General features: G+C 29.6%; 56 protein-coding genes and 4 tRNA genes (1 of these 60 running past the window's edge). 46 read left to right on the forward strand and 14 right to left on the reverse strand.

The window, feature by feature from the left end; genetic code table 11:
* Positions 1-963: 963 nt before the first annotated feature.
* From AC1B00_RS01335 to dnaJ, 4 genes are all read right to left on the reverse strand, one after another.
* Positions 964-1,656, reverse strand: coding sequence for a hypothetical protein (locus AC1B00_RS01335; RefSeq protein WP_488847771.1), 693 nt, complete (start codon positions 1,654-1,656; stop codon positions 964-966).
* A gap of 18 nt (positions 1,657-1,674) precedes the next feature.
* Positions 1,675-2,154 carry a hypothetical protein gene (locus tag AC1B00_RS01340; RefSeq protein WP_239817805.1) on the reverse strand — a complete coding sequence of 160 codons (480 nt, stop codon included), beginning with the start codon at positions 2,152-2,154 and terminating at the stop codon, positions 1,675-1,677.
* A 15-nt stretch (positions 2,155-2,169) separates the two neighbouring features.
* Positions 2,170-2,748, reverse strand: coding sequence for a hypothetical protein (locus tag AC1B00_RS01345; protein ID WP_488847773.1), 579 nt, complete (start codon positions 2,746-2,748; stop codon positions 2,170-2,172).
* Between the two features lie 254 nt (positions 2,749-3,002).
* Complete coding sequence (gene dnaJ, locus AC1B00_RS01350) at positions 3,003-4,088, reverse strand: molecular chaperone DnaJ (protein WP_488847774.1); 1,086 nt, start codon at positions 4,086-4,088, stop codon at positions 3,003-3,005.
* Positions 4,089-4,166: 78 nt separating this feature from the next.
* Here dnaJ and AC1B00_RS01355 point away from each other — a divergent pair, with 78 nt between their 5' ends.
* The 16 genes from AC1B00_RS01355 (at position 4,167) to AC1B00_RS01430 (ending at position 16,365) form a co-directional block, all read left to right on the forward strand.
* Positions 4,167-4,838: a response regulator transcription factor gene (locus AC1B00_RS01355; RefSeq protein ID WP_239817808.1), complete on the forward strand. Its 672-nt coding sequence runs from the start codon at positions 4,167-4,169 to the stop codon at positions 4,836-4,838.
* Positions 4,838-6,067: an ArsS family sensor histidine kinase gene (locus AC1B00_RS01360; RefSeq protein ID WP_488847775.1), complete on the forward strand. Its 1,230-nt coding sequence runs from the start codon at positions 4,838-4,840 to the stop codon at positions 6,065-6,067. The genes AC1B00_RS01355 and AC1B00_RS01360 overlap by 1 nt, the downstream gene beginning before the upstream one ends.
* On the forward strand, positions 6,054-6,617 hold the full coding sequence (locus tag AC1B00_RS01365; RefSeq protein WP_239817810.1) for a recombination protein RecR: 564 nt from the start codon (positions 6,054-6,056) through the stop codon (positions 6,615-6,617). Before AC1B00_RS01360 ends, AC1B00_RS01365 begins: the two co-directional genes overlap by 14 nt.
* Positions 6,610-7,260 (forward strand): cache domain-containing protein, encoded by a 651-nt coding sequence (locus tag AC1B00_RS01370; protein ID WP_488847777.1) that lies wholly within the window; start codon positions 6,610-6,612, stop codon positions 7,258-7,260. Before AC1B00_RS01365 ends, AC1B00_RS01370 begins: the two co-directional genes overlap by 8 nt.
* A complete protein-coding gene (gene dsbD / locus AC1B00_RS01375) occupies positions 7,257-8,873 on the forward strand; it encodes a protein-disulfide reductase DsbD (protein WP_488847778.1) in 1,617 nt (538 codons plus the stop codon). The genes AC1B00_RS01370 and dsbD overlap by 4 nt, the downstream gene beginning before the upstream one ends.
* Before the next feature lie 54 nt (positions 8,874-8,927).
* Entirely contained in the window at positions 8,928-9,341 is a 414-nt protein-coding gene (gene ndk / locus AC1B00_RS01380; RefSeq protein ID WP_214116937.1) for a nucleoside-diphosphate kinase, read from the forward strand.
* Position 9,342: 1 nt separating this feature from the next.
* Positions 9,343-9,693 carry a hypothetical protein gene (locus tag AC1B00_RS01385; RefSeq protein ID WP_488847780.1) on the forward strand — a complete coding sequence of 117 codons (351 nt, stop codon included), beginning with the start codon at positions 9,343-9,345 and terminating at the stop codon, positions 9,691-9,693.
* Positions 9,694-9,703: 10 nt separating this feature from the next.
* The gene (rpmF, locus tag AC1B00_RS01390; RefSeq protein ID WP_239817814.1) at positions 9,704-9,850 is read left to right on the forward strand and encodes a 50S ribosomal protein L32; all 147 of its coding nucleotides are present in this window, start codon (positions 9,704-9,706) and stop codon (positions 9,848-9,850) included.
* A gap of 5 nt (positions 9,851-9,855) precedes the next feature.
* Positions 9,856-10,845 (forward strand): phosphate acyltransferase PlsX, encoded by a 990-nt coding sequence (plsX, locus tag AC1B00_RS01395; RefSeq protein WP_488847781.1) that lies wholly within the window; start codon positions 9,856-9,858, stop codon positions 10,843-10,845.
* Positions 10,823-11,809, forward strand: a complete 987-nt coding sequence (locus AC1B00_RS01400; protein ID WP_239817816.1) for a beta-ketoacyl-ACP synthase III — start codon at positions 10,823-10,825, stop codon at positions 11,807-11,809. The genes plsX and AC1B00_RS01400 overlap by 23 nt, the downstream gene beginning before the upstream one ends.
* Before the next feature lie 192 nt (positions 11,810-12,001).
* Positions 12,002-12,077, forward strand: a tRNA-Lys gene (locus tag AC1B00_RS01405).
* Positions 12,078-12,086: 9 nt separating this feature from the next.
* Positions 12,087-12,162: transfer RNA gene (locus AC1B00_RS01410), tRNA-Val, on the forward strand.
* Between the two features lie 13 nt (positions 12,163-12,175).
* Positions 12,176-12,252, forward strand: a tRNA-Asp gene (locus AC1B00_RS01415).
* Between the two features lie 92 nt (positions 12,253-12,344).
* Entirely contained in the window at positions 12,345-12,905 is a 561-nt protein-coding gene (gene dcd / locus AC1B00_RS01420; protein WP_214116378.1) for a dCTP deaminase, read from the forward strand.
* 284 nt (positions 12,906-13,189) lie between these two features.
* Complete coding sequence (locus AC1B00_RS01425) at positions 13,190-13,756, forward strand: cytochrome c3 family protein (protein ID WP_488847782.1); 567 nt, start codon at positions 13,190-13,192, stop codon at positions 13,754-13,756.
* A 14-nt stretch (positions 13,757-13,770) separates the two neighbouring features.
* A complete protein-coding gene (locus AC1B00_RS01430; protein WP_488847783.1) occupies positions 13,771-16,365 on the forward strand; it encodes a molybdopterin-dependent oxidoreductase in 2,595 nt (864 codons plus the stop codon).
* Positions 16,366-16,573: 208 nt separating this feature from the next.
* On the opposite strand, the gene AC1B00_RS01435 is transcribed toward AC1B00_RS01430, so the two are convergent.
* Complete coding sequence (locus AC1B00_RS01435; protein WP_488847784.1) at positions 16,574-16,858, reverse strand: hypothetical protein; 285 nt, start codon at positions 16,856-16,858, stop codon at positions 16,574-16,576.
* A 258-nt stretch (positions 16,859-17,116) separates the two neighbouring features.
* Positions 17,117-18,793 carry a flagellar hook-length control protein FliK gene (gene fliK, locus AC1B00_RS01440; protein WP_239817820.1) on the reverse strand — a complete coding sequence of 559 codons (1,677 nt, stop codon included), beginning with the start codon at positions 18,791-18,793 and terminating at the stop codon, positions 17,117-17,119.
* A 120-nt stretch (positions 18,794-18,913) separates the two neighbouring features.
* On the opposite strand from fliK, the gene typA reads away from it, so the two are divergent.
* From typA to AC1B00_RS01470, 6 genes are all read left to right on the forward strand, one after another.
* Positions 18,914-20,719: a translational GTPase TypA gene (gene typA / locus AC1B00_RS01445; protein ID WP_488847785.1), complete on the forward strand. Its 1,806-nt coding sequence runs from the start codon at positions 18,914-18,916 to the stop codon at positions 20,717-20,719.
* A gap of 93 nt (positions 20,720-20,812) precedes the next feature.
* A complete protein-coding gene (locus AC1B00_RS01450) occupies positions 20,813-21,061 on the forward strand; it encodes a DUF448 domain-containing protein (protein ID WP_239817822.1) in 249 nt (82 codons plus the stop codon).
* Positions 21,062-23,707 carry a translation initiation factor IF-2 gene (gene infB, locus AC1B00_RS01455; RefSeq protein ID WP_488847787.1) on the forward strand — a complete coding sequence of 882 codons (2,646 nt, stop codon included), beginning with the start codon at positions 21,062-21,064 and terminating at the stop codon, positions 23,705-23,707.
* A complete protein-coding gene (gene rbfA, locus AC1B00_RS01460; protein ID WP_239817824.1) occupies positions 23,707-24,066 on the forward strand; it encodes a 30S ribosome-binding factor RbfA in 360 nt (119 codons plus the stop codon). Before infB ends, rbfA begins: the two co-directional genes overlap by 1 nt.
* Positions 24,066-24,482 (forward strand): LSm family protein, encoded by a 417-nt coding sequence (locus AC1B00_RS01465; protein ID WP_239817825.1) that lies wholly within the window; start codon positions 24,066-24,068, stop codon positions 24,480-24,482. Before rbfA ends, AC1B00_RS01465 begins: the two co-directional genes overlap by 1 nt.
* A gap of 80 nt (positions 24,483-24,562) precedes the next feature.
* Entirely contained in the window at positions 24,563-25,828 is a 1,266-nt protein-coding gene (locus tag AC1B00_RS01470) for an MFS transporter (RefSeq protein ID WP_488847789.1), read from the forward strand.
* A 48-nt stretch (positions 25,829-25,876) separates the two neighbouring features.
* Here AC1B00_RS01470 and groL read toward each other — a convergent pair whose 3' ends face one another.
* Positions 25,877-27,517, reverse strand: coding sequence for a chaperonin GroEL (gene groL, locus AC1B00_RS01475; RefSeq protein WP_239817827.1), 1,641 nt, complete (start codon positions 27,515-27,517; stop codon positions 25,877-25,879).
* Between the two features lie 10 nt (positions 27,518-27,527).
* A complete protein-coding gene (gene groES, locus AC1B00_RS01480) occupies positions 27,528-27,785 on the reverse strand; it encodes a co-chaperone GroES (RefSeq protein WP_239817828.1) in 258 nt (85 codons plus the stop codon).
* Between the two features lie 155 nt (positions 27,786-27,940).
* On the opposite strand from groES, the gene AC1B00_RS01485 reads away from it, so the two are divergent.
* The 3 genes from AC1B00_RS01485 to AC1B00_RS01495 all read left to right on the forward strand — a co-directional run bounded on the left by AC1B00_RS01485 (position 27,941) and on the right by AC1B00_RS01495 (position 32,602).
* Complete coding sequence (locus AC1B00_RS01485; protein ID WP_488847790.1) at positions 27,941-30,109, forward strand: AsmA family protein; 2,169 nt, start codon at positions 27,941-27,943, stop codon at positions 30,107-30,109.
* Complete coding sequence (purB, locus tag AC1B00_RS01490) at positions 30,106-31,398, forward strand: adenylosuccinate lyase (protein ID WP_488847791.1); 1,293 nt, start codon at positions 30,106-30,108, stop codon at positions 31,396-31,398. The genes AC1B00_RS01485 and purB overlap by 4 nt, the downstream gene beginning before the upstream one ends.
* A gap of 124 nt (positions 31,399-31,522) precedes the next feature.
* The gene (locus tag AC1B00_RS01495) at positions 31,523-32,602 is read left to right on the forward strand and encodes an NAD(P)/FAD-dependent oxidoreductase (protein ID WP_488847792.1); all 1,080 of its coding nucleotides are present in this window, start codon (positions 31,523-31,525) and stop codon (positions 32,600-32,602) included.
* Positions 32,603-32,615: 13 nt separating this feature from the next.
* On the opposite strand, the gene AC1B00_RS01500 is transcribed toward AC1B00_RS01495, so the two are convergent.
* The gene (locus tag AC1B00_RS01500; RefSeq protein WP_488847794.1) at positions 32,616-33,902 is read right to left on the reverse strand and encodes an adenosylmethionine--8-amino-7-oxononanoate transaminase; all 1,287 of its coding nucleotides are present in this window, start codon (positions 33,900-33,902) and stop codon (positions 32,616-32,618) included.
* A 42-nt stretch (positions 33,903-33,944) separates the two neighbouring features.
* Between AC1B00_RS01500 and AC1B00_RS01505 the strand changes: the two genes are divergently transcribed.
* Genes AC1B00_RS01505 through AC1B00_RS01525 form a run of 5 tightly spaced genes read left to right on the forward strand, consistent with a single transcriptional unit; the run spans position 33,945 to position 38,267 of the window.
* Complete coding sequence (locus AC1B00_RS01505; protein ID WP_488847795.1) at positions 33,945-35,057, forward strand: aminotransferase class I/II-fold pyridoxal phosphate-dependent enzyme; 1,113 nt, start codon at positions 33,945-33,947, stop codon at positions 35,055-35,057.
* Entirely contained in the window at positions 35,047-35,634 is a 588-nt protein-coding gene (locus AC1B00_RS01510) for a pimeloyl-ACP methyl esterase BioG family protein (RefSeq protein WP_488847796.1), read from the forward strand. Before AC1B00_RS01505 ends, AC1B00_RS01510 begins: the two co-directional genes overlap by 11 nt.
* Complete coding sequence (locus AC1B00_RS01515; RefSeq protein ID WP_488847797.1) at positions 35,631-36,305, forward strand: SAM-dependent methyltransferase; 675 nt, start codon at positions 35,631-35,633, stop codon at positions 36,303-36,305. Before AC1B00_RS01510 ends, AC1B00_RS01515 begins: the two co-directional genes overlap by 4 nt.
* Positions 36,306-36,349: 44 nt before the next feature.
* On the forward strand, positions 36,350-37,285 hold the full coding sequence (locus tag AC1B00_RS01520) for a DNA cytosine methyltransferase (RefSeq protein WP_488847799.1): 936 nt from the start codon (positions 36,350-36,352) through the stop codon (positions 37,283-37,285).
* On the forward strand, positions 37,275-38,267 hold the full coding sequence (locus tag AC1B00_RS01525) for a hypothetical protein (protein ID WP_488847800.1): 993 nt from the start codon (positions 37,275-37,277) through the stop codon (positions 38,265-38,267). The genes AC1B00_RS01520 and AC1B00_RS01525 overlap by 11 nt, the downstream gene beginning before the upstream one ends.
* A 42-nt stretch (positions 38,268-38,309) precedes the next feature.
* Here AC1B00_RS01525 and AC1B00_RS01530 read toward each other — a convergent pair whose 3' ends face one another.
* Positions 38,310-39,146 carry a biotin synthase gene (locus AC1B00_RS01530; RefSeq protein WP_488847801.1) on the reverse strand — a complete coding sequence of 279 codons (837 nt, stop codon included), beginning with the start codon at positions 39,144-39,146 and terminating at the stop codon, positions 38,310-38,312.
* A gap of 52 nt (positions 39,147-39,198) precedes the next feature.
* On the opposite strand from AC1B00_RS01530, the gene bioD reads away from it, so the two are divergent.
* The 4 genes from bioD to AC1B00_RS01550 all read left to right on the forward strand — a co-directional run bounded on the left by bioD (position 39,199) and on the right by AC1B00_RS01550 (position 44,504).
* Complete coding sequence (bioD, locus tag AC1B00_RS01535) at positions 39,199-39,789, forward strand: dethiobiotin synthase (protein WP_488847802.1); 591 nt, start codon at positions 39,199-39,201, stop codon at positions 39,787-39,789.
* Between the two features lie 133 nt (positions 39,790-39,922).
* On the forward strand, positions 39,923-41,890 hold the full coding sequence (locus AC1B00_RS01540) for a dynamin family protein (RefSeq protein ID WP_488847803.1): 1,968 nt from the start codon (positions 39,923-39,925) through the stop codon (positions 41,888-41,890).
* Positions 41,887-43,659: a dynamin family protein gene (locus tag AC1B00_RS01545; protein ID WP_488847804.1), complete on the forward strand. Its 1,773-nt coding sequence runs from the start codon at positions 41,887-41,889 to the stop codon at positions 43,657-43,659. Before AC1B00_RS01540 ends, AC1B00_RS01545 begins: the two co-directional genes overlap by 4 nt.
* Before the next feature lie 50 nt (positions 43,660-43,709).
* Positions 43,710-44,504 carry a hypothetical protein gene (locus tag AC1B00_RS01550; protein WP_488847805.1) on the forward strand — a complete coding sequence of 265 codons (795 nt, stop codon included), beginning with the start codon at positions 43,710-43,712 and terminating at the stop codon, positions 44,502-44,504.
* A gap of 491 nt (positions 44,505-44,995) precedes the next feature.
* Here the strand turns inward: AC1B00_RS01550 and AC1B00_RS01555 are convergent.
* From AC1B00_RS01555 to rpsL, 4 genes are all read right to left on the reverse strand, one after another.
* A tRNA-Arg gene (locus AC1B00_RS01555) sits at positions 44,996-45,072 on the reverse strand.
* Positions 45,073-45,125: 53 nt separating this feature from the next.
* A complete protein-coding gene (gene fusA, locus AC1B00_RS01560) occupies positions 45,126-47,201 on the reverse strand; it encodes an elongation factor G (RefSeq protein ID WP_488847806.1) in 2,076 nt (691 codons plus the stop codon).
* Positions 47,202-47,213: 12 nt separating this feature from the next.
* Positions 47,214-47,684 carry a 30S ribosomal protein S7 gene (rpsG, locus tag AC1B00_RS01565; protein WP_239817842.1) on the reverse strand — a complete coding sequence of 157 codons (471 nt, stop codon included), beginning with the start codon at positions 47,682-47,684 and terminating at the stop codon, positions 47,214-47,216.
* Positions 47,685-47,763: 79 nt separating this feature from the next.
* A complete protein-coding gene (gene rpsL / locus AC1B00_RS01570; protein WP_214117487.1) occupies positions 47,764-48,171 on the reverse strand; it encodes a 30S ribosomal protein S12 in 408 nt (135 codons plus the stop codon).
* A gap of 170 nt (positions 48,172-48,341) precedes the next feature.
* Here rpsL and AC1B00_RS01575 point away from each other — a divergent pair, with 170 nt between their 5' ends.
* The 12 genes in view from AC1B00_RS01575 to nuoL are tightly spaced (at most 9 nt apart) and all read left to right on the forward strand, a layout consistent with a single transcriptional unit that may run on beyond the window.
* The gene (locus AC1B00_RS01575; RefSeq protein WP_488847808.1) at positions 48,342-48,731 is read left to right on the forward strand and encodes an NAD(P)H-quinone oxidoreductase subunit 3; all 390 of its coding nucleotides are present in this window, start codon (positions 48,342-48,344) and stop codon (positions 48,729-48,731) included.
* On the forward strand, positions 48,713-49,213 hold the full coding sequence (locus AC1B00_RS01580; protein ID WP_488847809.1) for a NuoB/complex I 20 kDa subunit family protein: 501 nt from the start codon (positions 48,713-48,715) through the stop codon (positions 49,211-49,213). Before AC1B00_RS01575 ends, AC1B00_RS01580 begins: the two co-directional genes overlap by 19 nt.
* A complete protein-coding gene (locus tag AC1B00_RS01585) occupies positions 49,213-50,004 on the forward strand; it encodes an NADH-quinone oxidoreductase subunit C (RefSeq protein ID WP_488847810.1) in 792 nt (263 codons plus the stop codon). The genes AC1B00_RS01580 and AC1B00_RS01585 overlap by 1 nt, the downstream gene beginning before the upstream one ends.
* Entirely contained in the window at positions 50,004-51,230 is a 1,227-nt protein-coding gene (nuoD, locus tag AC1B00_RS01590; RefSeq protein WP_488847811.1) for an NADH dehydrogenase (quinone) subunit D, read from the forward strand. Before AC1B00_RS01585 ends, nuoD begins: the two co-directional genes overlap by 1 nt.
* Positions 51,227-51,454 carry an NADH-ubiquinone oxidoreductase subunit E family protein gene (locus AC1B00_RS01595; RefSeq protein WP_239817847.1) on the forward strand — a complete coding sequence of 76 codons (228 nt, stop codon included), beginning with the start codon at positions 51,227-51,229 and terminating at the stop codon, positions 51,452-51,454. Before nuoD ends, AC1B00_RS01595 begins: the two co-directional genes overlap by 4 nt.
* The gene (locus tag AC1B00_RS01600) at positions 51,451-52,098 is read left to right on the forward strand and encodes a hypothetical protein (protein WP_488847812.1); all 648 of its coding nucleotides are present in this window, start codon (positions 51,451-51,453) and stop codon (positions 52,096-52,098) included. The genes AC1B00_RS01595 and AC1B00_RS01600 overlap by 4 nt, the downstream gene beginning before the upstream one ends.
* A complete protein-coding gene (locus tag AC1B00_RS01605) occupies positions 52,088-54,493 on the forward strand; it encodes an NADH-quinone oxidoreductase subunit G (protein ID WP_488847813.1) in 2,406 nt (801 codons plus the stop codon). Before AC1B00_RS01600 ends, AC1B00_RS01605 begins: the two co-directional genes overlap by 11 nt.
* A complete protein-coding gene (gene nuoH / locus AC1B00_RS01610) occupies positions 54,486-55,481 on the forward strand; it encodes an NADH-quinone oxidoreductase subunit NuoH (protein WP_488847814.1) in 996 nt (331 codons plus the stop codon). Before AC1B00_RS01605 ends, nuoH begins: the two co-directional genes overlap by 8 nt.
* A gap of 9 nt (positions 55,482-55,490) precedes the next feature.
* Positions 55,491-56,153, forward strand: a complete 663-nt coding sequence (gene nuoI, locus AC1B00_RS01615; protein ID WP_239817851.1) for an NADH-quinone oxidoreductase subunit NuoI — start codon at positions 55,491-55,493, stop codon at positions 56,151-56,153.
* Positions 56,146-56,655, forward strand: coding sequence for an NADH-quinone oxidoreductase subunit J (locus AC1B00_RS01620; protein WP_488847815.1), 510 nt, complete (start codon positions 56,146-56,148; stop codon positions 56,653-56,655). Before nuoI ends, AC1B00_RS01620 begins: the two co-directional genes overlap by 8 nt.
* Entirely contained in the window at positions 56,652-56,930 is a 279-nt protein-coding gene (gene nuoK / locus AC1B00_RS01625; protein ID WP_239817853.1) for an NADH-quinone oxidoreductase subunit NuoK, read from the forward strand. The genes AC1B00_RS01620 and nuoK overlap by 4 nt, the downstream gene beginning before the upstream one ends.
* Positions 56,927-57,671, forward strand: the 5' end (the start) of a protein-coding gene (gene nuoL / locus AC1B00_RS01630; protein ID WP_488847816.1) for an NADH-quinone oxidoreductase subunit L. Its footprint extends 1,055 nt past the window's final position; only the first 745 of its 1,800 coding nucleotides appear in the window; the start codon lies at positions 56,927-56,929; the stop codon falls past the right edge of the window. Before nuoK ends, nuoL begins: the two co-directional genes overlap by 4 nt.

Below are 57,671 nucleotides of genomic sequence, written 5' to 3' on the forward strand. Positions count from 1 at the left end.
TTTTTATTGCATTTGTTCTGGTTTTTATGGTTGGTTGGTAGGTTTTTATTTTTTTAGTGTTGTTATTTTTATAAAATAACTTTTTACTTTTTAATTTAACTACCATCTTTTTAAAAGGTTGGTGGTGAGTGCTAAATTATGCTTTAAGAATTTATATGGATTAGTTTTTGATAGTAAATTATAGAGATTATAATTAGTAAAAAGTTATATAAGGGAAATAAAATGGCATTTAAAGATGAGAAAGCTAGAAAAAGGTTTTTTGCTATCAAAAAGGCAAAAGAAGAAAATCAAGTAGATAAGCGATATATAAAATAATTTAGGTATGGTTTAGAGGCTTGGTAATAACATATAAAAAGCTAATTAAATAGGGTAAGTTATTTTAATTAGTTTGACGTTAATTATATATAAGTAATTAATAACTTATATCAAAAGAAATAAACTATTAAAAATAAAGTTATTAATTAAAATCATTACAATCAAATTAAGTTAAAAAACAAATAAATCACACAATAATATTCAAATAAAATAAAGAATAATAAAAGCTAAAGAAGTTAAATGAGTTTTAGTGTTTAGTGTATTTATGAAAATAAAACTATATACAATATTTTCAAAATCTATATAATTTTATTAAATAATATGAAATATTAAAAAATAATTCATGTATTTTTGATTTTATATATGAAATTAGTAGTAATCTTATAAATTGTTATAATAAAACTATCATTTATAAAAAATATAGTAAATTTAATGGTTAACTTTTTAAATGTTTATATTTAGCAATTTTGATTCTTGAGAGATAGTGATAAACATATAGGATTTAGACTTTATGAAAATATAATCAATTTTTATATATTTTTTTATTTAATTCAAATAACAAGTTATTAAAGTATAAATTTAATAAACGAAATTTAATTTTAAATTTCGTTTATTTTTTTGTAAAGTAGGTATATAAATTATGATATTTCAATAACCACCAAAAGTTTGTTCTAGTGCTCTTATTATATCTTCACTAGCTTCTGCGTTTTCACCACCAATTTCTAACGCTATAGCTCTTGCACGATAATCGCTTGCTTGCTCTTTTAAATCGTGATAGGCTTGAGAATTACTAGCAGCATTTGCTCTTTTTTCAAGTTCTGCGGCTTTAGCTTTTAATTCTTTAATTCTTGCTTGTTTTGATTGTTTTGCTTGTGGAGCTTGTGTTAATTTTTTATATAAAGCACAACCATCTTGCCTGCCAGCCTTACAAGCTTTATTGCTAAAGTTGATTGCACTTTTTTTATCTTTTAACATAATGGCTAAGTTTGCTGATTCAAAACATGCATAATAACTACTCACTCCGGATTGATTTGTAAATGGTTTTAGATTGCACACTTTATACATAATATCAATCATGCCAATTTTTCTAAATTCTTCTTCACTTCCATAGTCTGCTAAAATAGTAGCTCCAGCACAAGCTCCAGCACTATTTGATTTAAGACATAGATTTTTAACTGCATTAAAATGATTAGAATTTATTAATTTTTTATTCCAGGCATCAAATATTTGATCAAGACATTCTGTTTGTTTATTTGGATTTTTACAAGTAGGCTCAATTTGCTTTATGTCAAAAGCAAATAAACTTAACCCTAGTGCCATAAATAACATTATTTTTTTCATAAAATCTCCTTATTTTTTTCAGTTTCTTATAAAATAATCTTCATCTACATATTTTTTAGGATTTTTGTAAGTTGCTTTATTTTTATCTGTGGTAATTGTTATGCTTTTTAATCCCGCTTTCATTTCTAGATTAAGACATTTAATCTTATACCATCTAGTTTCTCCTGCTTTTAAAACACCTTGATTTGGTGATTTTTCATAAATTTGTCTGGCATCTGACGTGCAATTAGCTACTTCTTTTGGTATATTTTTATTTACTTCTAAATTTAAAATTTCTATTTTTTCTTTAGCTGTTATACTAAACTCACATATAGAATAATCGTTCATTATTATATTATTGTTTACAACCGCGATTTCTGGATTATATCCAGTCGTAAAGCAATCACCATCTTTTACTGTTAAATAATTTCCACCAGTTGTGCTTTCAAGTTTAAGTTCTCCAGAGTTTGCAATACAAGCAAATAAAAGGCAACCTAATAATATTTTGTTTAATTTCATTTAAATCTCCTTAAATTATTTTTGTGCGATTTGATAAGTATTTTTTAGTTTTTTTAAAACTGGGAAAAACTCAGCGATAATATCTATAGTTTTATCTAGAGTTTTTGTTGTTTTTAGCTTTTGAGCTAATTTTTGTATATTTTCTTTTTCGCTACCCTCCTTTTCTAAAAGTGTTATGAAATCACTTTTTAAGATTTTTATTTTTTCTTTATTAAGTGTGTAGTCGGCTGTATCATTACAATGCTTTTTTAGTTTTGCTTCTATGAAGTTTCTTATAGCTTTATTTTCTATGGTAAATATATAGTGAGTTTCGTCTTCTTTTATATTTTTACTTGAAAGCTGTGATAAAAAGTCTAAAAATAAGCTTTCGTATTCACTATCATTCATAAATTTAACGCTTATATTTGCCCTTAAGGCATTTACTTTACTAGAACTTATCTTTAAAAGCCTTGATAATTCGTCGTTTGATTTGTTTAGTAGTCTTTCTTCTTTATCTAGTAGGTATATAAGATAATCATACAAATCAGTTTTATTATACGCATATAAGCCATCTGTTTTAATTTTCTCAAAAATATTTTTTGATATTTCACACATAAAAATCCTTTATTTAAAATAAGTATAATACCCCCCCCCATTCTTAAAATTTGCTTAAATAATATTAGTATTTATTTTTGATTTTATAGGGTTATTTAGCAGAATAGAACAAATAAGCTTGTGGTTAATCGCAGTTATTGTTATAGTTTTTTATCAGTTTAATTTGTTATTGCATAAAATATATAGTTAAAATTTTATAATTCCTAATTCAAATTCCACAAAATTTTCAAAGAATTTGAATTAGGAAATTGAAATTATTTAAACCATGATTTTATAGTATCAAATATGCCATGTTGTTGTTCTTTCGCATCGTTTTTGATACCAAAACTCTCATTTAATTTTTCTAATAATTCTTTTTGTTCTGCATTTATATGTTTTGGATACATAATGCTAAGTTGAACGAATTGATCGCCTGTTCTTCTTGTGTGATGATTTTTTACACCTTCGCCACTAATTTTTACAAGTTGTTTATCGCTTAAACCAAATGGTATTTGAATAGTCGCTTCGCCTCTAATTGTAGGCACAATTATGCTAGAGCCTAGCGCTGCTTGAGTAAATAATATCGGCACATCAATATAGATATCATCGCCTTTTCTAATAAATCTATCATCTCTTGCTACTCTTAATTTTATATATAAATCAGAGCGTTCGTTTTTGCCAATTTCATTACCTTTATTAGCGCATTTTAGGGTTACTCCGTTATCTACTCCTTCAGGAATTGTTACTTCTAATTCTTCTTTTTTGCTTTCTTGTCCGCTTCCTTGACAGCTTGAGCATTTATCTTTTATAACCTTACCTTTCCCACCACAAGCATCACAAGTGCTAACCATTTGGAAAAATCCTTGTCTAATAGCTACTTTGCCTTTACCATTACATCTTGAGCAAGTATGAGTTGTTTTACTTGCAGAACCTGTGCCATCGCATTTTATGCAACTTGTTTTGTATGAATAATTGATTTTCTTTTTGCAGCCAAATATTGCTTCTTTAAAGCTTAATTCAAGAGTTATAAATAAATCTTCATCAATTTCATCATCGCTATCACCAAAACCACCAAAAATATCGCCAAAAATATCACTAAAATTTGAAAATCCACCGAAATCAAATCCACCAGCACCACCGCCGTTAATCCCAGCTTCTCCGTATCTATCATATCTAGCACGCTTAGCATCATCGCTTAGTGTTTCGTAAGCTACGTTTATTTCTTTGAATTTTTCTTCTGCATCTTTATCGCCTTGATTTCTATCAGGATGATATTTTAAGGCTAATTTTCTATAAGCTTTTTTGATTTCATCAGGACTAGCGTTTTTGCTAACTCCTAGAATTTCATAAAAATCACGCATTGTTTTCCTTTTGCAATTTATCGTTTATAAATTAAATATTGTTAGAATGAAAAGACTTTAATAAATAAAGGTGAAAAAATGATTAATGTAATGATGATTGAAGACGAAGTAGAATATGCTGGTCTTATTACTGAGTTTTTGGCAAAGTTTAACATTAAAGTGACTAATTTTAGTACTCCTGCAGAAGGTTTAGCAGCAGATATTAGTCAATTTGATTGTTTAATATTAGACTTAACTCTACCAGGAATGGATGGGCTTGAGGTATGTAAAGAAATTCGTAAAAAATATGATATTCCTGTTATTATTTCTAGTGCTAGAGGTGATACAAGTGATAAGGTTTTAGGACTTGGATTAGGAGCTGATGATTATTTACCAAAACCTTATGAGCCTACTGAATTACAAGCTAGGGTTTCATCACTTGTAAGAAGATATAAAAAAGCTATATTACCACCTGAAGAAGAGGTAAGCACTTTATTTAAAGTAGAGCATGAAAAACATGAAATTTATTATGATAAAAAACCACTTAGCTTAACACCTGCTGAATACGATATTTTAAGTTATTTAGTAAAAAGACATAGCTATTCGGTTTCAAGGGAAGAATTAGCTAGTAGCTGTAGATCTTTAAGAGAAAAAGATAGTAAAAGTTTAGATGTAATTATCGGAAGATTAAGAAATAAAATAGGCGATAGTTCAAAAGATCCTAAACATATATTTTCAGTTCGTGGCATAGGCTATAAGCTTATTGGCTAATGCGATTTATTTCAATTAGAGCAAAGTTAGTAACCATTTTTATAGTTAGTGTGTTACTAACTTCTATAATTTCAGCAACTATTTTAAAATATACGCAAACAGCATTAAGATTAGAGAATGAAAGTAGGCTTTATTTTGCGATTTTAACGCTTGATAAGCTTTATTCTAGTGGTGTTGCTTCTCAAATAAATAAATATTTATTAGATATTGATTTTGAAGAAATTAATGATGAAGATTTTATTAACGAAATATACACAAGCACGGATAAGCCTATTGATATTAAGACAAATTTTGGTTTAGTAAGTGGTATAGTTTATGATAATAGATATTTTTTAAAGATTAATAATATTAAAAACAATACAACAAGAGTTTATGAAAATACCCACGATAGTAATATAACAAGTAATAATGTTTTGGTTTTAACTTTTTGTATGGTAGGTCTTTTTATATTATCTTTATTGTTTTGTTATTTTTTAATAGAACCGCTGCATCATTTAAAAAATCACATAATTAATTTATTAAACAATAGACCTAGTAATTTTGTATATGAAAAAAACAATGAAATAGGAATTTTATATAAAGAATTTAATAAAGCTATTAAAAAGAATAATGAATTAACAGTAGCTAGAAGATTTTTCTTAAGAGCAATTATGCATGAGTTAAAAACTCCTATTGCTAAGGGAATGTTTGCAGCAAGCATGCCAGAAAATGAAAAAAATAAAGAAATATTGTTAAATGTTTTTAAGAATATGAATAGTTTAATTAATGAACTAAAAAATCTAGAAGAAATCTTATCAAGCAATCATGATGTGGTTTTAGAAGAAAAAACTTATTCAACTTTATTAGAAGAATCTCTTAATGCTTTATATTTAGATGATTTAAGTGTAGTTGATGTAAAAATGCATGTTAATAAAAAGATTTTAGTAGATAGTTCTTTATTAGTTATTTTGATTAAAAATCTATTAGATAATGCGTTAAAGTATTCAAGTGAGCGTAAGTGTATTATAGAATTCTTTGCGAATGAGATAATAGTTAGAAATAAAGGCGAAGAACAAGATTTTGATGTTAATGAATATTTTAAGCCTTTTATAAGAGGTAAAAATACTGCAAATAGTTTTGGTTTAGGTCTTTATTTGATTAAATATATTTGTGATACTCAAGGCTATAAAATAGAGTATTTTTATACTAATGAATATCATAATTTTAAGGTAACGCTTGATACATTTTAATAATTTATGCAAAAGCATAGGAAAAATTCAAGGAATAGGCAAAAAAACTTCTTTAAAAATGGCTTATTATTTGTGTTATGAAAATAAAAATCTTTTAGAAGAATTAGTAAATTCTTTAGAAAACGCTAAAAAAAACATAAAAGAGTGCTCAATTTGTGGATGTTTAAGTGAAAATGAATTATGTGATTATTGTGTTAATTTAGAACTTGATGAGATTATTTGTCTAGTAGAAAGTCCTAAAGATGTGTTTTTTATTGATGAATGTAATGTATATGAAGGAAGATATTTCATACTTTCAAAAATGAATGAATATTATTTAAAAAAATTAGAACAAATGATAATTAAGTTTGATATTAAAGAATTATTATTAGCTTATACACCAAGCGTTAGCACGGATACTCTTTGTTTTTATTTAGAAGATTATTTTAAGAATTACAATATGAAAATTAGCAAAATCGCTCAAGGTGTTCCTAATGGAATTAAAATACAAGATATTGATATCAATTCTTTAACCAGTGCTATTGTAAATAAGGTTAATTTTGATGCTTAGGGTTATTGTATTTTTTACTTTACTTGCGTGCTTTAGCGTTGTTGTTAATAGCGTTAATGTTTATAATATGCTTAATAATGCTTATGAATTACAAGAAAATAAAGATGTAAAAAGCGAAGTTGTAAAACAAGCAAAAACAATAGTAGATGAGATAGAAAAATATTCAAATACTTTATTACCTTCTTTAAATCATAATGAAAAATTAGCATTAATTAAAAAAGAAATTAATAAAATTAATTTTAATAAATATCAAGAAAAGGCTTATGCTTTTGATAGTTTGGGCTTTTATATAGCACATTATTCAAAAGATTATGAAAACCAAAATATATTGCAAGAAACAGATATTAATAATAAATTATATGTAAAAGATTTGGTTGATAAAATTAATAATGAAGGTTTTACAGAAGCTAGTATTTTTTGGACTAATCATTCAATAAGACACATAATTACTTATGTTAAAAAAGATGAAAATCTAAATATTTATTATGGTTGCACAATGGATTTAGATATTTTTAAAATAAATAAAGAAAATAAAAAAATCACTAGAAATGAAAATAATTTAATATTAATCAGTAGTTTCATAGTAATTATTATGATTTTATTTTTTAGCTTTTATCAATATAAAAAACGGAGAAAAGTATGAAAATAATTATTAAAATTTTATTATTAAGTGTTATTTTATTTGCAGAAGCTTTACCACCTAATGAAGTTTTTCAATTTCAGATTTCAAATTCTCCTGCCATAAAAACAATTAAATTAAACCTAGATTCTAGTGTATATTTATATAAAGACGAATTAAAAATTACTCATAATAACAATGATATTACAAAAGATATTGATTTAAAAAAGCCTATCTTAAAAGATAATGTTGAAGTATTTTTAAATCAAATTGAGTTTAATTTACCTAATTTTATTTTAAAAGATAATGATAATGTAAAAATATTTTATTTAGGATGTTCAACTGAAGGTTTATGTTATCAGCCATTAGTTGCTTCTTTTAATTATCTTAACAATTCTTTTAGTTTAGAATACGCAAACAAAGAAGCAATCAAGCTAAAAAAAGAAGAACAAAACGCTAAAAGTGAATATGAAATTCAGCTTTTAAATTCTTCATTTTTGATTAATATTTTAACGTTTTTTATATCAGGTTTATTGCTATCTCTTACGCCTTGCACATTGCCTATGGTTCCTATAATTTCTAGTATTTTAGCAAAAAGTAGCGGCAAAAAACCTGTATTTTCAAGCATAGTTTATGTATTAGGAATGGCTCTTAGCTATACTATTGCAGGAGTTGTTGCCGCACTTTTAGGAAGCGGAGTTCAGGCGTTTTTTCAAAGTCCTATTGTAATTATTGTTTTTTCTTTAATTTTTGTTCTTTTATCTTTATCAATGTTTGGGCTATACGAATTAAAAATGCCTAATTTTTTAGTAAATAAAATTAATCAAAAAAGCACAAATTTAAGTGGTGTTATAGGGATATTTTTAATGGGTGCTTTAAGTGCTTTAATTGTAGGTCCTTGTGTTGCAGCACCACTTGCTGGAATTTTAATTTATATTGCAAATAGTAATGATGTTGTTTTAGGTGCTAGTGCTTTATTTGCTATGAGTATAGGAATGGGAATTCCACTTATTGCAATAGGTTTTGGTTTTAGATTTATAACTGGCGCTTGGATGCAATATGTTAATAAATTTTTTGGTTTTGTCTTGTTAGCAATTGCTATATATTTCTTAGAAAGATTGCTTGATGAAATGATAATAAATATCCTATATGCAGTTTTAGGAATTTGTTTTTGTGTATTTTTTGGTTTATTTGAGAGCTCAAAAAATAAAATTATGTTATTTTTTAAAGTTTTTTTAGTATTAATTTTATCATTTTCATTTATTTTATTAAATAATGTTTTTGGAAATTATGAAAAATATGAAATTGTAGAAGAAAAATTAGAATTTATTCAAGCTACAAATAAATTAGAGTTATCATCAAAAAATATAGTATATTTTACTGCTAGTTGGTGTGAAAATTGCAAGGTTATGCAAAAAACAACTTTTAAAGATAAAGATGTAATAAACGCCTTAAATCACTATAATTTAATTAAAATTGACCTTAGTAATCCAAACAAATTTGAGCAAGAAATGGCTGAAAAATATAAGATATTTGGACCACCTGTTTTACTAGTTTTAAACGATAAAGCAGAAGTGATAAAAAGAATAGTTGGTTTAGTTGATGCAAAAACTTTATTAAAAGAACTTAATTTTTAAAGCTAAAATTAATTTATTTTTGTATAATATGAGCTTTTATTTTAAGGAGATTTAATGCAAAGAACTTTATCGATCATAAAGCCTGATGCTGTTAAAAAGGGTGTAATAGGTCAAATTTTAAGTCGTTTTGAAGCTAATGGCTTAAGAATTGCGGCTATTAAAAAACTATATTTAACAAAAGAGCAAGCAGGAGAATTTTACGCAGTTCATAAAGAAAGACCATTTTATAAAGATTTAGTTGAGTTTATGACTAGTGGTCCTGTTGTTGTGTCTGTGTTAGAAGGTGAAAATGCAGTTGCTAAAAATCGTGAATTAATGGGAGCAACAAATCCTAAAGAAGCGGCAAAAGGAACAATAAGAGCGGATTTTGCTGAAAGTATTGATGCAAATGCAGTTCATGGTAGTGATAGTTTAGAAAATGCTAAAATTGAAATAGAGTTTTTCTTTAATAAACTTGAAATAAATTAAAATGAAAATTGCTTTTAGTAAAATTAATTCGGTAAAATACCCTTTTAAACTAGATTTTGATAATTTAGTTTTAGAAGGCTTTTTAAAAAGAAAAGATAATAAGTTGGTTACACTAGATGCAACTTTAGTTGGTAATGTTATACATTATTGTGATAGTTGTGCTGCTGAATTAGAAGTTGAAGTTAATGAAAAAATCAACTTAGATTTAAGCGATGGTGTATTTAAAGATAAAGAAAATGAATTAAGTGATACTATGGAATTTTATGATAGTGAAATAGACTTAATTGAAGTTTTAAAAAGCGAATTATCTTTATATTTAAGCGATTATTTTTATTGTCAAAATTGTAAATAAGGAGAATAACATGGCAGTTCCAAAGAGAAGAGTTAGTAAAACAAGAGCAGCGAAAAGACGCACTCATTATAAAATTGAGTTAGTAAGACCAGTAAAAGATAAAGACGGAAGCTGGAAATTACCACACAGAATTAATCCAACAACAGGTGAATATTAATACCTATGATAAAAGTTGCTGTTGATGCTATGGGTGGAGATTTTTCTTTCACCCCAATTGTTAGTGGAGTAGTTAAAGCGTTAAGAGAAAAAGATAATTTTAGCGTTATTTTAGTTGGAGATGAAGAGAAAATCCGAAATCAAATTCCACAAGAATTATCAAATAGAGTAGAGTATTTACATACTACTGATGTATTTGATATGGATGAGAACTCTACTGATGTTTTAAAACGCAAAGACAGCAGTATTTATAAAGCTGTAGAATTAGTAAGAAATCATGAAGCAAACGCTGTAGTTTCTGCAGGACATAGTGGAGCTACAATGAGCCTTGCTACTCTTAGAATAGGAAGAGTAAAAGGTGTGTTAAGACCTGCGATTGCAACTTTAATGCCTACATTTAATGGCAGGGTTTTAGTATTAGATGTTGGTGCTAATGTTGATTGTGAAGAAGAAAATTTATTACAATTTGCAATTATGGGCGAAGCTTATGCAAAAGAAGTAATGAATATCAAAAATCCTAAAATAGCACTATTATCAAATGGTGAAGAAGACTGCAAGGGTAATAAACTTACAAAAGATACTCACAAATTATTAAGAGAACATCTAAGTAATTTTATAGGCAATGTAGAAGGCGGTCAGATTTTTGCAGGTGAGTGTGATGTTGTTGTTTGTGATGGTTTTACTGGAAATATTTTATTAAAAACAGCAGAAGGTGCTGTGGGCATTTTTGCTAAGCTATTAAAAAGTGAAATTAAAAAATCATCATTAGCTAAAGTAGGTTATATGCTTAGCAAAGGTGCATTTGATGCACTAAAACAGCATTTAGATTATGACCAGTATGGAGGTGCTCCTTTATTAGGAGTTGATGGTTGTACTATTATAAGCCACGGAAAGAGCAATGAAGAAGCTATAAAAAATGCTATTTTTCAAGCTTTAAAATTTGCTAATTCAAATGTAAATAAAGTGATTGAAGATGAAATTAAAAGCTTGCATTAGAAGTATTGCTTCTTATCTACCTAGTAAAACATTAACAAATAAAGATTTTGAAAATTTTTTAGACACAAGTGATGAATGGATAATCAAAAGAACAGGTATTAAACAAAGATATATCGCAGAAGATAATGAAAATACAAGTGATTTAGCATATAAAGCAGGATTATTAGCTATTAAAAGAGCAAAAATTGACGCTAAAGATATAGATTTGGTTATAGTAGCAACTTTAAGCCCTGATTATTTTACAATGCCATCAACTGCTACAATAGTAGCAAACAAGCTTGGTTTAAAAGGTGTTAGTGCTTTTGATATAAGTGCGGCTTGCTCAGGATTTATTTATATGCTTGAGCTTGCTCGTGCTATGATAGAAAGTGGTGCTAAAAAGAATGTTTTAATTATAGGTGCAGAAAAGATTTCTTCAGTGCTTGATTATACAGATAGAACAACTTGTGTTTTATTTGGAGATGGTGCAGGTGCTTGTGTAATAAGTGCTAGCAATGGCTTAGGCATCGTAGATACTCACACAGGAAGTGATGGGGAATTTAAAGATTTATTATGCACAAAACGCTCTAATAAAACAAAGCAAGCAGAACCTTTAAAGCTTGAGATGAAAGGCAACGAAGTATTTAAAGTAGCCGTAAAAACATTAGCCGATGATGTTGCTTATTTACTTGAAAAAAATAATCTTAAAAAAGATGAAATTGATTTATTTATACCACATCAAGCTAATTTAAGAATAATAAGCTATGTTCAAGAAAAGCTGGGCTTAAGTGATGAGCAATGCGTTGTATGTGTTGATAAGTTTGGCAATACTTCAGCAGCATCAATTCCGATTGCAATAAATGAAGCTTATGAGCAAGGTCGTTTGACTAATGGAAAATTAATGCTTTTAGATGCTTTTGGTGGTGGCTTTACTTGGGGTAGTGCTTTAGCTTATTTTGACGGCATTAATTATAAAGATTTGTAAGTTTAAATTCCTAATTCAAATTCTTTAAAATTTTCAAGGAATTTGAATTAGGAATTTGTTTTTTTAAAAATAATAAAAAATATAACTTATATTCTAAAATAAGCTAAAACTTTTTAAAAAGAATTAATTTTTTAAAATATTAATTTTAATTTAAGTTTTAGATTGTATAATCCAAACTTATTTTTATTTTAAGTCTTGTTAGCTCAGCAGGTAGAGCATCTCACTTTTAATGAGGGGGCCGCTGGTTCGAATCCAGCACAGGACACCATCAATTTTTGGTCGCTTAGCTCAGTTGGTAGAGCGCCACCCTTACAAGGTGGATGTCATAAGTTCGAGTCTTATAGCGACCACCATTTTAATATCGGTGCGGCGGTAGTTCAGCTGGTTAGAATATCGGCCTGTCACGCCGGAGGTCGCGGGTTCGAGCCCCGTCCGCCGCGCCATCTTCTTTTTAACAATCACTTTTACATTTTAACTTTACACTTAGATTAATTAAAAATGCAATAATAGGTAAAAATTATACAAAGGATAAATAATGGGACTTAAAAGTGATGCTTGGATAAAAGAAATGGCATTAAAACACGAAATGATAACTCCGTTTTGCGAAGAAAATGTAGGAAAAAATGTAGTTAGCTACGGGCTTTCAAGTTATGGATATGATATTCGTGTAGGTCGTGAGTTTAAAATTTTTACAAATGTAAATAGCACAATGATTGACCCTAAAGATTTTAATGATAAAAATGTGGTTGATTTTGTAGGAGATGAATGTATAGTTCCTGCAAACTCATTTGCACTTGCTAGAACGGTTGAGTATTTTAAAATGCCTAGAGATGTTTTAGCAATTTGTCTTGGCAAAAGCACATATGCAAGATGTGGAATTATTGTAAATGTAACGCCATTTGAGCCAGGTTTTTGTGGTCATATTACTATCGAGATTAGCAATACAACTCCGCTACCAGCTAAAATTTATGCAAATGAAGGAATAGCACAGGTTTTATTTTTACAAGGTGATGAGCCTTGCATTACATCTTATGCTGATAAAAAAGGTAAATATCAAAACCAAACAGGAATAACACTCCCTAAAGTATTAAAATAATCTTTTAAGAATTTGAAATTCCTATTTCAAATTCTTTACTTTTTTACACAAAATTTCTAATAATTTTCAAAGAATTTGAAATAGGAATTTCAAAATTATTTTGCAGATTATATATTATTCTTCCAATTATTTTATATTTTAAAAATCATACTTAATATATCTAATTTACACACATTATTAAATATTCAATAAATTATTCATAAGATAAAAATATTTACTAATAAGTGCAATAATTTTATAATTTTTAACAAGTTTTAAAAATTAATTTTTATTTAAGGAGATTTATGAAAAAGATTTTTCTAAGCTGTGCTTTAGTGGCTTCTATGTTTGCTGCTGAGCAATTTAGCGGTAAGATTATTAATCTTTACACTTCAGTAGATGCTAAAAAAGCTGAAGGAAAGTTACTTCCAACAAATGCTTTTGAAATTACAAAAGATGGCGATATGGCAGAGCTTACAATTAAAGGATATTACAATCCTAATTCAGGAAATATTTTATATTTCAATGATAAAAATAGAATATTAGTTGCTGCATTTGGTAAAAATTCTAAAGTAGATTTTAAGGTTGAAAAAGAATTAAAAAATGGTTTTAGCATAGCTTCAATTAAAGTTTATGCAAAAAAAGAAGAATTAGTTGATTTAGAAAGTTCAGCTAAGCCACTTCTTGAAAAAGGCAAGGCTATGTTTGAAGAAAATTGCGGAATTTGTCATCCGCTTCATTCTGTAACCGAGTTTAGTGCAAACCAATGGCCTGCAACATTCAAAGCTATGGAAACAAGAACAGGAATTGACAAAGTTGATAGACAATTAGTAGTGCAATATCTACAAAAACACGCAAAAGATATGAAATAACGAAAGGAGAAATTATGTTAAATAGAAGAAGTTTTTTAAAAGGTTCAGCAGCAATTGGTGCTATGAGTTTTGCTCCTATTAATTTACTTGGAGCTGAAAGCAAAGCAGTTGCTAGTGGTTTAGTAAAAAATGGCGAAGTTGTAACAGGTGCTCACTGGGGTATTTTAAAATTAACTATAAAAGATGGTAAAGTTGTAAAAAGCGAACCATTTAACGCAAAACAAACAAAGACTTTAACAAATGATTTACAACACTACACACCTGATTTAGTGTATGCTAATCGTGTAAAATATCCTTATGTTAGAAAGAGTTTCTTAGAAAATCCACTAGATAATAAACCTGAGCTTCGTGGTAAAGATGAGTGGGTTCGTGTAAGCTGGGATAAGGCTTTAAAGCTTGTAGCTGAAGGTTTAAAAAGAACTTATGATGAAAAAGGTGCTGATGGAATTTTTGCTGGTAGTTATGGTTGGAAATCAAGTGGTAACGTTCATAACTCAAGAACATTACTTCATAGATTTATGAACTTAACTGGTGGATTTGTTGGTTCATTAGGGGATTATTCAACTGGTGCATCGCAAGTTATTATGCCACATGTTGTAGGTTCAATTGAAGTTTATGAGCAACAAACCAATTATGATTTGGTATTAGAAAATACAAAAGTTATCGTTATTTGGGGAGCAAACCCAATTGATACACTAAAAATTGCATGGACTGTAACCGATGGCGAAGGTCGTTCTTATATGGAAAAAATCAAAGAAAGCAAAATCAAAGTAATTTGCATTGACCCAAGAGCAAGCAATACGGTTAAGTTTTTTGAAGGCAAAGGTGATTGGATAAAACCAAGACCAAATACTGACGTTGCTATGATGATGGGTATGGCTACCTATTTAATTGATAAGAAGCTTTATGATGCTGAATTTATGGAAAACTATACAGTAGGATTTGATAAATTTAAAGACTACTTAATGGGTAAAACTGATGGCGTTAAAAAAGATAGCAAATGGGCTGAGAAGATTTGTGGCGTAAAAGCGAGTGTTATTGAGAATTTAGCAAAAGAATTAAGAGAAAACCTAAGCTTAGTAATGAGTGGTTGGGGTATGCAAAGAGCTCATCACGGAGAGCAACCTCACTGGATGCTAGTAACTTTATGTGCAATGCTAGGACACATTGGTAAAGATGGTGGTGGATTTGGTCTAAGCTATCATTATTCAAATGGTGGTGTTGCAACTACAAATGCTCCAATCGTAGGTGGTGTTAATGCAAACCTTGTTGGTATGTGGGATAAAGGCGAGTTTAAAGGTGTAGTTGGTGCTACATTTGATAGTAATGGACATTTGGTTGAATCAAAAGATAACAATAATGAGAAAAATACAGGTCAAAGCTGGTTACAAAAAACAACAGATAAAGCTATTCCAGTAGCTAGAATTGCTGATATGCTACTAAACCCAGGTAAGACAATTGATCACAATGGTAAGAAGATTACTTATAGTGATATAGATTATATTTACTGGGTAGGTGGAAACCCATTCGTTCATCACCAAGATTTAAAAACTTTAGTAAAAGCATGGCAAAAGCCAAAAACAATAGTAGTAAATGAGATTTACTGGACTCCAACAGCTAGAATGGCTGATATTTTACTTCCTGCAACTAGCCAATATGAAAGAGATGATATTTCTATGAGTGGGGATTATTCAAATATGCATATAGTTCCTATGAAAGCTGCAGTTGCTCCGGTAGGTGAGAGTAAAGATGACTTTAGTATATTTGCTGAGCTTATAAAAGTTTATGGAGAATATTGTGTATTAAGTAAGGGCGGTAAAGCAAAAGATGCAGCTGCTTTAGCAAATAAATTATATAACGCATATTGCGAAAATCAAACTCCATTTGAAATGGTAGAAAAATACTATAACGCTGCAAAATCAAGCTCAAGCGTAGAAATGCCAAGCTTTAAAGATTTCTGGGAAGCAAACAAGGCATTAGAATTTGAAGCTGACCAAAGTGCTTATGAATTCGTTCGCTTTAAAGATTTCGTAGAAGATCCTATCTTAAATCCACTAGGAACTCCAAGCGGACTTATAGAGATTTATAGCGAAACTATTGAAAAAATGGGTTATAAAGACTGCAAAGCTCACCCAACTTGGATGGAGCCAATCGAGTGGTTAGGTATGAAAAACAAACCTGCAGAGTTTCACATGGTAAGCCCACACCCAACAAGCCGCTTACACTCACAACTTTGCCATACAAGTTTAAGAGAAACTTATGCTGTAAATGGACATGAGCCAATCTTAATTAATACTAAAGATGCAAAAGCTAAGGGTATTAAAGATGGCGATTTAGTAGAAGTATATAATGCTCGTGGTAAGGTAATTGCTGGTGCAAAAGTTAGCGATGATGTAATGGCTGGCGTTGTTGTATTACAAGAAGGTGGCTGGTATGATCCTGATAATAACGGCGATTGCAAATATGGTTGTGCAAACGTGCTAACAATTGATATTCCTACAAGCGAGCTTGCAAACGGAAATATCTCTCATACAGCACTAGTAAATATTAAGAAATTTGAAGGTAAAGCACCTGAAATCGTAGTATTCACTGAACCTGTAAAAGCATAATAATAGGGGCATTTGCCCCTAAAGAATTTGAAATAGGAATTTAATTATTCATTATTTTTTCAAACTTAAAGAACCATTCTAACTCTTTAATATTATTAAATTTATCTGATAAATTTGATAATTGAACTATTTTAAACCACATTTATTAACATAAAAATGAATATTTCTTATTGCAAAATAAGGCGTAGCAGTGCTTTAAACTTTAGTTTTAGGAAAGGTTTTTTCTATCATTTGCCAAGTCATAACCCTTGCTATGAAATTTTTCAAGTATATAAAATAATTCAAGGCTATTATTTTGAGTATTTTTATCTATTAATAAACAAACTCCACTGGCCTTTATATCTTTATTATAAACATAAAAATTTTTAGCCTTTTTATTCTTTAGAGATTTTAAAATCTCATCAATTGTAATTACATTTTCATCTGTTTCATTTCTAAAACTTATTTGAAAAGTTTTTTTGCACATCTTTTGCAAAATTGCAAAACTCATCACTATAAATTTCTATTAATTTCATCTTTTTCCTTAAGTAAAATATGAAAATATATTATTAGAATATATGTAACTCTTATAATAAGCTTATTTTTCATATAGCATTAATAAAGCACCTAAAAGAATTTGAAATAGGAATTATGTAAGCGAAAATCTATTAAGTATCTTTAAAATATAGCCTAGCTGCAAAACCTACTGCTAAAATTATCATTGTTCCTATTAACATTATTGATACTAAAGAAACTAACATTTTTTACCCCTTTAAAAATATTTATAAAGCACAGCGTTAATTCCACTTGGCATATCGCTTGTAGCTTCTAGTTCTTCTATCTCTTCATATTTTTTACGAGCTTTTTGTTGCTCTTGCTCTCTTTGCCCGTCTTTTTTATCACCAAAGTTCATAGCAAGTCCAGTAAAGCCCATATTTACAAGGCTATTTTTAAACTCTTGCTGGTTAGCTATGAATAGGTTTAAGGTGTTTTGGTTGTTTGAGTTTAAGTTAATATGTAAATTATTTCCTCTAGCAACCATTGTTACATTAATTTCTCCTAATTCTTTAGGATTTAAATTAATGCTAACTTTGTGGCTTGGAGCTTTAAATTTTTCTATTTCTTCTTTAAAATCTCTTGTAAAATTATCAATTACTAATTTTGTTTGTTCTTTGCTAAGTTCTTTATTAGGATTTAAGAAATCAAGCTTTAAGCTCTCTGGTAAGCTTATTTTTTCTTTATTTATTTCTATTTTATCATCACTTTGAACTAGCTCTTCAAAACTTTCTTCAGTTGGCATAATTATTTCATTTTCTATTTTTGGCAACTCATTTTGGATAGGTTTTTCTGCTTGAATTTGAGTTTGCATTTGTGGTTTTATGAAATCTTTTGCTATTTCTTTATTGTCTTTTAGGGTAATAGGAGCTTCTTTTATATTTTGTTTAGGTGTATCGTTTTCATTTGATATTACTTTTAAAATCTCAGCTCTTAATTCCTTACTTGGTTTTACTTCGTTTGTATCTTTTGAAATTTTACTTAAAAGCTCATTTAAAGCCCCAGTTTTTAGAGTGCTTTCAATGTTTTTTTGTTGTTGATTGTTTGTTATTATTTTTTCTGTTGTTTTATTATCTAGTTTTACTTCTTTTTGATTTAGTATATTTTCAAGATTGATTTTTTTTACATCTTCTAATTTAGTGCTTTTAGGCTCTTTATTTAAAGCATGTGAGAAGAAGTTTTGCTCATATAATTTCGGATATGGCTTAGCAAAAATTTGCTCGTTATATTCATTGTTTTTGATTTTTTCATAAGTTATATTGCTAAGACCTAATTTATGTTCTTTAGCAAGTTCAACAAGAGAATGAACGCTTGTAGTATTTGCAAAAGTTTCAAGGTTTATTTTATTATTTACTATGTTTTTTAAACTAGAAAAGTTATTAAGCTCAGCATTTTTACTATCTTGTTTTAATATGGTTAAAAAGTCTAATATTTGAACGAAATTTAAGTCATCAAATAATTCTTTTCCATATTCAAAATCTTGCATAGATTTTTGTATATCTTGCATTATTTCAGCTTCGCTAATTTGCAATCTTTCAGGCAAAAATTCATTAACTTCTTTTGCATTTTTTACAATTTGCGATACTTTTTCATTTAAATTTTTTGGATTTTGTAAAAGATTTGCTAATAAATTAGGTTCTTTATTGCTAGGCTTTTCATTAAGTAATGATGATGCTAGATTTATTTCAGTGTTTGCTTGCTTTAAATCTTTGTATTTTATCTCATTTTTTGCCTTAAAGACATTTTGCATAACTAATAAATTATTTTTAGTATTTTTAGCATCTGTTTGATTAAATAATAAATCAGCAAAGCCTTCCCCACCTGATTTTTTTGAACCTTTACCTTTTTTTGCACTTAGGTTTTTTACATCTTGTAAAATTAATAAATCTTTCATTTTTATCCTTAGTTTAAAACTTCACAAGAATTAGCAAAATCCGTTCCAATTTTTTGTATTTATATATCTAAAAATTAACTTAATTTAATTAAACTTTAACTTTAAATTAAGGAGAAAACATTGAGTATTAGAAATATAGCAGTAATTGCACACGTAGATCACGGCAAGACTACAATGGTTGATCAATTATTAAAACAATCAGGAACTTTTAGCGAAAGAGAGCAAATTGATGAGCGTGTAATGGATAGTAATGACATTGAGAAGGAGCGTGGTATTACCATTCTTTCAAAAAACACAGCTATTAATTACAAAGGCACAAAGATAAATATTATAGACACTCCAGGCCACGCAGATTTTGGTGGAGAAGTTGAGCGTGTTTTAAAGATGATTGATGGGGTTTTATTAATCGTTGATGCTCAAGAAGGTGTTATGCCACAAACAAAATTCGTTGTTAAAAAAGCTTTAGCATTAGGTTTAAGACCAATAGTTGTTGTAAATAAAATAGATAAACAAGCAGCTGATCCTGATAGGGTTATTAATGAAGTATTTGACCTTTTTGCAGCACTTGATGCAACTGATGAACAATTAGATTTCCCTGTTATTTATGCAATAGGTAAAGAAGGAATTGCAAAAAAAGAATTGGATGATGATAGTAAAGATATGCAACCACTATTTGACAAGATTATTGAGCATGTTCCAGCTCCAAGTGGTAGCAATGACAATCCTTTACAATTACAAGTTTTCACATTAGGTTATGATAACTTCGTAGGTAAAATCGGTATTGCAAGGATTTTTAACGGAACTATTACAAAAAATCAAAATGTAATGCTAGCAAAAGCTGATGGAAGCAAGCAAACAGGAAGAATTTCAAAACTAATAGGCTTTATGGGCTTAGAAAAAATGGATATTGATAATGCAAGCACTGGAGATATCGTAGCGATTGCAGGTTTTGATGCTTTAGATGTTGGAGATAGTATTGTTGATCCTGCTAATCCTGTGCCACTTGATCCACTTCATATAGAAGAGCCAACTTTAAGCGTTGTATTTAGCGTAAATGATGGTCCTTTAGCAGGAACTGAAGGAAAGCATGTTACAAGTAATAAAATCGCTGAAAGACTTGAAGCAGAAATGAAAACAAATATTGCGATGAGATATGAAAATATCGGCGAAGGTAAGTTTAAAGTAAGTGGTCGTGGTGAGTTACAAATCACAATTTTAGCTGAAAATATGAGAAGAGAAGGCTTTGAGTTTTGTTTAGGAAGACCTGAAGTTATTGTTAAAGTTGAAAATGGTGTAAAAACTGAGCCATTTGAAAACTTAGTAATAGATGTGCCTGATGAGTTTAGTGGAACGGTTATTGAAAAACTTGGAAGAAGAAGAGCAGAAATGAAGAGCATGGTTCCAACAGGTGATGGACAAACTAGACTTGAGTTTGAAATCCCTGCTCGTGGTCTTATTGGCTTTAGAAGTCAATTTTTAACCGATACTAAAGGCGAAGGTGTAATGAATCATAGCTTTTTAGACTTTAGACCATTTGTAGGTAGCGTTGAAAAACGCCAAAATGGAGCGCTTGTAAGTATGGAAAACGGAGTTGCGCTTGCTTATTCATTATGGAATCTTCAAGATAGAGGAGTGTTATTTATAGACCCACAAGCAAAAACTTATATAGGAATGATTATAGGAGAGCATAGCCGTCCGAATGATCTTGATGTAAATCCTATTAAAGGAAAGAACTTAACTAACGTTCGTGCTAGTGGAAGTGATGAGGCTATTAAGCTTGTTCCACCTAGAAAGCTAAATCTTGAGCGTGCTATGGAATGGATTGAAGAAGATGAATTAGTAGAAGTTACTCCACAAAATATTCGTATTAGAAAGCGTTATTTAGATCCAACGGTAAGACGCCGTATGGAAAAATCTAAATCTTAATTTTAAATTCCTATTTCAAATTCTTTTTGAAATAGGTTCTAAAATCAAGTATTTACACTTTTGTTAAGCAAAAACAATTAAAATTAAAACATTATGAAAAAAGCAAAACCTATTAGAATGTGTATCATCTGTAAGAATAGAAAAAATCAAAGCGAATTAAAGCGTTTTCAAATACTTTCAAATGAAGTATTATTTAGCTTTAATAGCGGAAGAAGTATGTATTTATGTGATATTTGCTTAGCTAAAGATGATAATGAATTTTTAAAATCTTTGCATAAGGTTGTTAAAAATAACATAGACAAAAAAGAACTTGCTAGTAAAATAAAAGAAAGGTTTTTATAAATGGCGAATGTAAAAATTAGTGAAATTGCAACAGAATTAGGGTTTTCAAATAAAGAAACTTTAGAAAAAATCAATGAATTAGGATTTGAATTTAAATCGGTTCAAAAAGCAGTTAATGAAGAGATTGCAGGTGCAATTTATGAATATTTAAAAAATGGCACAATTCAACAAGTATTAAAAGATGAGGTTGCAAAATCTACAAAAAGCGTTAAAAAATCTAACACAAAAGCAACTACTACTAAAAATTCTAAAACTAAAACTGAAAAGGTTGAAAAAACAAAAAAAACTGAAACCAAACAAAAGGAAGTAAAAGCAGAAGTTAAACAAGAACCTAAAGAAGAAAAAAAAGAAGAAATAATAGTAGAAGAAAAAATCACTAAGGTAGAAGTTAAAGAAGAAATGAAAACTAATGAAGTAGAAAAAAAAGAGCAACCTAAAGAAGAGCCTATGAGTCTTGCAAAAAGTGGTCTTGAAAAACGCCGCGGATTAGTAATTATTAAGAAAAAAAATGCAGTAAAAGAAGAGCCAAAAGAAGAGATTAAACCTAAAACAAAATCTCAAGAACCTGTTTCTTTTGCATCAATTTTTAGCACAGATGAGAGTTTAAAAAAGAAAAAAGCAAAAAAAATAGTTCCTGCAGCTAAAAAAGAAAGCTCATCTAAAATGGATTTTGATACTAATTTTGCAGAAATTAATGATGATGAAGATGATATGGTTGTAATGCCTGATTTTTCATTTAATGAGAAAAAAGAAGAAGAAAAACCAGCAAAAGCTCAAAATTCTTTAAGAAGTGCATTTAACAATCAAATCAATCAATTTACAAATAATTCAATAGCAAGATCTCGCCGTAAAAAATCTAAAGCTTACAAAAAAGAGCAAAATAACGAAGAAATTACTAGCGTAAAAATTCCAAAAGAAATAAGATTATATGAATTAGCTGAAAAACTAGGCAAAAAAGATAGCGAATTAATCTCAAAATTATTTATGCAAGGAATGATGACAACTAAGAATGATTTCTTAGATGAAGAAACAATTGAGATTTTAGGTCTTGAGTTTGGAATTGAGATTAGCTTTTTTGATGAAACTGCACAATTTGACTATGTGGCTGATTATGAAGAAAATCAAGAAGAATTAAATGATATAAAAGTGCCTGTAGTTACTATCATGGGACATGTTGATCATGGTAAGACAAGCTTGCTTGATTATATTAGAAATAGCCGTGTAGCAAGTGGTGAAGCTGGTGGAATTACTCAGCACGTTGGTGCTTATATGGTTAATAAAAATGGTAAAAATATTACCTTTATTGATACTCCAGGTCACGAGGCTTTCTCTGCAATGCGTGCAAGGGGTGCGAGTGTAACTGATATAGTAATCATTGTAGTAGCTGCTGATGATGGTGTAAAACCACAAACAAAAGAAGCAATTTCACACGCAAAAGCAGCAGGTGTTCCAATCATTATCGCAGTAAATAAAATAGATAAAGAAGCAGCAAATCCTGATAGAGTAAAAACTCAATTAGCAGAGCTTGATATTATGCCAACAGAGTGGGGTGGAAGTCATGAGTTCGTTTATATTAGTGCTTTAAAAGGAACAGGAATTGAAGATTTACTTGAAATCATTTTACTTCAAGCTGAAATCCTAGAACTTCGTGCTAATAAAAATGCAGCAGCAAAAGCAAATATAGTAGAAAGCTCACTTCAAAAAGGTCGTGGTGTAGTAACAACAGTGATTATGGAAAACGGAACACTAAAAGTTGGAGATACTGTTGTTGCAGGTATTGCTTATGGAAGAATTAAAAGCATTACAGATAGTAAAGGCAATGCACTTAAAGAGATTTTACCAGGCGAGTGCGGTGTGATTATGGGTCTTAATGAAATACCTGAAGCAGGCGAAACCTTAATCAGCGTAGCAACTGATAAAGAAGCAAGAGATTATGCACAAAAACGCCATGAATATCTAAGACAAAAAGAATTAAGTAAATCAACCAAAGTAAGTCTTGATGAACTTAGTGCAAAAATTAAAGAAGGCAATTTAAAATCTCTTCCTGTGATTTTAAAAGCTGATGTTGGTGGAACATTAGAAGCTATTAAAGGAAGCCTTGAAAAACTATCAAACGATGAAGTAAAAGTTGATATAGTTTTAGGTGGTGTTGGTGGTATTTCTCAAGGAGATATTGCTTTAGCACAAGCTAGTGGTGGTGTGATAGTAGGATTTAATGTTCGCCCAACAGGTGATATTAAAGAAAAAGCAAAAGAAGCTAAAGTAGAGATTAAAACATACAATGTAATTTATAATCTAATTGATGAGATCAAAGCTATTTTAGGTGGCTTAATGAGTCCTATTATTAGTGAAGAACAACTTGGACAAGCAGAAATTAGACAAGTAATCAATGTTCCAAAAGTAGGGCAAATCGCAGGATGTATGGTAACAGATGGTAGTATTGTAAGGGGTGCAAAAATTCGCGTTATTCGTGAAGGTGTTGTTGTTTTTGAAGGAGAAATTAGTTCTCTTAAACGCTTTAAAGACGATGCTAAAGAAGTTAGTAAAGGTTATGAATGTGGCGTTGGTATCGCAAACTTTAACGATATGAGAGAAGGCGATTTTATTGAAAGCTATAAAGAAGTTCAAAGTAAGGTAAGTCTATAATGAATGATAAAGCACAAATCAAGCGTCTTAGAACTCAAAGTTTATTAAAAGAATTAATAGGAGAAGCCTTAGCTAATTTAGATGATCCTATGCTTAATTCTTTGCTTGTAAATGATGTAGATTGCAAGAAAGGTCGCTATGATGCTTTTATTTATTTAGATAAAATGGGGCTAACTAAAGATGAACAAAATTTAGTTTTATCAAAATTAAGAAAAGTTAGCAAAGTATTGCAGGCTCATTGTTTGGGAGCTTTGGGTATGTATAGATGTCCAAATTTTCATTTTAAGTTTGACGATAGTTTAGATAAAATCAATAGAATAGAAGAATTATTTAAACAAATTAATAAAGAAAGGCAATAATGCAGCTAGATGATTTAGCTAAACAGCTTAATTTAGTTATTTACGATACTGAATTAGCAAAAGAAGGCGACAATTTCATTTACAGAATTTATATTTTGAAAAATTCTAGTAATAAATCAGTTAGCCTAGATGATTGCGAAAAATTTAGCAGATTAATCTCTCCTATATTAGATTTAAATCCGCCAACGGATGAAAAATACTTTTTAGAAGTTAGTTCTCCTGGACTTGAGAGAAAGCTAACAAAACCAGAGCATTTTAAATTAAGCATAGGCGAAATTGTAAAAGTAAAAACTAAAGAAAAAGAAGAAATCATTTCAAAATTACTTAGTGCAGATGACGAAAAAATCACTTTAGAAGACGGCACTATTTTAAACTACGCAGACATTAAATCTACAAAAACTTATATCTATTGGTAAGGCCAAGCCTTACCTATATACTCTCACACTCAAATTAATTTAACCATTTTAAACAAGACAAAACAATTTAAAGGAAAAGTATGAATACTATTAATAAAAAAGATACTAAAACGCTTATTTTAAGTGCGTTGGGTGGGACATTAGAGTTTTATGATTTTATCATTTTTGCGATTTTTACGCCGTATTTTACTCATCATTTTTTTCCAGCTGAACTTGATGAGAGTATAAAATTACTTAATACTTATGGAGCTTTTGCGGCTGGATACTTAGCAAGACCTTTGGGTGGAGTTGTTATGGCTCATTTTGGTGATAAATTTGGAAGAAAGAATATGTTTTTATTAAGCATTATTTTAATGGTTGTTCCAACTTTTATTTTTGCCATAATGCCAACTTACGAGCAAATTGGATATTTTGCCATCGCAATACTACTAATTATTAGATTAGTTCAAGGAGTTGCAATAGGTGGAGAATTACCTGCTGCATGGGCTTTTATATACGAGCATAGCAAAGAAAATAATAAAGCTTTATTTTTAGGGGTTTTAACAAGTGGCGTTTGTGGTGGTATTACTTTAGGAGCTCTTAGTGCTTTATTGCTTCAATTAAACTATACCGAGCAAGAAATATCAGATTATGCTTATAGAATTCCTTTCTTAGTAGGTGGAATTTTTGGTCTAATTAGTATATATTTAAGAAAATTTTTGCAAGAAACACCTGTGTTTTTACAAATGAAAGCAGAAAAAAAGTTAAATGATTTTCCTATAAAAGCTGTATTAAAAGACTACAAGAAAGAAATAATTCTATCAATGCTTTTAACCTTTGTTCTTACTGCTTGTGTTGTTGTTTTGCTAATTATGATGCCAAATTTTACTAAGAAAATTTTAGAAATCAAAGCTACTTTAAACACAAGTATTCAAATAATCGCAAGTGCTTGTATGATGTTAGGGCTTGTTGTTTGCGGAAAATTAGCAGATACTTTTAAACCTAGTTTGGTTTGCATAATTTTTGCTTGTTTATTAGGAATTAGTGTTGCTAGTTATTTTTATTCTTTATATATTTTAAAAGATTTAATTATTACTTGTGTGTTTTATTTTCTTGCGGCATTTTTTGCAGGTATTGTTAATTTTACATCTTTATTTATGTGCAAACTTTATAAGGCTAATGTAAGATACACAGGTATAGGATTTTCTTATAATTTAGCTTATGCAATAGCTGGATTTTTAACTCCTATTATCGTTGTTAAATCTCACGAGCACTTTAATATAGGAAGTGGATATTATATGATTTTTATATCTTGCTTAGCAATCTTTTGTGCTTTCTATTTTGATAGATTAAATAAAAGAATTTGAAATTCCTATTTCAAATTCTTTACGAAAAAGCCCTTAAGCTAGGGCTTTTCACATCATTCCTGGCATTCCGCCCATTCCGCCACCCATTGGCATAGCTGGCATATCAGCTTTATCTTCTTTAATATCGCTAATTGTAGCTTCTGTTGTAAGTAGCATTGAAGCAACGCTTACAGCATTTTGTAATGCTACACGCTCAACTTTAACAGGATCAATAATTCCAGCTTCATACATATCTACATACTCGCCACTTGCAGCATCAAAGCCTCTATTTTCATCTTTGCAAGTTTCAATTGTATTTACGATAACGCCTGAATCAAATCCTGCGTTTTCAGAGATTTGGCGAATTGGAGCTTTAATTGCTCTGCGAACGATATTTGCACCGATTAATTCATCGCCTTCAAGATTTAGATTAATTCTATTTGTAGCATGAATTAATGCAGCACCGCCACCTATTACTATACCTTCTTCAACAGCAGCTTTTGTAGCACTCAACGCATCATCAACTCTATCTTTTTTCTCTTTCATTTCAGTCTCAGTTGCAGCACCAACCTTAATAACAGCAACACCACCACTTAATTTTGCTAAACGCTCTTGTAATTTTTCTCTATCATAATCGCTTGTAGTTTCAGCAATTTGAGCTTTTATTTGATTAATTCTTGCATTGATTGCATCTTTGCTACCAGCACCATTTACGATTGTAGTATTGTCTTTATCAATTACGATTGAGCTCGCACTTCCTAAGTCAGCTGCATTTGCACTCTCAAGAGTTCTTCCCATTTCTTCGCAAATTACTGTTCCACCTGTTAAAATTGCAATATCTTCAAGCATTGCTTTTCTTCTATCACCAAAACCAGGAGCTTTAACAGCAGCGATATTTAAAATACCTCTTAATTTATTTACAACTAAAGTTGCTAATGCTTCACCTTCAATATCTTCAGCGATAATTAAAAGTGGGCGACCATTTTTTTGTGCAGTTTCAAGCACAGGTAAAATGTCTTTTAAGTTAGTGATTTTTTTATCATATAATAAAATTAAAGGATTGCTTAATTCGCAATTCATTTTATCAGCATTTGTAATAAAATATGGGCTTAAATAACCTCTATCAAATTGCATACCTTCAACAACGCTTAATTCATCATTGATTGATTTTGCTTCTTCAACTGTGATAACGCCATCTTTACCTACTTTTTCCATTGCATCAGCGATTAGTTGTCCGATTTTTTCATCGCTATTTGCTGAAATTGTAGCAACTTGTGCGATTTGCTTTCTATTTCCTGCAACTGGCTTTGCTAAAGCTTTTAGTTCAGCTATGATTGCTTCGCAAGCTTTATCCATACCGCGCTTTACTTCAATCGGATTTGCTCCAGCTGTTATATTTCTTAAACCTTCTTTAAAGATTGCATGAGCTAGAACTGTTGCTGTTGTAGTTCCATCACCTGCTTGATCAGCAGTTTTGCTTGCAACTTCACGAACTAAACTTGCACCCATATTTTCTAAAGTATCTTTTAATTCAATTTCTTTTGCAACGCTTACGCCATCTTTTGTAATTGTTGGAGCGCCGAAACTTTTTTGAATTAATACGTTTCTTCCGCGTGGTCCCATTGTAACTTTTACAGCGTCGCTTAATTTTCTAACGCCTTCATATAATTTATTTCTTGCTTCATCTGAATAAAAAATTTCTTTTGCCATTTAAATCTCCTTATAAAATTCCTAAAATATCATCAAAACTTAGTATTAAATAGTTTTCATTATCAATTTTTAATTCGCTTCCAGCATATTTACCAAATACTACTTTATCTCCTACTTTTACATCGCTAATGTCTTTTGCAACTGCAATAACTTCGCCTTGTTGTGGTTTTTCTTTAGCATTGTCAGGTATAATAATTCCTGAAGCTGTTGTTTTTGTTTCATTTGCACATTTGATTAGCACACGCTTGTTTAATGGAGTAAAATTCATTTTCTTTCCTTTCTTGTGATTTATCACTCTAAATATTTGAGTGCTAAATTATAATAAAGATTGGTAAATCAAATCATAAAATGAGTTAAAAACACTAAATGAACTTTAGTTATAACAGCTCAAGTTTATTGATAATTTATCTTAAAGGGTATCAAATGAAAAAGCTATTGTATTCAATACTAGCACTTGTTTTAGTGCTTTTTATCGGAATTTATTGTGTGTTATTTACAGGATTTGGAAATAACTTTGTAAAAAATATTGCAGAAAAGAAATTAAATGAAAACTCAAATATAGCAATAAAAATTGAAGAATTTGAATTAGGAATTTCAAAAATTAATTTAAAAGTTTTGGTTAATGCTATGCTAGAAGCTAAGGTAAATGGTGATTTTTCATTATTATCTCGCAGTCTTGATGTAAAATATGAGCTAAATGGCAAAAATTTAGAACTTCTAAAAATCACTGACCCGCTAAATATCGCAGGTAATATCAAGGGTAATTTTAGTGATTTTAATATAGATGGAAAAGGCGTGATATTTACTAGCCCACTTACGCTTGATGCGAATGTGAAGGATTATTTTCCAACTAAGCTAAATCTTGATGCAAACAATTTAGATGTAGAAAAACTAAGCAAAATCGCTGGAGTTGATTATGCAAGTGGCTTTATAAACCTTAATGCAAATGTAAATGAGTTTGATAAGGATAAGCTTGATGCAAAAGCTTTGGTTAGTATTTATTCAGAGCTTAAACTAAAACCTAGCATTACAAAAGATTTTGGCATTGATATTTCAAGATTTGGTAAGGTTATAATTGATTCAAAAAACACTTATAAAGCAAACGAAATTACACCTAATTTACAAATAAAATCAAATATTTTAAATCTTACAAGTAATTTTGAGCCGATTAATCTAACTAATCAAGTTGTTAAGGGTCAAGTAATTACTAATTTAAGCGAATTAGCATTTATAAATCCTACTTTAAATTCTAATTTAAAAATTACTTCAGATATTCTTTATAAAGATAAAGTTGCAAATATTAATTCGGTTTTAAGTGGTAAAAATATAAATACAAAGCTTACAAAAGTTACCATAAATCAAGAAAATACCACAATTAGCACCGATTTAAGAGCAAATGCTGAGCTAGTTAGACTTCAAGGTGGTGAATTAATAAATCTTGTAGCTAATGCAAAATTAGGTAAATCAGGCTTAGAAAATGCCGATATTAAAGGACTTTTATTAGGTGCAAATTCTAATATTACATTAGGTAAAAATGATTTAAATGCAAGTATTAAAGGATTAAAATCATTAGCTTTATTAGGGCTTTTAAATCAAGATAAAATGCTTGATGCTGACATTAATATCGATGCAAAATTAAGCGATTTAAAAAACTTAGTTGGAAATGCAAATCTTGAGATTAATGGTAAAACAGTTCCAAGTTATTTTAAAAAAGCTTATGATTTAGATGTTAATTCAAAAGTAAATGCAAACGCAAATATTAAGCTTAGTGGTGCCGAAAATATTACTTTAGATGCGAAATTAATCACAGATTTAGTAGATAGCTTTAATGCTAATGGAACTTATAAAAAAGGTGTTGTTAATGCAAACTATAATGCAAGTGCAAATCTAGCTAATTTTAATAAAATGCTTAATAAAAATATGAGTGGAAATGTCGCTGTGCAAGGTGATTTGGTATTTGATAAGATTTTAAATCTTACGCTAAACTCAAATGAATTTTTTGGCGGTAAATTAAACGCTAAGCTAAATGGCGATAAATTTAATGCAAATTTATCTAATGTAGCTTTAGAAAATTTAGCAAAATCTTTTGATTTAATAGATGTTTATAAGGCTAATGTGAATGGGAATTTAGATTATGATTTAAAACAAGCTAGTGGAAAACTAACAGCAAATCTTGGAAAAGGTCATTTAAAATATCACAAAACTATTAAGCTAATTAATACGATTTTAAATACCGATGTAACTAAGGTTGTGTTTGATAAAGGCGATGTTTTAGTAAATATAAATAAAAATTTAATTGATTATAATGCAAACATAAGCGCAACAAATGCAAAAATCGCAGTTAGCAACGGAACTTATAATACTTTAAGTAAGGTTATAAATGCACCTATTTTAGTTTCATTTAACAATAACGAAGTAAAAGGAAAAATCGCAGGTATAGATGAAGATGTAAAATTCATCCCTGATGCAAAAAACACCGTTGAAAATGCAGTAAAAGTGCTAGATAAACTAACAGGTAAAAACAATAGCGAAAAACTTAACGAAACACTAAAACCTGCTGAAAATTTATTAAAAGGATTATTTAAAAGATGATAGCAAGATATAGCAATGATGAAATGAGTAGTATTTGGAGTGAAGAGTTTAAATTTAATGCTTGGCTAGAAGTTGAACTTGCAGCTTGCAAGGCGTTTAATAAAATAGGCGTAGTGCCTAGCATTGATTTAGAAAATTTGCTTAAGAATGCTAAGTTTGATATAGCAAAAATTAAAGAAATAGAAGAGCAAACAAAGCACGATGTAATAGCCTTTACAAGGGCATTATCGCTTAATTTAGGCGAAGAAAAAAAATGGGTTCATTATGGACTTACAAGCACTGATGTTGTAGATACCGCACAAGCCTTACAGCTTAAAAAGGCTAATGAAATTATTCTTAAAGATTTGCAGATTTTGCTTGATATTTTAAAGACAAAAGCAAATGAGCATAAATATACTATTGAAATAGGAAGAACTCACGGAGTTCATGCTGAGCTTACTACTGCTGGGCTAAAGTTTGCTTATTTTTATGAAGAAATTAGACGCAATTACGAGCGTTTTAAGAGTGCTTGTGAAGAGATTAGAGTTGGTAAAATTAGTGGTGCAGTTGGAACATACGCAAATGTGCCAATGGAAATTGAAGAGCTAATTTGCGATGAATTAGGGCTAAAAGTAGCAAATATAAGCACGCAAATACTACCTAGAGATTTACACGCAAATTATATAAGCGTGTGTGCGCTAATCGCAAGTGCACTTGAGCGATTTGCCACTGAGATTAGACACCTTGCTAAAACAGAATGTTTTGAAATGCTTGAATATTTTAGTGAAAATCAAAAAGGCAGCTCAGCAATGCCACATAAAAAAAATCCAATAGGAAGTGAGAATATTTGTGGTCTTAGCCGTGTGATTAGGGGATATTTAATTACGGCGTATGAAAATATAAACCTATGGCATGAGCGTGATATTAGCCATTCAAGCGCTGAGCGAATTATGCTTCCTGATGTAACGATTTTGCTTGATTATATGCTAAAAAGATTTAGTGGTATTGTAAAAAATCTCATAATTTACCCTGAGCGAATGCTTAAAAACTTAGAGAATTCTTATGGTCTTATATATTCTCAACAATTATTATTAACGCTAATAAATAAAGGCTATTCAAGAGAAAATGCTTATGATTTAGTACAAAGCCTAACCAAAAAAGCATGGAGTGAAAAACTTCAATTTAGCGAAGTAATAAACGAAAACGAAGAGATAAAAAACATACTAAACGCTGATGAAATAAAAGCCGTATTTAACAGTGATTATCATCTTAAAAATGTTGATAAAATTTATGAGCGTTTAGGGCTTTAGAATTTAAGAATTTGAAATTCCTATTTCAAATTCCATTTAATTTTTAGAATTTAATTCGTGTATTTTAATGTAAATTAAAGTAAAAATTATTTAAAATTTATTAAATAATTTTAAAGGAGAGATTATGAAAAAAATTGTATTTTTAGGTGCTGGGTATGCAAATTTAAGCCTAATTAAAAAGATTAAAAAGAAAAATCTAAGCAAAGCAGAATTCATACTAATAAACAATAACCCATATCATTATAAAACCACAGAATTACACAAAATCGCAGCAAGAGAAAGCGAAAAAGACATAGTAATAAATCTAAAAAGCATACTACCTAAAGATGTAACTTTAATTTGCGATAATGTAAAAAGCATTGAAAATGGTAAAGTTATTTGCGAGAACGCAAATTATGATTATGATGAGCTTTATGTTGGGCTTGGTGCGAGTGTAAATACCTTTGGCATTGCTGGGCTTGATGAGTGTTTAAATATAATAAATTATAAAAACGCATTAAATACTGCTGAAACACTTTATAAAAATCTTGAGCTTTATGAAAATAAAAATGTAATTATTTGTGGTGCAGGACTTAGTGGAGTAGAGCTTTGTGGCTCAATTGCTACAACTTGTAAAAATCTAGGAATTAGCATTAATTTATATTTGGTTGAAGCAATGGATGAGATTTTGCCTGTTTATGCTAAAGATTTAGCTAAAAAAGCTAGAAATTATTTAGAAAATCTAGGCGTAAAAGTTCTAAGCTCTCATAAAATAATCAAAAAAGTTGATGATAAATTATTTTTAAACGATGAAAATAATTACATAGAAGCCAAAACTATAATTTTTACAGCTGGAGTTAAGGGCAGTGAAGTGATTGCAAATAGTGGCTTTAATCACAAAAATAATAGAGTTTTAGTAAATGATTATTTGATGGCACCTAATTTTGATAATTGTTATGTTTTAGGAGATTCGGCGATTGTTTCAAATTACGCACCTACTGCACAAATTGCTTGTAAGCAAGGAAAATACCTAGCAAAAAGACTGAACGCAAAGCTTGAAGGAACTGAGTTTAACGAAGCTTTTAAATACAATGATAAAGGTAGCATTTGTTCAGTCGGAAAAGACTATGCAATAGGCGTTATTTTAGGCAAAACTTATAGTGGTTTTATGGCAAAAAGTCTTAAAAAATTAACCGAAGTAGAGTGGAGCGAAACGCTAAAATAGGAATTTGAAATTCCTATTTCAAATTCTTAAATCTTAAAATCTCTTTTATAGAGCTAATTACATAATTTATTTCATCGTTATTTATTACATACGGCGGCATAAAATAAATCGTATTGCCAAGCGGTCTTAAAAGTAGCCCAAATTCTAACGCTTTTATATAAATCTCAAGCCCAAATCTAGTATTAGGATGTTCTATATCAAACGCAAACACCATTCCTTGATGCCTAATATTTTTTACACTTTTAAACTCAGCAAAACCTTGCCAAAGTGAGTTTATATATTCGCTTTTAATTTTGTTTTGGTTTATAACATCATCTTTAATAAATATATCCAAAGTCGCATTTGCAGCAGCACACGCAAGTGCATTTCCTGTGTAACTATGAGAATGTAAAAACGCTTTGTATTCGTTATATGGAGCATAAAATTCATTATAAATTTCATCGCTTGTTACAACAACGCTAATTGGCAAATACCCACCACTAAGCCCTTTGCTAAGGCATAAAAAATCAGGCACAATTTCGCACAGCTCTAAAGCAAACATAGTCCCACTTCTTCCAAACCCAACAGCAATCTCATCAAAAATGATATCAATATCATAAGATTTTGCTAACTGACAAGCCTTTTTAACAAACTCAGCTGAATACATATTCATAGAGCCCGCACATTGAATTAAAGGCTCAAGGATAAAGGCATTTATATTTTTATGCTCTTTTTCAAGCAAGTTTTCAAGCTCAAATAATTCTTTTTCATATTCCATTCCACTTGGTGCAGGGGTATTTAAGCATTCAAGTAAAAGTGGTTTATAAGTCTTTTTATAAAGCTCAACATCACTTACGCTTAGTGCTGCTATCGTTTCTCCGTGGTAAGAATTGTTAAGTGATAAAAATTTGTTTTTTAATTTTCCTTGCAAAAGATTTTTATGAAAACTCATTTTAAGTGCTACTTCAACAGCACTTGAGCCATTATCAGCATAAAAGCATTTATTTAGTTTTGCTGGTAGTAAATCAGTAAGCCTTTTTGATAATTTTATAATGCTTTCATGAGAAAATCCAGCCATTATGATATGCTCTAGGGTGTTTAATTGCTCTATTATTTTAGCATTTATATAATCATTGCTATGCCCAAAAAGATTTACCCACCAAGAACTAATACAATCAATATATGATTTATCATTAAAATCATATAAATACACACCTTTTGCCCTTTTTATAGGAATTAGTGGCACAAACTCATGCTCTTTCATTTGCGTGCAAGGGTGCCAAATGTGGGCTAAATCAAGCTTTATTAAATCATTTTGCATTTGTAACTCCTTTATGAAAATCTAATAAAATTATTATAAAGGATGAAAATGCAAGACTTATTAAATGAACTAAAAAAAGAAAATAATTTTAGAACTTTAAAAAGATTTAAAAACGACGGCAAGTATGTTTTATATGATGGCAAAAAGCTTCTTAATTTTGCTAGTAATGATTATCTTGGCTTGGCAAGTTCTGGTGAGCTTGAGCGTGAGTTTTTAAATACTTACAAAAATCAAAGCCTAAGTTCAAGTGCTAGTAGAAGTCTTGGTGGTGGAGGTGATGAATACTTTTTATTTGAAGAATACTTATCATCTTTATATAAAAAAGAAGCACTTTTGTTTAGCAGTGGGTTTTTGCTAAATTATAGTTGTTTAAGTGCTTTAGCTACTTTAAAAAATACGCTTTTTTTAGCTGATAAAAAAGTTCATGCAAGTATTATTGATGGCATAAAGCATTCTAATTTTAAACGCTTTAAACACAACGATATAAATGATTTAGAAAAATTATTGCAAACGAATTTAAATTATGAAAAAATCATAATAATTTGCGAGAGTTTATATAGTATGGATGCAGATTTTGCACCACTTGACAAGCTTTTAGAGCTTAAGAAAAAATATAAAAATATTATGCTTTATGTTGATGAAGCACATAGTATTGGCTCGCTTGGCATTAATGGGCTAGGACTTGGATACTTAAAAGATATTGATTTTTTAGTGCTTACATTTGGTAAAAGCATTGCTAGTATGGGTGCTGCGATGATTTGCTCACAAATGGCAAAAGATTTTTTTATAAACAAAGCTAGGGGGCTAATTTACTCAACCGCATTGCCTCCTATAAATGTGGCTTATTCGCATTTTGTGTTTTCAGAATTAGCTAATTTTGATAAAAAAAGAGAGCATTTAATAAATCTTAGCTCATATTTAAATGAATTGCTAAAAGATAAAATAAAAGGCGTTAGTTATATAAAAATGATAGTTTTAGGGGATAATGAAAAAGCTAATCTATACTCAGCAAAACTTATGCAAAAAGGTTTTTTTGCCCCAAGTATAAAAACTCCAACCGTAGCTGCTAAGGATACAGGAATAAGACTATCAATAAACGCTAATATGGATTTTAGCGATTTAGATAATTTTGCTAAGGCTTTTTATGAAATTTGAGTTTTTACATAAAAATAATTCTAGTGATTTGGTGCTGTTTTTTGGTGGTTTTGGCTTTTTACCGAGTGCTTATAATTTGGCGTCAAAAAATGATGTTTTAATGGTTTATGATTATTTGGAATTTGATTTAGGATTTTTAGAAATTTGTAAAGCCTATAAAAACATTAAATTAATCGCTTTTTCAATGGGTGTTATGGTATCCTCAAAATGTGATTTAAGTTCGCTTAATATCGTGCAAAAAATAGCGATAAATGGCACGGTAAAAGGCATTGATGATGAGTTTGGAATTAGCGAGAAACTTTTTAAAATCACGGCTAAAAGATTTGATAAGGAAAACTTTTTAAGTCGTTGTGGTGGGGTAAATAAGGCGTTTAATCAAAATTCTAAAGATGAGCTTTTAAGCATTTTAGAACTTGCTAAAAAGCCTTGTATTTGGCAAGATTATGATTTGGCATATTCATCAAATATGGATGAAATTTTCCCACAAAATGCACTTTTAAAAAGCTTTAAAAATATTTGTAAAATCAATGCCTCACATTTTTGTTTTGATGAATTTTTAAGCTGGGATGAAATATGAAAAGCTTTTTAAAAGCAAAAGATACTTATTTTAAAAATGCTATCGTGCAAAATGATATGAGAGAAGTTTTGCTTAACGAAATAAATGGGCGTTTTTGTAGGGTGCTTGAGCTTGGCTCAAATAGGGGCGAGTTTAGCAAAATGGTGGCTAAAAAGATAGAATTTAGTGAGTTTTATTGCGTAGATATCAATGATTTTAGCCTTGATTATGGTAAGGAATTTATTTTCGTAAAGCAGGATTTAAGAGATTTTAAAAATTCGTTTTTAGCTAAAATGGATTTTGATTTAATCATTTCAAATGCGTGTTTTCAGTGGCTTGATTTAGCAAAATTAATAAATGAAATTCCTAAATCAAATTCTAAGCTTGTTTTTAGCACTTTTGGGGTGAATAATCTTTGGCAGATTAAAGAGCATTTTGGCGTTGGGCTTGAGTATTTAAGGGTTGATGAAATAGAGCAGATTTTAAAGCTACATTATCAAAATATAAAGATTTATGAGAAAAATTATGAGCTGATGTTTAATTCTAGCATTGATGTTTTTAGGCATTTAAAACTTAGCGGTGTAAATGCCTTTAGCGGGGTATTTTTAGGCAAAAATGATTTAAAAATCTTTAATGATAAATATCATAACACCTTAAACTACCACGCCATTTTCGTTAGTGCTAGTAATTGAAATGGTGTATTATAATATTATTGAATAAAATAAGGTGTGTTTTTATGAGTTATACTTTTATTGATTTATTTGCAGGAATAGGTGGAATTAGACAAGCCTTTGAGAGAAATGGAGCACAATGTGTTTTTTCATCAGAGATTGATAAATTTGCGCAACAAACATATTATTTAAATTATAATGAAATGCCACATGGGGATATAACACAGATTAATGAGTGGGATATTCCCAAATTTGATATTTTATGTGCAGGTTTTCCTTGTCAGGCTTTTAGTATAGCTGGAAAAAGATTAGGGTTTGATGATACTAGAGGAACTATGTTTTTTGAAGTTGCGAGAATTTTAAAATACCATAAACCAAAAGCTTTATTTTTAGAAAATGTAAAAGGACTTTTATCTCATGATAAAGGTAAAACATTTAAAACAATGCTAGAAATATTAGAAAAAAACTTAGGATATAAAGTGTTTTACAAAGTGTTAAATGCAAGGGATTTTGGAGTTCCACAAAATAGAGAAAGAATTATGATTGTTGGATTTTTAAATAATATAACTGATTTTGAGTTTCCAAACAACTTTAATTATAAAGTTAAAGTTGGTGATATTTTAGAAAATAGTGTTGATGAAAAATATACCATTTCTGATAGACTATGGCAAAGTCATCAAAAAAGAAAAGAGAAAAATATATTAAAAGGTAATGGTTTTGGATATCGTTTATTTAATAAAGACTCAGAATATACAGGCACGATTTCAGCTAGATATTACAAGGATGGCTCAGAGGTATTAATAGAACAAGATAATAAAAATCCAAGAAAACTTACTCCAAGAGAAGCGGCTAGATTACAAGGTTTTGATGATGATTTTATTATAGGGGTATCAGACCTACAAGCTTATAAACAATTTGGCAACTCTGTGCCTGTTAAAATGATTAGTGCAGTCGCTAAAAATATTATAAATAAATTAAAGGAGTGCGATAATGCAAAATAATATACTAGAAAGTGATATTAAATACAATTTAGCTTTTTATAAAATTTTAAAATTTTTAGTAAGAACTAGAATTACAGATGAAACATTGGGAGATATTGGTAATTTTTTAAATACTGATAGTTTTAATTATCAGATTTTAGATGAGTTATTAAAAAATTATCCTTGTTTAGAAGAAATAAAAAATATTTATCATGAGATTTTAGATGAAGTTTTTACATTAAAAGCGTTGAAATTATCTGTTTATTTAATTTTTTTAAAAATTATCTTTCTTGATATATCAAAAGCAGGTAGTTATAATGAACAGGCTAAATTAGATAGCATTAGAGATAAATTAAGTGTTAAATATGATATGCAATCACTCAATCTTCCTTATAGTAGAAGGGTATTGGATGCAATAAATACAGATTTGTTTTTTGGCAATGATATTTTAATTAAAAATCAATATTTTGAAAATCATAAAGAATTGTTAAATTTTATTAATCTTCAAACTAAAGATATTTTAGAGAATTACGGTGTAAGAGTAAGTAATATATTTTTAATTATATTATCAGAATCAACAAATCAGAGCATCAAATCTTTAGCCGGAAGTAATTATGAGCAAAGATGCTTAGAGATGTTAAAATGCTATTTAACCATATTGAGTGATAAACCAACTCATGATAATAAAAATAACGCTGTGGAGTATGATATAGTAGCTAAAACTGAAAATGGATATAGAATAGGCTTTAGTATCAAAAGAACTTTAAGGGAAAGATATAAGCAAAATTTGGAAAATATTGATTTATTAGAAGTAGATGCGATATGCGTTATAACATTAGGTAGCGATTTAACAGAGCAAAAAATAAAAAATATTTTAGATTATAAAAATACATTTTTAATAATAGCTCAAGAGTATTATGATCTATATAAACACCATGATAAAGTTATTTCATCTGCTAACTTAAAGGAAATAAATAATTTTATTAAAAACAATATAGCGTAAATACTAAAAAACCATGTTTTATACATGGTTTTTTAGTATTTTTTAGCAACTCTTAGCTATCTCATAGCCGTTTTGTAAGATTAATTCTACATCTTTATGCTTTTCTTCGCCTTTTGTGGTTAGATAATCTCCTAGCACGATAGCATTTATCCCTGCTTCAAACATAGCTTTAAAATCATCTTTAAATACCATTTCTCTACCACCTGCAGCCATTAGCCTTGTATTTGGCATTTTATTTCCTGCTAGTTTTATGATATTTATTGCTTCATCTTTTGTAATCTGTGGAGCATTGATTTTTAAAGCGTCATTTTTTATATAAAAATTTATCGTGCTTGTGTGTGGATTTAGTATAGAAAGTGCATCAAGTAGCTCAACTCTTTGCTCATTACTTTCACCAAGACCAAAAATCCCACCACAACAAATTCCAAGCCCAGCACTTATAGCGTTTTGATTAGTTTCGTATCTTTCTTCATAAGTGTGAGTTGTGCAGATATTTTTAAAATAACTTTTAGCGCTCTCTAGGTTGTGATTGTAACTATCAATTCCATGCTCTTTTAAAAATACCAAATCCTTATAACTAGCCCTTCCATTACAGCCGATTAAATGCAAATGCAAGCCGCTTTCTTTGATAGCACTAGCTGCACGGGCAATAAAATCAAGCTTTTTGCTATCAAGCCCACGCCCAGAAGTAACAAGACAAAATCCCAAAGCACCAGCCTCACTAGCGATTTTTGCTTCATTTAAGATGGTTTGAATGTCTTTATAATCATAACTTTGAATACCTGTATTATAGTGCTTACTTTGAGTGCAGTACGCACAATCTTCATTACAATTTCCACTTTTTACATTGCAAATTGAACATAAAAATATCTCTTTCATTTAATTTCCTTTTATTAAAATACAAATTATTTTATTTAAAAAAGGATAAAAAATGTATATAAGCGGCATTCATACAGATACAGGTAAAACCCATCTATGTGTTGCTTTATGCAAGGCTTTTAAGTATTCATATTTTAAGTTAGTTCAAGCAGGAGAGCAAAGAGATGCCAGTATAATTACTCGCTACATAAATGATGTAAAAATACACAATGATGGGATATTTTTACACACCCCAGCATCTCCACACATAGCAAAAAAGCTTGATAATATTGAATATTCTATGAATGATTTAGTTTTGCCAGAAGATAACAAAATGATAGTTGAGCTTGCGGGCGGACTTTTTTGTCCTATTGATGATAATTTTACTATGATTGATTTTATAAAGAAAAATAAGCGAAAAGTAATCTTAGCTGCTAGGAATTATCTAGGTATGATAAATCATACAATTTTGAGCATAAAAGCATTGCAAGATAATGGTTTTGAAATTGTTTGCGTTGTAATGATTGGTGAGATTGATACTAGACTTGATGATTTTATTGGCAAATACACAGGGGTAAAAATCGCACATTTAGAATACTTTGATGAAACAAATATAGATGAAAAGGTAGAAAAGTTTAAAAAAGAAATAGAAAAATTTTTGTAATTCCTATTTCAAATTCTTTTAATTTAGTGTAGTTTTTACACATAAAATAGATAATTTTTATCTTAATTACTATTTGTAACATTTATTTAAAAATTCAAGGCTAAGATTTTTAAATCTTAACTAAAGGATAAACTTGCAAGAATTGTTATTTGATTTATGGAAAGATGAATTAGGAAATCTTGATTTAACTTACGAGCAAAATATTTTTAATCCCGAATTAGCAGCGTTAATTTTAAGTGCGAACGAGCAAAATTACAAAGAATTATTAAGTCTAAAAACATATACAAATTATATAAATACTAATAATTTTTTTGAGTTGAAAATGCTTCAAATTGCAGTGCTTAATTCTATTAAAAATAATCTTTTAAACCCACTTGAAATTAGCTTTTATCTTGAAAAATTAAAGCCTTTAAAAATAAATTTAAAAGTTTTAGAGTATTTAAAAAACGCAAAAAGCCAAAACCAAAAAGAGCTAAATAATACTTACAAAAACGAGCAAACTAAGCTTGAAAGCGTTTATAATGATTTAGCAAATTTACTAAGTCCTGAGTTAAAAACAAAGCTAGATGAGTTTTATAATCAACTAATAAATAAAACATTTAAAATCGCTTTTAGTGGGATATTTAACGCTGGTAAAAGTAGCCTTATAAATGCTTTACTAGAGCGTGATTTTTTGGGCGTTTCAAATGCACCTGAAACTGCAAATTTAAGCATAATTTCTTATGGTAATGAAAATATAAAAGTAAATTTTTATAACGAAAGCGAGTTTAACGCCTTAAAAACTCAAGCAAGTTTAAATGAAGAGCTAAATAAAATCTTTAGTGTTGATTACAAAGCTTATGAAAGCATTGAAACTAGTTTTAATGAGCTTTATAACTACACAAGTGCGAATTCAAAAATGAGTATTTTTGTAAAAGATATTAATATTTATCTTGATAACGAATATCTTAAAAATAAAATAGAAATCATAGACACCCCAGGTCTTGATGATGTGATAATTAGCCGTGAGCAACAAAGTAAAGAGTTTTTAAAGAATGCAAACTGTGTGCTATATCTTATGACTTGCACGCAAGCACTTAGCATTAAGGATTTGGAGTTTTTGCTTAGCTTTACTAAAAATAATCCTAATTCAAAGCTTGTTCTAGTGCTTACAAAAAGCGATTTAATAAGCCTAGATGAGCAAATAAAATTAAAAGAATATGTAAAAAATCGCTTTAATAATGAGCTTAAAAATCTTGATATAAATGCAAATTATGAATTATTTTGTATAAGTGCAAATGAATATAAAAACGATAATACAAAAGGCGAAATAAACGCCTTAAAAGCTTATCTAAACGATGTTTGCTTTAATTCTACAAATACAAAAGATTTCATAAATAGCATTAGCGAAAAGTTTAAAAATATAATAGATTTAGAGCTACTTAGCCTAGAAAATCAAAACAATCTTTTAAAGCTTGATAAAAACGAATATGCAAAGAATTTAGAGAATTTAAAATCGGAAATTGAGCGTAAAAAATCTATAAAAATAGAGTTTGAAAATTACTTGAACGAGTATTTAAAATATGAATTCACATTCCAAAAACACGAGCTTGAACTCCTAGCAAAAAATCAAGCTGCAAGGCTTTATGATGAGTTTAATTACGATAAAGCATATTCGCAAGAAAAGGCTAAAAGCGTGATTTTACAAGGCTTTAAGGATTTATTAAATGCTAGTTTTTCAAGTCTAAGTAATAAATTTTTAAACGATTTTAAAGAGATTAAAACAAGGCTAAATATTAATAAAACTTGTGAAATTAATTTTAATAAAGATGAATTATTAGGGATATTTAGCGAGTTTGAAAGAATTATAAGTGGCTTAGAAATTTCTAAAATTGAGAATAAAATTTATGAGCAATTAATTGCGATTTATCTTAATATAAACTTAAATATTTTTAATTTTAATGAGAGAAAAAGCAAGGCAAATGAGTTTTTAAAAGATGAGTTTTTAAGGATTTATCATATTGAAGAGGCACAAATTAGCGATTTTAGTGGAGATTTGGGTTTAGAAAATAATTTAAGAAAAATTGAAATTTTAAATAAATTAAAAGAGAGTTTAAAATGATAAAAAGTGTTTTGAATGAATATAATGAAAAGTTTAATAAAAGTTATGAAAAAGGCTTTTTAGGAGATTTAAAAGCTTTAAAATTAGCCTTAGAAAATCCAAATTTAATGCTAAGCGAAACGCTAATTAATAAACTCTCAAATCTCATAAAACACTATCAATTGCCACTTCAAGTTGGAGTTATCGGGCAGTTTAGCTCTGGTAAAAGTAGCTTATTAAACTTGCTTTTTAAAAGTGATTTGCTAGCTACTGGTGCAAGACCTGTAAGCGTGGTGGCAACTTATATTAATTATGGTTTAAATGAGTTAGTTTTAACGGAATTTGAAGATGGAATCAAACCATTTGTTGGCGGGGCGTTAAACGATCAAAATGAAGAACTAAATGGGCTTAAAAGCATTAGTATTTTTACAAATAACGAGATTTTAAAAGATATTACGCTAATTGACACTCCAGGGCTAAATGCAAATACTACTGATGAAGAATTTTCTAAAAATTTAATGAGTTCCTTTGATGCTATCGTTTGGTTAAGTTTGGCTGAAAGTGCTGGAAAAGCTAGTGAAGAAAAGGCTATAAAAGAACTAAATGCTAATATTAAAAAGCTTTGTTTAATCAATCAAAAAGATAAACTTAGTGATGCCGAGCAAAATCGCTTAAAAGCTTATTTAGATGATGTTTTTGCTAAATATTTTGATAAAATTGAGCTAATTTCTTGCAAAGAAGCAAAAGACAATAATCCTAATTCAAATATTTTTGCTTTTTATGATTTTTTAAAAGAACTTGATAAAGAAAATATCAAAAAAACTTATATAAAAAATAGTTTAAATGCTCTAAACAACGAGCTTTTAAGCGTGATAAATGAAAACCTAAAAAGCCTTGATGAATTAGCTTTAAGAATTAAAAATTATATTAAAACCTTAAATGAAAATAAATTTAATTATGATGAATTAAATGATGAATTTTTAAATGCTTTAAAAAGTATTGCAAGAACTATTGCTAATGAATTTATGGCTAATTTTAAGGTAAAAAATGCTTATTTTTATACGCCGAATAAAAGTTTGCTTCACAAAAATTGTTTTATAAAAAACGAGTATTCTTATAAAACGCTAAGTCCTGATGATACATTTTTAAACATTTTTTATAATAAAGATGTGGTAAATAAGCAGTTTTTAAAGATTAGAAAAGATATAAATGAATTATTTGCAAGGCTTTTTATTAATTATGAAGAGCTTTTAAATGAGTTTAAAAATACTTTAAATATCGCTAAAACTAAGGAGCTCAATAAAAATTATAATGAATTAGCGAGTGCCTCTTTATACGCAATTAGCGATGATTTTTATAAAGCGATTGATGAATTAATTATAAGTGATTATCAAAAAGCCTTAAATAATTATGAGCTAAAATTAAATAAATTAATAGAAAAAATCAATATAAAAGCTTTAAATAATTACGAAAATGCAGCAAAACTTAGCCTTTCATTTTTTTATGAGAAAATTAATGCTAGTAGAGAATTTTACGAGCTTGATAATACTCAGTTTAAGTTGTATTTGCCTAGTGAAAATGAGATTTATCAAAGGCTACTCACTGACTGCTCGTTTTTTGAATTTGAAGAAATTTTGATAAACAAAAAGCAATTAATAAAGCTTAAAAACGAATATTTAGCCGAGCTTGAAAGTATTTTAAATATACAATTAATTAGTTTAGAAAATAAAGCAAATAAGCTTAATAATATAAAAGATTTAATTAATAAAGCATTTTGGAATTTGAAATAGGAATTAAGATTTTTTAATATTTGCCGATATTAAGCAAATGGGGGTTAAAAATGCAAATTAATTCAAGTCTTAATATTGGTTTTGTAAATAATATAAAAGTAAATAATGAAGTTACAAAAGAAATAAAACAAGATAGTTTAAAAGAGCAAATCGCAAATATTTTAAAAGATGTCCCACAAGATGAGTGGGGCACTTATGAACCAAATGCCGTGCTTAGCAAAATAGGAGCTTATGAAAAAGGTAGCGAAATTTTTAATGCTTTAGAAAGTCATCTTTATAAAGGAATTTTATTTTACGGCTCAAATCCTTATGAAGAATTGCCAAGCAATGAAGAAATATTTAAATATCAAAAAGGCGATGACGCAAGGCTTAGCGAGTTTAAGTTAAAGGCTCAAGTAGCTTTTGGTATTAAAACTAATAGCGTTTATCAAAAGGCATATCAAGGTAATGCAAGTGCTGATGAGGTAAAGGATTTAGTGCAATTTTTAAAAGATAATAGTATTGATGGGCTAAATTTAAGTGGAAGATTTTTTAAAATCCCTAAAGAATATTCTGATGAGATTATGGAGCTTTTTGCTGATGAGAGTTTAAGCGTAGATGATTTTAAGCAAAAATATTTAGAGATTAAAGAAAAAATAGAAAGCAAAAAAACCAATATAGATGAAATAAACGAAGAAGAGCAAAAAATATTTAAACCTATAGAGGCAAAAAGCGATAATGTGCGTGAGAGTATGGAAGAGATTTTAAGCAAGATTGATCCACGCAAAATAAAAGATGAAAGAGATTTGTTGGCTTTATTTTTAGCTTATAAAGATGGTGAGAATTTATATGATAAAAGGGTTTAAATTCCTAATTCAAATTCTACTGAAAATATAAGTTCTTTATATGAAATTAATTATCTTTTAAAATTTATTTAAAATATTTTTTATATATTATTTTATTTTTTAAATACTTATATTTTGTGCTTTAAAGTAATAAATATAATTAAAGTTATAAAATATTGAAAGTAATGATATTTAGTGAAGAATGAACGAATGGTCTTTGAATGTTTGTTCTCGTGTAAATATTATTATAAACGCTTAATTTTTATTTTTAGGTTTTAATGTTTATATTTGCCTATTTATCGATGCTTATTTATTTTTATGATTGTTTAAAGTGATTTTTTGTAAAAATCTCAAACACTCCAATAAAGTATTCTTAAAAAGATACGGATTATATATAAATAATTATCAAGGAATATAAAATTTAAAGTTTTTTAAAAAAGGCTTAATTTCGTATTCAAGGAGCTAAAATGCTGTTTTTATAACAATATATAATTATATGAAAAATTAGCAAGTGGTGTCCCCAACAGGAGTTGAACCTGTGGCCTTAGAATTAGGAATTCTACGCTCTATCCAGCTGAGCTATGAGGACTTTTTTTGGAGTTTTATATTTGAAAGTGCTAGGGTTAAAACCCTAGCTTGATATTACATATTTCTTTTTTTGATAATTTCTTCAGAAACGTTTCTTGGAACTTCGCTATAATGGTCAAATTCCATTGAGTATGTAGCACGACCTTGAGTTTGGCTTCTTAGATCAGTTGAATATCCAAACATTTCAGCTAGTGGGCAGAATGCTGCAATAATTTTATTTCCACCACGCTCATCCATACTATTTACTTGGCCACGGCGTTTATTTAAATCACCGATAACATCACCCATGTAGTCTTCTGGAGTTTCAACTTCAACTTTCATAATAGGCTCAAGAATTACTGCACCAGCTTTTCTAGCACCTTCTTTAAAGCCCATTGAAGCAGCTAATTTAAACGCCATCTCACTTGAGTCAACTTCGTGATAGCTACCATCAAATAATGTAACCTTTACATCTTCTACTGGATATCCTGCTAAAACACCATTTTGTAGTGCTTCTTGAATACCCTTATCAACTGCAGGAATATATTCTTTTGGAACAACCCCACCTTTGATATCATTAACGAATTCATATCCTTTACCTGGCTCTAGTGGCTCTAGGCGTAAGAATACATGACCATATTGACCACGACCACCTGATTGTTTTGCGTATTTGTATTCTTGCTCAACTGTTTGGCGGATTGTTTCACGATAAGCAACTTGTGGCTTACCTACTTCAGCATCAACTTTAAATTCGCGTAGCATTCTATCTACGATAATTTCAAGGTGTAATTCACCCATACCTGAAATAATTGTTTGTCCGCTTTCTTCATCAGTTGATACTCTAAAGCTTGGATCTTCTTGAGCAAGCTTGTTAAGTGCGATACCCATTTTTTCTTGGTCAGCTTTAGTTTTTGGCTCAACCGCAACACTAATAACAGGATCAGGGAAATCCATTTTTTCTAGGATTACCTTATCTTTTTCACTTGATAGAGTATCACCTGTTAATGTATCTTTAAGACCTACGATAGCACCGATTTCACCAGCATAAAGTTCTTTAATTTCTTCACGCTTATTTGAGTGCATTTTTAATAAACGACCAATTCTTTCTTTTTTATCTTTTGTTGCGTTGTATGCATAGCTTCCGCTTTCAAGCTTACCACGATAAACACGAACGAAAGTAAGTTGTCCAACGAATGGGTCAGTCATAATTTTGAATGCAAGTCCAGCAAATTCGCCATCATCTGTTGATTTAACACTTGTTTCAGTGCCATCTTCATATTGACCACGAATATCTGCAACTTCATCAGGTGCTGGTAAGTATTTTACAACTGCATCAAGTAATGGTTGAATACCTTTGTTTTTAAATGCAGTTCCGCAACACATAGGTATAATTGATAAATCAAGGCAACCTTTTTTAATACCTGCGTGTAATTCTTCAATACTTAACTCTTCTCCACCTAAGTATTTATCCATTAGCTCTTCACTAGTTTCTGCTACTGCTTCAACTAATTTTGTTCTATACTCTTCTGCTTGTTCTTTTACTTCAGCAGGAATTTCAATTTCTTTATAATCTGTTGGTTTTTTATCATCATCCCAAACATAAGCAACCATTTTTACTAAATCAACTACACCACGGAAAGTATCTTCAGCACCGATTGGAATTTGAATTGGAACTGGATTAGCTTTTAAGCGGTTTTTAATTTGTGATTCAACATTGAAAAAGTTTGCTCCAACCCTATCCATTTTATTAACGAATACAATTCTTGGAACATGATATTTATTTGCTTGTCTCCAAACAGTCTCACTTTGTGGTTGAACACCACCAACTGAACAAAACACTGATACAGCACCATCAAGAACACGCATTGAACGCTCAACTTCAATAGTGAAGTCAACGTGGCCTGGGGTGTCAATTAGGTTAATTTGGTGATCTTTCCAAAAGCAAGTTGTAGCAGCAGAAGTAATTGTGATACCTCTTTCTCTTTCCTGATCCATCCAGTCCATTGTTGCTGTTCCTTCATGGGTTTCACCAATTTTGTGGCTCATACCCGTGAAGAATAGAATTCTTTCAGATGTTGTAGTTTTACCAGCATCAATATGCGCAGCAATACCGATATTTCTAACGCGTGATAAAGGAGTTTGTCTTGACATATTAACTCCTTCTTACCATCTATAATGCGCAAACGCTTTGTTAGCTTCTGCCATTTTGTAAGTATCTTCTTTCTTCTTGAATGCCGCACCTTTACTATTTGCTGCATCCATTAACTCACCTGCTAATTTTTCAATCATAGTTCTTTCACTTCTTTTTCTAGCATTTAGGATAATCCAGCGAATTGCTAGAGCTTGTTGGCGAACTGGGCGAACTTCAACTGGAACTTGATAAGTTGCACCACCAACACGGCGAGCTTTAATTTCTAATACAGGCTTAACATTTTCAATAGCATCATTGAATACATCAATGCCTTTAACTTCGCTATTTTTTGACGATATTAAATCAATCGCACCATATAAAATTTCAGTAGCAATAGATTTTTTACCATCATACATTAATGAATTAATAAATTTTGTAATTACCTTACTACCATAAATAGGATCAGCTAGAACTTCTCTAACTTGTGCTCTTCTTCTTCTCATTTTTTCCTCTTCAACTTAAAATTTTTAATTTACTCAAATTACGCCGCATATCTAAGCTGCGAATCTGCGAAACTCTTTATTATTTTTTGCCTTTTGTAGGAGCTGCTGCTTGACCTGGCTTTGGTCTTTTTGTTCCGTATTTTGATCTTGAAACTGTTCTTTTTGCAACACCTGCAGTATCTAATGCACCACGAACAATGTGATACTTAACACCTGGTAAGTCCTTAACCCTTCCGCCACGCACTAAAACAATGCTGTGCTCTTGTAGGTTGTGACCTTCACCACCGATATAACTAATAACTTCAAATCCTGTTGTTAATCTAACTTTTGCAACTTTTCTTAACGCTGAGTTAGGTTTTTTAGGAGTTGTAGTATAAACTCTTGTACATACGCCACGTCTTTGTGGGCAATCCTTTAACGCTGGTGATTTAGACTTTACAATCACTTTTTTGCGTTCTTTTCTAACCAATTGATTTATGGTAGGCACGTTTCATCCTTTCAAAAAATTTATTAAAAAGCTTGGATTATATAATATTTTTTCTTAAAAAAGTTTTAATACCTTAATACTTAATCAAAAGCAAGAAATAATTAAGTTTATTTTATTATCATTTATGAATTATTTTCGTAAATCCAAAACAATTTTTTGAAAGGAACAAAATGTCTAGTTCGGGTGTAGAAATTCAATATTTTGGTATTTTGGCAATGCTAGTTATTGCTACTGGTTTATTTTTTGGACTAGTTTTTTTGGCTAAAACAATAGGTAATTCTTTAGCTAGAAAAAATAGAAAAAAATTAGGCTTAGGACCTTATGAATGCGGTCCATTACCACAAAAACAAGCTGTTAAAATAAACTCACAATTTTTTATTTTCGCAATAATTTTTATTTTGTTTGATATAGAAGTTGTGTTTATGTATCCTTGGGCTTTAATGTATAAAAAATTAGGCTTATTTGCATTGATTGAAATGGTTTGCTTTTTTGTTTTACTTTTGATTGGATTTATTTATGCTTATAAGAAAGGAGCTTTAAAATGGCAGAGCATCAACTAAATACAAATGGTATGCCAATAGCTTTAACTTCTGTTGATAAGTTAGTTGGTTGGGGACAAAGTAACTCTTTGTGGGCTTTTACATATGGACTTGCCTGTTGTGCTATTGAAATGATGGCAGGTGGAGATTCAAGATATGATTTTGATAGATTTGGAACGATATTTAGGGCAAGCCCAAGACATAGTGATGTAATGTTAGTAGCTGGAACTCTTAGTAAAAAACACGCCGAATTTACAAGAAGATTATATGATATGATGCCCGATCCAAAATGGGTTATATCAGTAGGTAGCTGTGCTAATACAGGTGGTATGTTTAATACTTATTCAACGGTGCAAGGTGTTGATAGAATTATTCCTGTTGATATTTATGTGCCTGGTTGTGCGCCTAGACCTGAGTCTTTTCAGTTTGCTTTAATGATACTTCAAAAAAAGATAAGAAAAGAAAAAGCTTGTAAAAAAATAGCAGCAAAAAGGTTGATATAATGAGAGAATATAAAGATAGGATAAACGCACAAAAACAAGATTATTATAAAGACAGATTTTATCATGCACCACAAACTACTAAAACAGCAATAATAGGTAGTGAATTTGAATATTTATACAATGAATTTCAAAACATAATTCCTATTTCAAATTCTTTTGTAGAATTAGATATTGCAGTGTTTTTTATAAATAAAGAAGATAATTTAAAAGCTTTAAGATTAGCTAAAGATTTAGGATTTACATCTTTTACCGAACTAATTTGTTCTGATTATTTAGCAAAAGATAATTCATACGAAGTTCAATATTTATTATTAAATATGGCTAAAAAACAAAGAATTAGAATTGTTACAACTTGCAAAACAAACGAAACCATTGAAAGTGGAATTTCTATTTATAAAGCACTGAATTGGTCAGAGCGCGAAGCTTATGATATGTTAGGAATTAATTTTATTAATCATCCTAATTTAAAAAGATTATTAATGCCTGATGACTGGTTTAACCACCCGCTTAAAAAATCATATCCATTACAAGGTGATGAATTTGCACAATGGTATGAAATTGATAGAATCTTCGGTAAGGAATATCGTGAAGTAGTTGGCCCTGAAAATCGTGATCCAGGCAGGGTTGATTGTGATGATACTAATAATTTCTCAAGAATTTATCACGAAACTCCAAAAGGAGCTGAGCCTGTAACAATAGCTTATAAGCAAGAATATCAAGAAGATGAAGGCGTTATGTTTGTTAAAAAAGTAAAACGTGCTGATTCAAAATTCATAGAAGGAAGAAGATAATGCAAATACCATCAAAATTAAAACCTTATTATGAAAATATAGCCTTTACTAAAGAAGACGGTAGAATGATTATAAACCTAGGACCACAGCACCCAAGTTCACATGGAAACTTAAGATTAGTTTTAGAGCTTGATGGTGAAAAGGTAGTAAAGTGTGTTCCTATGATAGGCTACATGCATCGTGGTATGGAAAAAATGGCTGAAAATATGATATATCAAGAATTTATTCCAACTACTGATAGAATGGACTATGTAGCTGCAAGTTCAAATAACTATGCTTATGTGGCTGCAGTTGAAAAGCTTTGTGGTTTAGAGATTCCTAGACGTGCTCAAATTATTAGAATGATGCTTTTAGAAATCAATAGAATAATAAGTCATTTATTATGGCTTGCTACCCATGCACTTGATATTGGTGCTATGACTATGTTCTTATATTGCTTTAGAGAGCGTGAGTATGCAATGGATTTGGTTGAAAAATATTGCGGAGCAAGACTTACGCATTCTTCTATGAGAATTGGTGGAGCTATGCTTGATTTACCAGAAGGCTTTACTGAAGAACTTTTAAGATTTTGTGATAAATTTTTAAAAGATGTGCAAGATTATGAAACATTGCTTGATGATAATAGAATTTGGCGTTTAAGAACTGAAGGCGTTGGTATTGTTACAAAAGAACAAGCGTTAAATTGGGGCTGTAGCGGAGTTATGCTTCGTGGTAGTGGTGTTGAATGGGATATTAGAAAAGAAGAGCCATACTTGCTATATAATGAAGTTCAATTTGGTGTGCCGGTAGCAAATCAAGGTGATAGTTATGCAAGATATAAATGTTATATGCAAGAATTTCGTGAAAGTGTAAAAATACTTAGACAATTAGTTCCTATGTATAGAGAGAGTTCTCCTGAATTAATTTGTAATAATAAAGAATTTGTAAGTGCAAGTAAAGAACAGCTAATGACTCAAAATTATTCTTTAATGCAGCATTTCGTATTAGTTACTCAAGGTCTTCGCCCACCTGTTGGAGATGTTTATGTTCCAACCGAAAGCCCTAAAGGTGAGCTTGGATATTTTATAAAAAGCGATGGTTCAACTAGACCGTATCGTCTTAAGGCTAGAACTCCTAGTTTTTGGCATTGTGCTTTTTATGAAGAATTACTTGTTGGAACTTATGTAGCAGATGTTGTTGCTATTATGGGTTCAACTAATATTGTTTTAGGGGAGATTGATAGATGAGAAGAATTGACCTTAGAAAAAGTAAAGATTTATTCGTAGATTTAAAAAATCATATAGATAATGCTAAAGAAAACGAAGTTTTAGTTGTATTATTTGAAATTGGAGATTTTTCAAATATTGATAAAGCTTACGAGTTTGTAGCTAACAATAATTGCAAAATGATGAATTCGCTTAAGTTTAATCAATGTGATTGGACTATTGTCATTAAAAAGGAAGCAAAATGAAAATTTTAAGCTTCTTAAATTATGCAAGCAAAGAAGTCTTAAATAATTTTAAAAACGATGAAATAATTAATATAGGCAGTTTTTTTGATGAGCGTTTAAGACAAGAGTTTTATAAATGCGAATTAGGAACTGAATGCTATGTTTTAGCTTTACTTTGCACTATGGCAGGTTTAGATGAATTTGATATAGGAGAGCTTAGTGCAGAAAGCTGCTTTGGAGAAGAAGAAGCAGGAGAGATTTTAGAGTTTTTAAAAGATGCTAATTTAATATTATTAGATAGTAATTTGCTCTATCATAAAGATAAAAATATTTATTATTTTGCAAAAAAACTATCTAAACATTTTAATATTGAGCTAATGTTTGATTATGAGCTAAAGGCTTCTAGTTTAGAAGAATTAGATGATAATAATGGTTTAATTTTATATGAATGTTTAGAAAATGATGAACTTATTGTAAGTCCAGCATTTGCTGCTCTTGCAAGAATTAAAGAATTTGATTTAGTAGATATAAAGACTAAAAACAAAGTATTAAGAAAACAAGTAAAAATTGATAGTAGCTTAAAAGGACTTTTTGCATTAAGTAAAAAAGAAAATAATTACGCTTTTAGTCCTTGTGTAGTTAAAGGAGTAAGCAATGAAAATTAATATCAATGGTAAAGAATGTATAGCAAATGAAGGCGATTATGTACTGCAAGTTGCTCGTGCTAATGATATCTTTATCCCTGCAATTTGCTATTTAAACGATTGTAGTCCAACTTTAGCTTGTAGAATGTGTATGGTTGAAGTTGATGGCAAACGCTCTTATGCATGTAATACTAAAGTAAAAGATGGAATGCAAGTTCTAAGCAATACGCAAGAACTATGGGATGAGCGTAATGCAATCATGCAAACTTATTGTATAAATCACCCTTTACAATGCGGTGTTTGTGATAAAAGTGGAGAATGTGAATTACAAAACTTTACTCTAAGAGCTAAAGTAGATACACAAAATCACTGGATAAAAGAAATAGATAGACGCCATAAAGATTGGGGTTTATTACAATACGATCCAAGCCTTTGTATAGTATGTGAAAGATGTATTACGGTATGTAAAGATAAAATCGGTGATAACGAATTAAAAACCACTGCTCGTGGTGGTGATGCACCCGATAAAGATTTTAAAGATACTATGGGTAAAGACGCTTATGCAGTATGGACAAAATTTCAAAAATCTTTAATATCTCCACAAAATGACAAAAGCCTTGAATGTCAAGAGTGTGGAGAGTGTGTTAGTGTATGTCCAACTGGAGCTTTAATAAACAAAAACTTTCAATATCGCTCAAACGCATGGGAACTTACTCGCATACCTGCAAGCAATCCGCATAGTAGTGATTGCGAGCTTTTATATTATGATATAAAACAAAAAAGCATTAAAGATAATTCTAAAATGATTTATAGAGTTTCAAATGATTTTCATTTTACAACCTTAAATAAAGCAGCTAGATTTGCTTATGATATTACAAGTGATTGCAAGGGCAAAGATGAAAATGAATTTAATCGTTTGGTTTCATTATTTAAAGAAAATAAGATTAAAAATGTTAAGTTTAATAGCTATATAACAAACGAAGAAGCATATATTTTAGAATTATTAAGAGCTAAATTTGGCTTTAATTTAGTAAATAATGAAGCTTTATGTTTTCAAGAGTTTTTAAAGACATTTTGTTCTTTTGCAGGTAGTTTTTATAATGCAAGTAGTGAAGATGTAAAAAAATCTGATTTTATTGTTATTGCAGGAAGTTTTTTAAGACATGACAATCCTACTTTATCATATAAAGTAAATAATGCTATTGTTATGAATAAGGGTGCTGGGCTTTATTTTCATCCTATTAAAGACACTAAACTTTCAAAAATTGCTAAAAACTTCGTAAATGTAGCTTGTGATTATGGTAAAGAAGCAAAAGTTCTTGAGTTTATTTTGCAGTATTTTGCAAAAGATTTACCACAAGATTTAGGCTATATAAAAGAAGCCTTTTATGAAGAACAAATTGAAGTAGAAATTAAATCAAAAGATGCTGAAGGTAATGAAATTAAAGAAAAGCAAACTCAAACAATTAAAAAATCAAGCCTTGCAAAAGAATTAGGCTTTGATGAAGATAAATTAAAAGATTTATTGTTAAAAAAATCTAATTTTACTTTAATTGTAGGAAATGATTATTTCTATCACGAAAATGCAAAATATTTAGCGTATTTACTTGCAAATATTCAAAAATCAACAGATTTTAAAGTAATGCTAATACCACCTCGCACTAATACTTTAGGCGTTAGTTTAATATGCAAATTAAGCAAAGCTTGTGATGGTTTTACTATGGGTTATAATGAGCGTGGAGACTTTTCATTCTCAAATGATGAACATAATAATTTAGCAAGTTCAAGCTTGATAGAGCAAGAAGGAACTTTTGTAAATTATGATGCAAGATTAGTTCCTACAAATGCTGCTTTAAGCTTTAAAGGATATTTCTTAAATGATTTAGCAAACGAATTAGGCTTAAATGCTAAATATACAATTGATTACACAGAGCAATTACCTAAAGATAAAGGATTTTTAAATATAGCTTTTGATGATTTAACGAATTATTATGATAATGCAGGAAATAATCATCGTGGTTATTTAATAAATACCTGCGAATTTGTAAAGAATTTGAATCAGGAATTACAAATCCCACAAAATCAACAATTAGCTTGTGAGTGCAATAAAGATGATGTTGTAATACTTGCAAATCCTATTGGAAATCTATCAAAATACACAAACAAATCAAGCTTTTTTAATGAATGTGCCTCTCTTTATGCAAGTAAAGATTATTTAGCAAAACATAATGTAAAAGAAAATTCTATGGTGAAGATTTATGATGATAAAGATGAAATTATCATTAAGGTAGTTCTTGATAAAGATATTGAAAATGGTGCATACTTGCCTACATTTGATGATAAGATAAATCCTTATAAATTCTTTAAAACAAGACGTTATTATGCGTTAAATATAAAGGAAATAAGCCATGAGTGAAACAATGTTTTTTGTAATAATTACACTAATTAAGTGTCTTTTAGTAATTGCAATTTTTGCTTCATTAGCAGGTTTTGCAACTTATTTAGAAAGAAAAGTTTTAGCTTATGTTCATAGAAGACTTGGACCTGATATGGTAGGACCTGCTGGGGTTTTACAAATCGTTCCAGATATGATTAAATTATTTACTAAAGAAGATTTAATCCCTTATATGACAAATAGCAAGGTATTTAAGGTTGCTCCGTTAATTTCTGCAATCTGTGCTTTTATGGCTTTTGCTGCTGTGCCAATTTTTCCTGAATTTACATTATTTGGACATACAATTAAGCCTATAATTGCTGATGTAAATATTGCAGTTTTATATATTGCTGGGTGTTCTTCGCTTTGTGCTTATGCTATATTTTTAGGCGGTATGGCAAGCTCAAGTAAATATCCTTTAATTGGTGGTGCTAGAGCTTTAGTAACTATTATTTCTTACGAAGGTGTTAGTGGTCTTTCATTACTTGCTGTTGTATTATTAACAGGTTCTATGAGTTTGGTTGATATTAATGCTTATCAAGAAGGTGGAATTTTATCATGGCTAGTATTTAAGCAACCTGTAGCTTGTATATTATTTACAATAGCTGTATTTATGGAAACAAATAGAACTCCTTTATGTCTAGCAGAAAACGACCCTGAATTAGTTGCTGGTTATGGAACTGAGTATAGTGGTCTTCGTTGGGGAATGTTTTTTATAGGTGAGTATGCTAGTATGATTTTAGGCTCAATTTTAATTTCATTACTATTCCTTGGTGGATATAATGATTTTTATTTTATACCAGGTGCAATTGCTATGATTTTAAAAATATGCTTTGTGTTTTCATGGTATTTTTGGGCTAGGGGAACTTTTCCACATTTAAGAGCTGATCAGATTATGAGAATGAGTTATTTGATTTTATTACCTGTTGCAGGTGCTAATTTAATCATAACTGCATTATTAGCATTATAAGGAGAGCTTATGAAAAAGTATTATGTAGTAGATGAAAAAAGAAAACTAATCTTAACTCCTTATGAAAAATTTATAAGAAGTGTAAAAAGATGCTTAAATACTGACTTAATCAGTGGTTTAGCATTTATTATAAATGAAACCTTTAAAAGGGGTAACACAGCAACTATTAAATATCCTATGGAAAAAATCAAGCTTGATAATCGCTATCGTGCTGTTCATAGATTACAAAGATTTATAGAAAGCGAAACCGAGCGTTGCATAGGCTGTGGATTATGCGAAAAAATTTGTATTTCAAATTGTATTAGAATGGAGACAAAATTAGGCGAAGATGGAAGAAAGCTTGTAAGTAATTATTCTATTAACCTTGGCCGTTGTATTTATTGTGGATTTTGCGCTGAGGTTTGCCCTGAGCTTGCTATTGTTCATGGGGTTGAATATGAAAATGCAGCAGAGCAAAGAGCGTATTTTGCTCATAAAAAAGATATATTAACTCCTATTGATGATTTGATTAATCAAGTTGAATTTGAAGGAAGTGGAAGTTTAAGAGCTGATGCTGATGAGTTTGTTAAACAAACCCCTAATTATTATGATGTAATGAAAGAAAGGGAAGCTTTAATTCCTAATTCAAATTCTAGCGAAGAAAAAACTAATAAAGAGGCAAAAGATGTTTGAGTTATTTGTGTTTTATGTTTTCGCCGCGTTAGTTACGGGATTTTTTGTTATAGCTGTAAGTTCTAAAAATATTTTATATTCTCTTAGTTCTCTTGCTTGTGGAATGGTTTTGCTTAGTGCTCATTATTTTTTACTAGGTGCTGAGTTTTTAGGTGCTGCACAAATTATTGTTTATAGTGGAGCTGTTTTAGGACTTTATAGTTTTGCTATGATGTTTTTTGATTTAAGTAAAGAATTAAAAGAAAATCTAAAACATAAAAAGACTTTTTTTACTTTGAGTATTTTAGCAAGTGCTCTTATGGTTATTATGTCTTTAGGTTTTAAATTTAATTCATCTAAGTCAACCTTATTAGTAAGCGAAGAGCTTGAGAATACTCGTAGCTTAGGAATAATTTTATTTACAAAATATCTTTTAGCATTTGAAATAGTTGCATTGATTTTATTGATGGTAATAGTAGCTGCTATTGTTTTAGTTGCTAAGAAAATAAAGGATGAGCAATGAATTATTTATTATTATCACTTATTTTGTTTTTAGTAGGTTTATTTGGGGTATTAAGAAGACAAAATTTAATAATGTTTTTTATATCAACAGAAATTATGCTAAATGCTGCAAATCTTGCTTTTGTATCAATTTCTAAGCTACATAATGCCTTAGATGGGCAAGTATTTGCGATATTTATAATGGCAATAGCTGCTTGTGAGATTGCGATAGGACTTAGTTTTTGTGTGATTAAATATAGACAAACAAAGAGTCTTGATTTTGGAGATTACAAATGAGTGTTTTATATGTTTTATTTTTACCGCTATTAAGTGCGATTTTTGCAGGGATTTATTCTTTTTCACCTAAAAATAAGGTAATAGGATATTTTTGTTCTTATTTGATGTTACTTGCTTTTGTTTATTCTTTAATTTCGCTTTATCATTTAATGAATGTAAATTTTTATCTAAATTTAGGTCAGTGGATAGGCTTATTAGGAATTAATTTCGGTCTTTTAATAGATTCTGTTAGCCTTACTATGATGTGTGTTGTTACTTTAGTTGCAACTTGCGTTCATTTTTATAGTATTTATTATATGGAGCATGACGCTGGATTTAACAAGTTTTTTGCATTTTTAGGATTATTCGTATTTTGTATGCTAATTCTTGTTATGAGTGATAACTTCTTATTATTATTCGTAGGTTGGGAAGGCGTTGGCTTATGCTCTTGGTTATTAATCGGATTTTGGTATCAAAACGAAAAATTCTCACTAGCAGCAAATGAAGCTTTCATTATGAATAGAATTAGCGATTTTGCAATGCTTTTAGGAATATTTTTAATATATTTTAATTTCGGAACTTTAAGCTATAAGGAAGTTTTTGGGATTTTAAATTTTCACGAAACTTTAAATCCAAATGTTTTAACTCTAATAGCAGCTTTATTATTTGTAGGTGCTATGGGTAAATCAGCTCAGTTTCCATTCCATACTTGGCTTGCTAATGCAATGGCAGGTCCAACACCAGTTTCAGCATTAATTCACG

This window comes from Campylobacter sp. DY7 (assembly GCF_057802535.1).

What these genes read in the sequence shown, in the direction of transcription:
- AC1B00_RS01335 (WP_488847771.1), bottom strand. Translation starts at nt 1,656, where the DNA reads ATGAAAAAAATAATGTTATTTATGGCACTAGGGTTAAGTTTATTTGCT.
- AC1B00_RS01340 (WP_239817805.1), bottom strand. Translation starts at nt 2,154, where the DNA reads ATGAAATTAAACAAAATATTATTAGGTTGCCTTTTATTTGCTTGTATT.
- AC1B00_RS01345 (WP_488847773.1), bottom strand. Translation starts at nt 2,748, where the DNA reads ATGTGTGAAATATCAAAAAATATTTTTGAGAAAATTAAAACAGATGGC.
- dnaJ (WP_488847774.1), bottom strand. Translation starts at nt 4,088, where the DNA reads ATGCGTGATTTTTATGAAATTCTAGGAGTTAGCAAAAACGCTAGTCCT.
- AC1B00_RS01355 (WP_239817808.1), top strand. Translation starts at nt 4,167, where the DNA reads ATGATTAATGTAATGATGATTGAAGACGAAGTAGAATATGCTGGTCTT.
- AC1B00_RS01360 (WP_488847775.1), top strand. Translation starts at nt 4,838, where the DNA reads ATGCGATTTATTTCAATTAGAGCAAAGTTAGTAACCATTTTTATAGTT.
- AC1B00_RS01370 (WP_488847777.1), top strand. Translation starts at nt 6,610, where the DNA reads ATGCTTAGGGTTATTGTATTTTTTACTTTACTTGCGTGCTTTAGCGTT.
- dsbD (WP_488847778.1), top strand. Translation starts at nt 7,257, where the DNA reads ATGAAAATAATTATTAAAATTTTATTATTAAGTGTTATTTTATTTGCA.
- ndk (WP_214116937.1), top strand. Translation starts at nt 8,928, where the DNA reads ATGCAAAGAACTTTATCGATCATAAAGCCTGATGCTGTTAAAAAGGGT.
- AC1B00_RS01385 (WP_488847780.1), top strand. Translation starts at nt 9,343, where the DNA reads ATGAAAATTGCTTTTAGTAAAATTAATTCGGTAAAATACCCTTTTAAA.
- rpmF (WP_239817814.1), top strand. Translation starts at nt 9,704, where the DNA reads ATGGCAGTTCCAAAGAGAAGAGTTAGTAAAACAAGAGCAGCGAAAAGA.
- plsX (WP_488847781.1), top strand. Translation starts at nt 9,856, where the DNA reads ATGATAAAAGTTGCTGTTGATGCTATGGGTGGAGATTTTTCTTTCACC.
- AC1B00_RS01400 (WP_239817816.1), top strand. Translation starts at nt 10,823, where the DNA reads ATGAAATTAAAAGCTTGCATTAGAAGTATTGCTTCTTATCTACCTAGT.
- dcd (WP_214116378.1), top strand. Translation starts at nt 12,345, where the DNA reads ATGGGACTTAAAAGTGATGCTTGGATAAAAGAAATGGCATTAAAACAC.
- AC1B00_RS01425 (WP_488847782.1), top strand. Translation starts at nt 13,190, where the DNA reads ATGAAAAAGATTTTTCTAAGCTGTGCTTTAGTGGCTTCTATGTTTGCT.
- AC1B00_RS01430 (WP_488847783.1), top strand. Translation starts at nt 13,771, where the DNA reads ATGTTAAATAGAAGAAGTTTTTTAAAAGGTTCAGCAGCAATTGGTGCT.
- fliK (WP_239817820.1), bottom strand. Translation starts at nt 18,793, where the DNA reads ATGAAAGATTTATTAATTTTACAAGATGTAAAAAACCTAAGTGCAAAA.
- AC1B00_RS01450 (WP_239817822.1), top strand. Translation starts at nt 20,813, where the DNA reads ATGAAAAAAGCAAAACCTATTAGAATGTGTATCATCTGTAAGAATAGA.
- infB (WP_488847787.1), top strand. Translation starts at nt 21,062, where the DNA reads ATGGCGAATGTAAAAATTAGTGAAATTGCAACAGAATTAGGGTTTTCA.
- rbfA (WP_239817824.1), top strand. Translation starts at nt 23,707, where the DNA reads ATGAATGATAAAGCACAAATCAAGCGTCTTAGAACTCAAAGTTTATTA.
- AC1B00_RS01465 (WP_239817825.1), top strand. Translation starts at nt 24,066, where the DNA reads ATGCAGCTAGATGATTTAGCTAAACAGCTTAATTTAGTTATTTACGAT.
- AC1B00_RS01470 (WP_488847789.1), top strand. Translation starts at nt 24,563, where the DNA reads ATGAATACTATTAATAAAAAAGATACTAAAACGCTTATTTTAAGTGCG.
- groL (WP_239817827.1), bottom strand. Translation starts at nt 27,517, where the DNA reads ATGGCAAAAGAAATTTTTTATTCAGATGAAGCAAGAAATAAATTATAT.
- groES (WP_239817828.1), bottom strand. Translation starts at nt 27,785, where the DNA reads ATGAATTTTACTCCATTAAACAAGCGTGTGCTAATCAAATGTGCAAAT.
- AC1B00_RS01485 (WP_488847790.1), top strand. Translation starts at nt 27,941, where the DNA reads ATGAAAAAGCTATTGTATTCAATACTAGCACTTGTTTTAGTGCTTTTT.
- purB (WP_488847791.1), top strand. Translation starts at nt 30,106, where the DNA reads ATGATAGCAAGATATAGCAATGATGAAATGAGTAGTATTTGGAGTGAA.
- AC1B00_RS01495 (WP_488847792.1), top strand. Translation starts at nt 31,523, where the DNA reads ATGAAAAAAATTGTATTTTTAGGTGCTGGGTATGCAAATTTAAGCCTA.
- AC1B00_RS01500 (WP_488847794.1), bottom strand. Translation starts at nt 33,902, where the DNA reads ATGCAAAATGATTTAATAAAGCTTGATTTAGCCCACATTTGGCACCCT.
- AC1B00_RS01505 (WP_488847795.1), top strand. Translation starts at nt 33,945, where the DNA reads ATGAAAATGCAAGACTTATTAAATGAACTAAAAAAAGAAAATAATTTT.
- AC1B00_RS01510 (WP_488847796.1), top strand. Translation starts at nt 35,047, where the DNA reads ATGAAATTTGAGTTTTTACATAAAAATAATTCTAGTGATTTGGTGCTG.
- AC1B00_RS01515 (WP_488847797.1), top strand. Translation starts at nt 35,631, where the DNA reads ATGAAAAGCTTTTTAAAAGCAAAAGATACTTATTTTAAAAATGCTATC.
- AC1B00_RS01520 (WP_488847799.1), top strand. Translation starts at nt 36,350, where the DNA reads ATGAGTTATACTTTTATTGATTTATTTGCAGGAATAGGTGGAATTAGA.
- AC1B00_RS01525 (WP_488847800.1), top strand. Translation starts at nt 37,275, where the DNA reads ATGCAAAATAATATACTAGAAAGTGATATTAAATACAATTTAGCTTTT.
- AC1B00_RS01530 (WP_488847801.1), bottom strand. Translation starts at nt 39,146, where the DNA reads ATGAAAGAGATATTTTTATGTTCAATTTGCAATGTAAAAAGTGGAAAT.
- bioD (WP_488847802.1), top strand. Translation starts at nt 39,199, where the DNA reads ATGTATATAAGCGGCATTCATACAGATACAGGTAAAACCCATCTATGT.
- AC1B00_RS01545 (WP_488847804.1), top strand. Translation starts at nt 41,887, where the DNA reads ATGATAAAAAGTGTTTTGAATGAATATAATGAAAAGTTTAATAAAAGT.
- AC1B00_RS01550 (WP_488847805.1), top strand. Translation starts at nt 43,710, where the DNA reads ATGCAAATTAATTCAAGTCTTAATATTGGTTTTGTAAATAATATAAAA.
- fusA (WP_488847806.1), bottom strand. Translation starts at nt 47,201, where the DNA reads ATGTCAAGACAAACTCCTTTATCACGCGTTAGAAATATCGGTATTGCT.
- rpsG (WP_239817842.1), bottom strand. Translation starts at nt 47,684, where the DNA reads ATGAGAAGAAGAAGAGCACAAGTTAGAGAAGTTCTAGCTGATCCTATT.
- AC1B00_RS01575 (WP_488847808.1), top strand. Translation starts at nt 48,342, where the DNA reads ATGTCTAGTTCGGGTGTAGAAATTCAATATTTTGGTATTTTGGCAATG.
- AC1B00_RS01580 (WP_488847809.1), top strand. Translation starts at nt 48,713, where the DNA reads ATGGCAGAGCATCAACTAAATACAAATGGTATGCCAATAGCTTTAACT.
- AC1B00_RS01585 (WP_488847810.1), top strand. Translation starts at nt 49,213, where the DNA reads ATGAGAGAATATAAAGATAGGATAAACGCACAAAAACAAGATTATTAT.
- nuoD (WP_488847811.1), top strand. Translation starts at nt 50,004, where the DNA reads ATGCAAATACCATCAAAATTAAAACCTTATTATGAAAATATAGCCTTT.
- AC1B00_RS01595 (WP_239817847.1), top strand. Translation starts at nt 51,227, where the DNA reads ATGAGAAGAATTGACCTTAGAAAAAGTAAAGATTTATTCGTAGATTTA.
- AC1B00_RS01600 (WP_488847812.1), top strand. Translation starts at nt 51,451, where the DNA reads ATGAAAATTTTAAGCTTCTTAAATTATGCAAGCAAAGAAGTCTTAAAT.
- AC1B00_RS01605 (WP_488847813.1), top strand. Translation starts at nt 52,088, where the DNA reads ATGAAAATTAATATCAATGGTAAAGAATGTATAGCAAATGAAGGCGAT.
- nuoH (WP_488847814.1), top strand. Translation starts at nt 54,486, where the DNA reads ATGAGTGAAACAATGTTTTTTGTAATAATTACACTAATTAAGTGTCTT.
- nuoI (WP_239817851.1), top strand. Translation starts at nt 55,491, where the DNA reads ATGAAAAAGTATTATGTAGTAGATGAAAAAAGAAAACTAATCTTAACT.
- AC1B00_RS01620 (WP_488847815.1), top strand. Translation starts at nt 56,146, where the DNA reads ATGTTTGAGTTATTTGTGTTTTATGTTTTCGCCGCGTTAGTTACGGGA.
- nuoK (WP_239817853.1), top strand. Translation starts at nt 56,652, where the DNA reads ATGAATTATTTATTATTATCACTTATTTTGTTTTTAGTAGGTTTATTT.